55 protein-coding genes (2 of these 55 running past the window's edge) are annotated in these 57671 nt (G+C 38.7%); 32 read left to right on the top strand and 23 right to left on the bottom strand.

Translation table 11 applies throughout. The annotated features are described in order from the left end of the window. A protein-coding gene (locus L1267_RS01925) for a hypothetical protein (protein WP_063703764.1) crosses the window boundary here: on the top strand, positions 1 to 1114 show its 3' portion. The gene continues 101 nt to the left of window position 1, outside the view; only the last 1114 of its 1215 coding nucleotides appear in the window; its start codon lies beyond the left edge, outside the window; its stop codon occupies positions 1112 to 1114. 58 nt (positions 1115 to 1172) lie between these two features. Here L1267_RS01925 and L1267_RS01920 read toward each other — a convergent pair whose 3' ends face one another. Next, a complete protein-coding gene (locus L1267_RS01920) occupies positions 1173 to 2048 on the bottom strand; it encodes a DNA replication terminus site-binding protein (protein WP_138556532.1) in 876 nt (291 codons plus the stop codon). A gap of 436 nt (positions 2049 to 2484) precedes the next feature. On the opposite strand from L1267_RS01920, the gene L1267_RS01915 reads away from it, so the two are divergent. Then, positions 2485 to 3834 carry a class II 3-deoxy-7-phosphoheptulonate synthase gene (locus L1267_RS01915; protein ID WP_135926629.1) on the top strand — a complete coding sequence of 450 codons (1350 nt, stop codon included), beginning with the start codon at positions 2485 to 2487 and terminating at the stop codon, positions 3832 to 3834. Positions 3835 to 3898: 64 nt separating this feature from the next. Here L1267_RS01915 and ppsR read toward each other — a convergent pair whose 3' ends face one another. Then, the gene (gene ppsR, locus L1267_RS01910) at positions 3899 to 4708 is read right to left on the bottom strand and encodes a posphoenolpyruvate synthetase regulatory kinase/phosphorylase PpsR (RefSeq protein ID WP_135926628.1); all 810 of its coding nucleotides are present in this window, start codon (positions 4706 to 4708) and stop codon (positions 3899 to 3901) included. A gap of 152 nt (positions 4709 to 4860) precedes the next feature. On the opposite strand from ppsR, the gene ppsA reads away from it, so the two are divergent. After that, positions 4861 to 7236 (top strand): phosphoenolpyruvate synthase, encoded by a 2376-nt coding sequence (gene ppsA, locus L1267_RS01905; RefSeq protein WP_235381976.1) that lies wholly within the window; start codon positions 4861 to 4863, stop codon positions 7234 to 7236. Between the two features lie 94 nt (positions 7237 to 7330). On the opposite strand, the gene L1267_RS01900 is transcribed toward ppsA, so the two are convergent. Beyond that, entirely contained in the window at positions 7331 to 7540 is a 210-nt protein-coding gene (locus L1267_RS01900) for a PGPGW domain-containing protein (protein ID WP_135926626.1), read from the bottom strand. A 146-nt stretch (positions 7541 to 7686) separates the two neighbouring features. On the opposite strand from L1267_RS01900, the gene ydiJ reads away from it, so the two are divergent. Further along, entirely contained in the window at positions 7687 to 10731 is a 3045-nt protein-coding gene (ydiJ, locus tag L1267_RS01895) for a D-2-hydroxyglutarate dehydrogenase YdiJ (RefSeq protein WP_235381975.1), read from the top strand. Between the two features lie 53 nt (positions 10732 to 10784). Here the strand turns inward: ydiJ and L1267_RS01890 are convergent, their stop codons facing one another. Then, positions 10785 to 11972 (bottom strand): cation:proton antiporter, encoded by a 1188-nt coding sequence (locus tag L1267_RS01890; protein WP_235381974.1) that lies wholly within the window; start codon positions 11970 to 11972, stop codon positions 10785 to 10787. Further along, positions 11972 to 13183, bottom strand: a complete 1212-nt coding sequence (locus L1267_RS01885; protein ID WP_235381973.1) for a tyrosine-type recombinase/integrase — start codon at positions 13181 to 13183, stop codon at positions 11972 to 11974. Before L1267_RS01885 ends, L1267_RS01890 begins: the two co-directional genes overlap by 1 nt. 140 nt (positions 13184 to 13323) lie before the next feature. On the opposite strand from L1267_RS01885, the gene L1267_RS01880 reads away from it, so the two are divergent. Then, on the top strand, positions 13324 to 13887 hold the full coding sequence (locus L1267_RS01880) for a YSC84-related protein (protein WP_135926622.1): 564 nt from the start codon (positions 13324 to 13326) through the stop codon (positions 13885 to 13887). Positions 13888 to 13988: 101 nt separating this feature from the next. Here L1267_RS01880 and L1267_RS01875 read toward each other — a convergent pair whose 3' ends face one another. Continuing rightward, positions 13989 to 14327 (bottom strand): DUF3693 domain-containing protein, encoded by a 339-nt coding sequence (locus L1267_RS01875; protein WP_235381972.1) that lies wholly within the window; start codon positions 14325 to 14327, stop codon positions 13989 to 13991. Between the two features lie 133 nt (positions 14328 to 14460). Between L1267_RS01875 and L1267_RS01870 the strand changes: the two genes are divergently transcribed. From L1267_RS01870 to L1267_RS01810, 13 genes are all read left to right on the top strand, one after another. Then, positions 14461 to 14649: a hypothetical protein gene (locus L1267_RS01870; protein WP_235381971.1), complete on the top strand. Its 189-nt coding sequence runs from the start codon at positions 14461 to 14463 to the stop codon at positions 14647 to 14649. Between the two features lie 4 nt (positions 14650 to 14653). Further along, positions 14654 to 14902, top strand: coding sequence for a hypothetical protein (locus tag L1267_RS01865; protein WP_235381970.1), 249 nt, complete (start codon positions 14654 to 14656; stop codon positions 14900 to 14902). Next, positions 14902 to 16893 (top strand): replication endonuclease, encoded by a 1992-nt coding sequence (locus tag L1267_RS01860; RefSeq protein ID WP_235381969.1) that lies wholly within the window; start codon positions 14902 to 14904, stop codon positions 16891 to 16893. The genes L1267_RS01865 and L1267_RS01860 overlap by 1 nt, the downstream gene beginning before the upstream one ends. 43 nt (positions 16894 to 16936) lie before the next feature. After that, complete coding sequence (locus L1267_RS01855; RefSeq protein ID WP_235381968.1) at positions 16937 to 17254, top strand: hypothetical protein; 318 nt, start codon at positions 16937 to 16939, stop codon at positions 17252 to 17254. Between the two features lie 268 nt (positions 17255 to 17522). Next, positions 17523 to 17759 carry a hypothetical protein gene (locus tag L1267_RS01850; protein WP_235381967.1) on the top strand — a complete coding sequence of 79 codons (237 nt, stop codon included), beginning with the start codon at positions 17523 to 17525 and terminating at the stop codon, positions 17757 to 17759. A 55-nt stretch (positions 17760 to 17814) separates the two neighbouring features. Next, entirely contained in the window at positions 17815 to 19236 is a 1422-nt protein-coding gene (locus tag L1267_RS01845) for a hypothetical protein (protein ID WP_235381966.1), read from the top strand. A gap of 11 nt (positions 19237 to 19247) precedes the next feature. Next, complete coding sequence (locus L1267_RS01840) at positions 19248 to 19589, top strand: DUF5455 family protein (protein ID WP_135926615.1); 342 nt, start codon at positions 19248 to 19250, stop codon at positions 19587 to 19589. Between the two features lie 2 nt (positions 19590 to 19591). Next, the gene (locus L1267_RS01835; protein WP_235381964.1) at positions 19592 to 20803 is read left to right on the top strand and encodes a zonular occludens toxin domain-containing protein; all 1212 of its coding nucleotides are present in this window, start codon (positions 19592 to 19594) and stop codon (positions 20801 to 20803) included. 343 nt (positions 20804 to 21146) lie between these two features. After that, a complete protein-coding gene (locus tag L1267_RS01830) occupies positions 21147 to 21557 on the top strand; it encodes a hypothetical protein (protein WP_235381963.1) in 411 nt (136 codons plus the stop codon). A gap of 103 nt (positions 21558 to 21660) precedes the next feature. Further along, positions 21661 to 22194, top strand: coding sequence for a hypothetical protein (locus L1267_RS01825; RefSeq protein ID WP_235381962.1), 534 nt, complete (start codon positions 21661 to 21663; stop codon positions 22192 to 22194). A gap of 37 nt (positions 22195 to 22231) precedes the next feature. Further along, on the top strand, positions 22232 to 22657 hold the full coding sequence (locus L1267_RS01820) for a hypothetical protein (RefSeq protein ID WP_235381961.1): 426 nt from the start codon (positions 22232 to 22234) through the stop codon (positions 22655 to 22657). A gap of 733 nt (positions 22658 to 23390) precedes the next feature. Beyond that, positions 23391 to 23705 (top strand): hypothetical protein, encoded by a 315-nt coding sequence (locus L1267_RS01815; RefSeq protein ID WP_235381960.1) that lies wholly within the window; start codon positions 23391 to 23393, stop codon positions 23703 to 23705. A 397-nt stretch (positions 23706 to 24102) separates the two neighbouring features. Next, positions 24103 to 25662, top strand: coding sequence for a methyl-accepting chemotaxis protein (locus L1267_RS01810; protein WP_235381959.1), 1560 nt, complete (start codon positions 24103 to 24105; stop codon positions 25660 to 25662). On the opposite strand, the gene L1267_RS01805 is transcribed toward L1267_RS01810, so the two are convergent. From L1267_RS01805 to L1267_RS01785, 5 genes are all read right to left on the bottom strand, one after another. Next, a complete protein-coding gene (locus L1267_RS01805) occupies positions 25655 to 26704 on the bottom strand; it encodes a patatin-like phospholipase family protein (RefSeq protein ID WP_235381958.1) in 1050 nt (349 codons plus the stop codon). The genes L1267_RS01810 and L1267_RS01805 overlap by 8 nt on opposite strands. Before the next feature lie 30 nt (positions 26705 to 26734). Then, entirely contained in the window at positions 26735 to 28144 is a 1410-nt protein-coding gene (locus tag L1267_RS01800; RefSeq protein WP_235381957.1) for an alanine/glycine:cation symporter family protein, read from the bottom strand. Positions 28145 to 28264: 120 nt separating this feature from the next. Continuing rightward, positions 28265 to 29221: a patatin-like phospholipase family protein gene (locus tag L1267_RS01795; protein ID WP_235381956.1), complete on the bottom strand. Its 957-nt coding sequence runs from the start codon at positions 29219 to 29221 to the stop codon at positions 28265 to 28267. A 173-nt stretch (positions 29222 to 29394) separates the two neighbouring features. Then, a complete protein-coding gene (locus L1267_RS01790) occupies positions 29395 to 30390 on the bottom strand; it encodes an LLM class flavin-dependent oxidoreductase (protein WP_235381955.1) in 996 nt (331 codons plus the stop codon). 67 nt (positions 30391 to 30457) lie between these two features. Next, on the bottom strand, positions 30458 to 31231 hold the full coding sequence (locus L1267_RS01785; protein WP_235381954.1) for a siderophore-interacting protein: 774 nt from the start codon (positions 31229 to 31231) through the stop codon (positions 30458 to 30460). Between the two features lie 112 nt (positions 31232 to 31343). On the opposite strand from L1267_RS01785, the gene L1267_RS01780 reads away from it, so the two are divergent. The 3 genes from L1267_RS01780 to L1267_RS01770 all read left to right on the top strand — a co-directional run bounded on the left by L1267_RS01780 (position 31344) and on the right by L1267_RS01770 (position 33499). Further along, the gene (locus L1267_RS01780; RefSeq protein WP_235381953.1) at positions 31344 to 31778 is read left to right on the top strand and encodes a MarR family winged helix-turn-helix transcriptional regulator; all 435 of its coding nucleotides are present in this window, start codon (positions 31344 to 31346) and stop codon (positions 31776 to 31778) included. Between the two features lie 63 nt (positions 31779 to 31841). Next, entirely contained in the window at positions 31842 to 32255 is a 414-nt protein-coding gene (locus L1267_RS01775) for a LexA family protein (RefSeq protein ID WP_054552219.1), read from the top strand. Further along, positions 32243 to 33499, top strand: coding sequence for a Y-family DNA polymerase (locus tag L1267_RS01770; RefSeq protein ID WP_235381951.1), 1257 nt, complete (start codon positions 32243 to 32245; stop codon positions 33497 to 33499). The genes L1267_RS01775 and L1267_RS01770 overlap by 13 nt, the downstream gene beginning before the upstream one ends. Here the strand turns inward: L1267_RS01770 and L1267_RS01765 are convergent. The 3 genes from L1267_RS01765 to ybaK form a co-directional block, all read right to left on the bottom strand. Further along, positions 33496 to 35337 carry an Lnb N-terminal periplasmic domain-containing protein gene (locus L1267_RS01765; protein ID WP_235381949.1) on the bottom strand — a complete coding sequence of 614 codons (1842 nt, stop codon included), beginning with the start codon at positions 35335 to 35337 and terminating at the stop codon, positions 33496 to 33498. The genes L1267_RS01770 and L1267_RS01765 overlap by 4 nt on opposite strands. Before the next feature lie 33 nt (positions 35338 to 35370). After that, on the bottom strand, positions 35371 to 35853 hold the full coding sequence (locus L1267_RS01760) for a DUF3015 domain-containing protein (protein WP_135926601.1): 483 nt from the start codon (positions 35851 to 35853) through the stop codon (positions 35371 to 35373). Between the two features lie 119 nt (positions 35854 to 35972). Further along, complete coding sequence (gene ybaK, locus L1267_RS01755; RefSeq protein WP_235381947.1) at positions 35973 to 36434, bottom strand: Cys-tRNA(Pro) deacylase; 462 nt, start codon at positions 36432 to 36434, stop codon at positions 35973 to 35975. Positions 36435 to 36588: 154 nt separating this feature from the next. On the opposite strand from ybaK, the gene L1267_RS01750 reads away from it, so the two are divergent. From L1267_RS01750 to L1267_RS01740, 3 genes are all read left to right on the top strand, one after another. Then, on the top strand, positions 36589 to 36825 hold the full coding sequence (locus tag L1267_RS01750) for a hypothetical protein (protein ID WP_235381945.1): 237 nt from the start codon (positions 36589 to 36591) through the stop codon (positions 36823 to 36825). A gap of 76 nt (positions 36826 to 36901) precedes the next feature. Then, positions 36902 to 37246, top strand: a complete 345-nt coding sequence (locus L1267_RS01745; protein WP_135926599.1) for a DUF3302 domain-containing protein — start codon at positions 36902 to 36904, stop codon at positions 37244 to 37246. Positions 37247 to 37249: 3 nt separating this feature from the next. Then, on the top strand, positions 37250 to 38380 hold the full coding sequence (locus L1267_RS01740; RefSeq protein WP_235381944.1) for an HlyD family secretion protein: 1131 nt from the start codon (positions 37250 to 37252) through the stop codon (positions 38378 to 38380). Positions 38381 to 38455: 75 nt separating this feature from the next. On the opposite strand, the gene dnaJ is transcribed toward L1267_RS01740, so the two are convergent. Together dnaJ and dnaK are read right to left on the bottom strand one after the other, a co-directional pair. Then, on the bottom strand, positions 38456 to 39592 hold the full coding sequence (gene dnaJ / locus L1267_RS01735; protein ID WP_135926597.1) for a molecular chaperone DnaJ: 1137 nt from the start codon (positions 39590 to 39592) through the stop codon (positions 38456 to 38458). Positions 39593 to 39775: 183 nt separating this feature from the next. Beyond that, positions 39776 to 41695: a molecular chaperone DnaK gene (dnaK, locus tag L1267_RS01730; RefSeq protein WP_235381943.1), complete on the bottom strand. Its 1920-nt coding sequence runs from the start codon at positions 41693 to 41695 to the stop codon at positions 39776 to 39778. A 239-nt stretch (positions 41696 to 41934) separates the two neighbouring features. Between dnaK and L1267_RS01725 the strand changes: the two genes are divergently transcribed. Then, positions 41935 to 42735, top strand: a complete 801-nt coding sequence (locus tag L1267_RS01725; protein ID WP_135926595.1) for a thioesterase family protein — start codon at positions 41935 to 41937, stop codon at positions 42733 to 42735. On the opposite strand, the gene L1267_RS01720 is transcribed toward L1267_RS01725, so the two are convergent. Further along, on the bottom strand, positions 42724 to 43497 hold the full coding sequence (locus L1267_RS01720) for a substrate-binding periplasmic protein (RefSeq protein ID WP_235381942.1): 774 nt from the start codon (positions 43495 to 43497) through the stop codon (positions 42724 to 42726). The two genes, L1267_RS01725 and L1267_RS01720, sit on opposite strands and share 12 nt — an antisense overlap. A 138-nt stretch (positions 43498 to 43635) precedes the next feature. On the opposite strand from L1267_RS01720, the gene L1267_RS01715 reads away from it, so the two are divergent. From L1267_RS01715 to L1267_RS01705, 3 genes are read left to right on the top strand one after another with little or no spacing between them, the layout of a single operon-like run. Continuing rightward, entirely contained in the window at positions 43636 to 44874 is a 1239-nt protein-coding gene (locus tag L1267_RS01715) for a paraquat-inducible protein A (RefSeq protein WP_135926594.1), read from the top strand. Then, entirely contained in the window at positions 44871 to 46526 is a 1656-nt protein-coding gene (gene pqiB, locus L1267_RS01710; protein ID WP_135926593.1) for an intermembrane transport protein PqiB, read from the top strand. The genes L1267_RS01715 and pqiB overlap by 4 nt, the downstream gene beginning before the upstream one ends. Next, the gene (locus L1267_RS01705; protein WP_135926592.1) at positions 46526 to 47137 is read left to right on the top strand and encodes a PqiC family protein; all 612 of its coding nucleotides are present in this window, start codon (positions 46526 to 46528) and stop codon (positions 47135 to 47137) included. Before pqiB ends, L1267_RS01705 begins: the two co-directional genes overlap by 1 nt. On the opposite strand, the gene L1267_RS01700 is transcribed toward L1267_RS01705, so the two are convergent. Both L1267_RS01700 and L1267_RS01695 read right to left on the bottom strand, forming a co-directional pair. Further along, entirely contained in the window at positions 47120 to 47611 is a 492-nt protein-coding gene (locus tag L1267_RS01700) for a GNAT family N-acetyltransferase (RefSeq protein ID WP_235381941.1), read from the bottom strand. The genes L1267_RS01705 and L1267_RS01700 overlap by 18 nt on opposite strands. Before the next feature lie 3 nt (positions 47612 to 47614). Further along, the gene (locus L1267_RS01695) at positions 47615 to 48019 is read right to left on the bottom strand and encodes an NUDIX hydrolase (RefSeq protein WP_235381940.1); all 405 of its coding nucleotides are present in this window, start codon (positions 48017 to 48019) and stop codon (positions 47615 to 47617) included. Between the two features lie 287 nt (positions 48020 to 48306). On the opposite strand from L1267_RS01695, the gene L1267_RS01690 reads away from it, so the two are divergent. Further along, entirely contained in the window at positions 48307 to 49689 is a 1383-nt protein-coding gene (locus L1267_RS01690) for a Na+/H+ antiporter NhaC family protein (protein ID WP_235381939.1), read from the top strand. 49 nt (positions 49690 to 49738) lie between these two features. On the opposite strand, the gene L1267_RS01685 is transcribed toward L1267_RS01690, so the two are convergent. Beyond that, complete coding sequence (locus L1267_RS01685) at positions 49739 to 52624, bottom strand: insulinase family protein (RefSeq protein ID WP_235381938.1); 2886 nt, start codon at positions 52622 to 52624, stop codon at positions 49739 to 49741. A 166-nt stretch (positions 52625 to 52790) separates the two neighbouring features. On the opposite strand from L1267_RS01685, the gene L1267_RS01680 reads away from it, so the two are divergent. After that, positions 52791 to 53204, top strand: coding sequence for an MAPEG family protein (locus L1267_RS01680; protein WP_135926587.1), 414 nt, complete (start codon positions 52791 to 52793; stop codon positions 53202 to 53204). 50 nt (positions 53205 to 53254) lie between these two features. Here L1267_RS01680 and L1267_RS01675 read toward each other — a convergent pair whose 3' ends face one another. Then, a complete protein-coding gene (locus tag L1267_RS01675; RefSeq protein WP_135926586.1) occupies positions 53255 to 53992 on the bottom strand; it encodes a peptidylprolyl isomerase in 738 nt (245 codons plus the stop codon). Positions 53993 to 54238: 246 nt separating this feature from the next. On the opposite strand from L1267_RS01675, the gene L1267_RS01670 reads away from it, so the two are divergent. After that, positions 54239 to 54436 carry a hypothetical protein gene (locus tag L1267_RS01670; protein ID WP_235381937.1) on the top strand — a complete coding sequence of 66 codons (198 nt, stop codon included), beginning with the start codon at positions 54239 to 54241 and terminating at the stop codon, positions 54434 to 54436. Positions 54437 to 54510: 74 nt separating this feature from the next. After that, positions 54511 to 56115, top strand: coding sequence for a bifunctional UDP-sugar hydrolase/5'-nucleotidase UshA (gene ushA, locus L1267_RS01665; RefSeq protein WP_235381936.1), 1605 nt, complete (start codon positions 54511 to 54513; stop codon positions 56113 to 56115). 47 nt (positions 56116 to 56162) lie between these two features. Here ushA and L1267_RS01660 read toward each other — a convergent pair whose 3' ends face one another. Together L1267_RS01660 and L1267_RS01655 are read right to left on the bottom strand one after the other, a co-directional pair. Next, positions 56163 to 57110: a hypothetical protein gene (locus tag L1267_RS01660; protein ID WP_235381935.1), complete on the bottom strand. Its 948-nt coding sequence runs from the start codon at positions 57108 to 57110 to the stop codon at positions 56163 to 56165. Beyond that, positions 57097 to 57671: the 3' portion of a hypothetical protein gene (locus tag L1267_RS01655; protein ID WP_138556555.1), read on the bottom strand. It continues 331 nt past the right edge of the window; only the last 575 of its 906 coding nucleotides appear in the window; its start codon lies off the right edge, out of view; the stop codon is at positions 57097 to 57099. Before L1267_RS01655 ends, L1267_RS01660 begins: the two co-directional genes overlap by 14 nt.

Here is a 57671-nt window from a genome sequence, read left to right as displayed (position 1 = left end):
ATTTACAGACAACAAAGATGTGCGCGTTTCAATTGAAAATGCTGCTCATGGTTTGAGAGCTTACTCAAATACATTTAATCATTATGATTTATGGGGACGTTTTGTCCGTTCTGGTCATAAAAAGCTTCCGGTTGAAGAAGCACCAAAGAAAACAATCGTTACACGCAGAATCTCTGAAAAAGTAGACGGCATTCTTTATGATGGCGAAATAAAAATTACACCTGCGGTAGTAAGCACTCGTAAAGATGGTGAAGATGTTGAATATCTTGTTTGGCCATCTGACCGAGAAGAAAAAGTCGAGCGAGCTCTGATCCGTTTAGCTTCTAAAGGTAAAATTGTAAAAATTAATTTTAAATCGGGTATTCAATACGCGGTTGTTTTTTCAATGAATGAATTGGCGCAAGAGCTGAAAGCTGTTGGCCAGTCGATGCCATATCCTCAAATTAAAGAATCTTTAGAAGCATTACAAGGTTCTAAACTTTCATTTAGATATTCAGCAACCGACACCCGCAATTCTGATATTGATGATTCATTTTACGAATCGAATATGAACTTTTTATCGTCACTGCACTTTAGTGGCAAGAAAGGTCAAGGTGGTAACGTAAAATGTGTTGCATGTTTAAATGCGTTCGTACATAACATGATCGATAATCTTGAATATAAAGGTTATTACTTTAATAGTGCACAAGAATTAAAGCGTGGTTTATCACGTTGGATGATGCTGCGTTTGTATCATTTATGGCGTTATGCTGCACCGGGTAAAACCTACCATTTTCGACTTTTATCAATTATGGAAAAGTACGGATCAATCTACTCGACAGATGAAATAACAGAAAACAAATTGAAAGCATTGCGTCGTGATATGACGACAACAATGAAAGATTTGATCGAGAAAGGTGCAATTTCAGAATATAACATTACCAACGTTAAAGATGATAAAACAGGTAATATTATTGATTACACTTACGAGATGCATCCGTCTGACCAATTTTGTGATGAGATTCTTACACTAAATAAGCATAATAAACGAATCGAAATACAAGGTGGCAAACGCATTGTTGAGAATGCAGTTTTAATTGATGAAGATAAAATTGAAGAAATAGTTGAAGACTAATTTCTTTAATACTACTAACTACAAACAAAAGGCCACATAAGTGGCCTTTTTAACATAATCAATCTGTTACTTGTTCTAAGTAAAGTCTATCTACTAAGAAATCATATTCTCTTTTACGAGGATGGCTTTGTGGTTTTTGATAATCAGATAACGTACCAAGTTTTACATCTGGTTCAGGGTTTATCAATATAAATGGTAAAGCAGCGCTAACATGATATCTGTTCTGAGCAGTGTATCTCACATTAACTTGTGGGCTTACCCTTGTTGGTCTACGAATTCGTAATTTCTCTTTATCACCTAAACTTGCAACACGACTTTGTTCTTGTGCAACAAGTGCTTGCCAAGAATGTTGATCGATCATTCTTGGATTTGAATAACTTGCAGACTTTTCTAACATAGCGAGTGCCATTTTTTTCGTTAGTGTTTTAGTTGCATGTTTGTGCATCCAAGTAAAACGAACAGAGTAGGGTGACTCTGTTTCATAGTGAATTTTACGATAGGCAGCTAAAGTAATTAAGTTTGGCACAGCATTATGAACAGCTTCAAAGCGTGCATCGTTATTATCGATAGCCAACACACAATTTTTAAAATCAGCTTTGGCTTTGTTTATTTGATTGATTCTGGCGGTAATATTTTGTTTATCAACATCTTTAAGCACTAATAAGCCAGGATGCCTTTTAAGTACTCGACTACTTAAGCCCGTCTTTTTATAAAAATCACCAAACGAATTAATGATTTGTTTTTGTGCATCAGCACCTTCAACTTTTATGACAGGTATTGCCGAAGGGACTTTTTTCTCATCGTTTATATCAATATCAGGTAATTGATAATATGACGCTTTATGAAAATCAAGCTGTTTTAATTCATCACAAAATAGGTGGGTTAACTCATTAACTAAATCAAACTGACTGCGAATTTCAAGTTTAGTACTCATAGGAACACATCTTACATATAGATTCCCTAAGTTTAACCTTATCACTTGACCTTTTAAATATTTATTTCACTCAGACGTTGACCTTACATTCTCCTTTAGTAAAGTATGATGTGTTCCTTATTTGTAGTGCTTAGCATGTATTTTTATTATTTCAACTTAGTGATAAAAAAGTGTTTTTAACTAGCGTAAAGCTGAGGTTACACTAGTGCTATCTAATAGTAAGATGTGTTCTTATATATTCTGTAATAGAAGTTCGCTATACACAGCAGGTAACTTACTGTTCTATAGTGTTTAAATCGTTATTTTTTAATTATTCATAGCTAAAGTATTTATCAAATAACTAAATAATTACAAATAGCTGAATATTGTCCTTGAACTTAGTACCTGCAATAAGTTAGTTTTCGTTAACGGTCTATGTTAGGAATGAGGAAAGAACATGCAATCGTGGAACCCAGACAGCTGGAGAAAACTGCCGATACTTCAGCAGCCAGAGTACCCAGATCAAGAAGCCCTAAAATCAGTTGAGGGGCAATTAAAAAGTGCACCACCTTTAGTTTTTGCTGAAGAGACGCGTAGCTTATATAAACAACTAGAAGCTGTATGTGAGGGCAGAGCCTTCTTATTACAAGGTGGTGATTGTGCGGAGTCATTCAGTGACTTTAACGCAGCGAATATCCGCGACACTTTTAAAACACTTTTACAAATGGCCGTCGTTTTAACTTATGGTGGTAAATGCCCTGTTGTTAAAATTGCACGTATGGCTGGTCAGTATGCTAAGCCACGCTCATCAGATTACGAAACGATTGACGGTGTTTCATTGCCTTCATACCGTGGTGATATCATCAATAACTTTGAATTTACAGAGCAAGCGCGTATTCCAGATCCACAGCGCTTAATGACGGCGTACCATCACAGTGCAGCAACGTTAAATTTATTACGTGCATTTGCCCAAGGTGGATTAGCTGATTTACATCAAGTAAACCGTTGGAACATGGGTTTTGTTGCTGCAAATCCACTTAAAGAGAAATACCAACAGTTAGCAGACAGAATTCAAGATGCCCTTGAATTTATGGAAGTGTGCGGTATCGACTCAACAGTTGCACCAAGCTTAAAAGAAACAGACTTATTTACATCACACGAAGCATTATTATTAGGCTACGAAGAAGCATTAACACGTCGTGACCATCTATCAGGTGACTGGTACGATTGTTCTGCACACTTTGTTTGGATTGGTGAGCGTACACGTCAGTTAGATCACGCACATATCGAGTTCTTTAAAGGTATTAAAAACCCAATCGGTGTGAAAGTTGGCCCTGGTATGGACCCAGACGAGCTAATTAAACTTATAGATGCCGTTAACCCAGATAACATTCCTGGGCGCTTAACATTAATTACCAGAATGGGTGCTGATGTACTTCCAGAGAAACTGCCGGCACTGGTACGCAAAGTACAACAAGAAGGCCGTAAAGTAATTTGGAGCTCTGATCCAATGCATGGTAATACAGAAAAAGCGAGCTCAGGCTACAAAACAAGAAGCTTTAATAATATCCTTCGTGAAATTAGCCAGTTCTTCGCAGTTCATAAAGCTGAGGGTTCATACCCAGGCGGTGTTCACCTTGAAATGACTGGCCAACACGTAACTGAATGTACCGGTGGTGCGTATGGTTTATCTGATGAAGACTTAGCACAACGTTATCGCACACAGTGCGACCCGCGTTTAAATGCTGACCAAGTATTAGAACTTGGTTTCTTAGTCGCAGATTTATTAAAAGACGCACGTAAGTAACTTATAAGTTATACAAAAAAGGCTGCTATTTGCAGCCTTTTTTAATGTCCGATACTAAAGAAAGTTAGTACTTACGTCTTTCAAGACCTGTATCAGATATAATCTTTGCAGATATTTCTTCAACCGAATGATGTGTTGAATTTAAATATTGAATCTTTTGTTTTTTATAAAGCATTTCTACTTCACGAACTTCAATTCGACACTGTTTTAAAGACGCATATTTAGAGTTCGCCATACGACGTTGGCGAATATCAGCAAGGCGAACAGGATCAATTGTTAAACCAAATAGCTTATGTTTGTAGGCCTTTAAACATTCAGGAAGGGTGCCACGCTCTAAATCATCTTCTGTAAGTGGATAGTTGGCTGCTTTTATGCCGTACTGCAAAGCTAGATATAAACTAGTCGGTGTTTTACCACTTCGGCTAACGCCGACAAGAATAATGTCTGCCTCAGAATAATTTTTTATATTAGCGCCATCATCATTGGTCAACGCATAGTTCACCGCATCAATTCTAAAGTCATAGCTTTTCTCATGCATTGAATGTGTTCTATGTACTTTTGGTACAGGGGCAACATTGAGTTCTTGAGCGATTTTATCACTGTATTGCGATAAAAAGTCATAACATACCGCACATGACGATTTTATAATTTCACTTAATTCATGGTTCACAAAAGTGAAAAATACCAAAGGTTGCTCACCATCTCGTTGAGCTGTTGAGTTAATTAAGTTCCTAACTTCGTTTGCTTTTTTTTCTGTTTCAACAAAAGGAATTGTTTTGTGATTAAACTCCACAGGAAACATAGATAAGGTCGCATGACCAAAGACTTCGGAGGTGATAGCTGTTCCATCAGAGATATAAAATGCAGTTCTCATATTTAACCTTTTTATTACCTTTATCTGCAAAATAGGGGCTTCACGGTTTACGTGAGGTCTGTTGCCAGTGTAGAATGACTACGACCTTTTTAGAAGGTTTTCTTTCTTAACTCTCACAGTTAGTACTACAATTTGTTTATGGAGAAAGATCCGTGCAAGAATACGTTCTCTGGTATCAAGAGCTTGGTATGCAAGATGTTCCACGTGTTGGCGGTAAAAACGCTTCACTGGGTGAAATGATCTCAAACCTAGCTAACGCTGGTGTTCAAGTGCCAGGTGGTTTCGCTACAACCGCTGATGCATTCAATGAGTTTCTAGAGCAATCTGGTTTAAACTCAAAAATCCACGATATTTTAGACACATTGGATGTGGATGATGTAAATACACTCGCTAAAGTCGGTGCCGAAATCCGCCAATGGATTATCGACACACCATTCCAACCTAACCTAGACCAAGCCATTCGCGACGCATACAGCCAATTACATGGCGACGCATCTCAAGATGTATCATTTGCAGTTCGCTCATCTGCAACAGCAGAAGACATGCCAGACGCTTCATTTGCAGGACAACAAGAAACGTTTTTAAACGTACGTGGTATTGATTCAGTTATGACTGCAATCAAACACGTGTTTGCCTCACTATTTAATGACCGCGCTATTTCTTACCGTGTTCACCAAGGTTATGATCACCGTGGTGTTGCATTATCAGCTGGTATCCAACGCATGGTTCGTTCAGATAAAGCAGCTTCAGGTGTTATGTTCAGTATTGATACTGAATCTGGCTTTGAAGATGTAGTATTTGTAACGTCAAGCTATGGTCTTGGGGAAATGGTTGTACAGGGTGCTGTAAACCCAGATGAATTCTATGTTCACAAACCAACACTTGCTAACGGTAAACCTGCTGTAGTTCGCCGTAACATTGGTTCTAAAGCAATCCAAATGATTTACTCTGCAGATGAATCACACGGTAAGCAAGTTGAAATTGTTGATGTAGATTCTGCACTATCAAACAAATTCTCAATCACAGATGCTGAAGTTCAAGAACTTGCAAAGCAAGCTGTGATCATTGAAAAACACTACGGTCGTCCAATGGACATCGAGTGGGCAAAAGATGGTAACGACGGTAAGCTTTATATTGTTCAAGCACGTCCAGAAACTGTTCGTTCAAATGAAGACGCAAACGTAATGGAACGTTTCCAACTAAACGGCACAGGTGCTGTTGTAGTTGAAGGCCGTGCTATTGGTCACAAAATTGGTTCAGGTACTGTTCGTGTACTTAATTCAATTGACGAAATGGACAAAGTACAACAAGGTGACATCCTAGTTACTGACATGACTGACCCAGATTGGGAGCCAATCATGAAACGTGCCGCTGCGATTGTAACAAACCGTGGTGGCCGTACTTGTCACGCTGCAATCATTGCTCGTGAACTTGGTATTCCTGCAGTTGTTGGTTGTGGTAATGCAACTGATTTAATTAAAGCAGGTCAGGATGTAACAGTATCGTGTGCCGAAGGTGACACAGGTTATATCTACGAAGGTATTTTAGATTACGAAGTACTTACTTCACGTGTTGATGAAATGCCAGAATTACCAATGAAAATTATGATGAACGTGGGTAACCCAGATCGTGCATTCGACTTCGCGCGTTTACCACATGCTGGCGTTGGTCTTGCTCGTGTAGAATTCGTAATCAACCGTATGATCGGTGTTCATCCTAAAGCACTTCTTAACTTTGATGCGCAATCTGATGAGCTTAAAGCTGAAATTTCAGAAATGATGGCAGGTTATGAATCGCCAGTTGAATTCTATATTTCTAAGCTTGTTGAAGGTATTGCAACACTAGGTTGTGCATTTGCACCTGAGCGTGTAATCGTTCGTATGTCTGACTTTAAGTCTAACGAATATGCAAACCTTGTTGGCGGCCAGCAATATGAGCCGGAAGAAGAAAACCCAATGATTGGTTTCCGTGGTGCAGCGCGTTATATCTCTGAAGATTTCCGTGACTGTTTCGCGTTAGAGTGTGAAGCAATTAAACGTGTTCGCAACGAAATGGGTATGACTAACATCGAAATCATGATCCCATTTGTACGTACACTTGAAGAAGGTAAACGCGTTATTGAATTACTTGAAGAGCACGGCCTAAAACGTGGCGAAAATGGTCTTAAAGTAATCATGATGTGTGAATTACCATCAAACGCTTTACTAGCAGATGAGTTCTTAGAGTATTTCGATGGTTTCTCTATCGGTTCAAACGACTTAACTCAGTTAACATTAGGTCTTGACCGTGATTCAGGTTTAATTGCACATCTATTTGATGAGCGTAACCCTGCAATCAAGAAACTATTATCAATGGCTATTCAAACAGCTAAAGCAAAAGGCAAATACGTAGGTATTTGTGGCCAGGGTCCTTCAGATCATGAAGACTTTGCAGCTTGGTTAGTTGAGCAGGGCATTGATTCTGTTTCTCTAAACCCAGATACAGTATTAGAAACTTGGTTATATCTTGCTAAAAAATTAGCCGACTAAGTACTTTATTTAGCTAAAATAAAGAACCTAATATAAAAAATGCCAGCAATTAGCTGGCATTTTTGTTACTTCGAAGGACAACACGCCCTTTAAATCAGCGAGCAAGTTTTTTATCAATATAAGCACATGACCTAGTGAGTGCCTTTTGACACAAGGTTAAATAATCACGCGCTTTAGGGTAATAAAATGATAAACAAAAAAGCCCTGCAATAAAAAAAATAAGCGAAGGTCCAGGTACAACAATAAAAACTAAGCCCAGTAGTAAACTTAGTAAACCCAAACTGATTAATGCAATTTTCTTCATATCCATATCTCTTTGATGCTTTTATAAACAGTATAAAAGTAATGCTTTCAAAATCGATAAAAAGAGTGTTACAAACTGTAAAATCTTCAATTTAACTTAGCTACTAGCATGATATAATTTGCAAAATGTCTTAATTTGTCACCGTCATGATAGCAACAATAAGTCAACAACAAGTCGCATCTGAATTAGTCGCTAATTATTTAGAAACGATTAAAAAGCAAGGTTTTAACGGCGATACTGATGCAAGTTTCTCAACGCGTTTGAGCTTATCGACCGATAACAGCGTGTATCAACAAGTACCGCAGGGTGTTATCTTTCCAAAGTCAGCGAAAGATATACAACTGGCTATGCAAATTGCCTCTCGTGATCCTTTTTTATCACTGACTTTTGGCCCGCGTGGCGGTGGTACAGGTACCAATGGTCAATCACTAACTCCTGGCATTGTTGTTGATTTATCACGATACATGCGTGAAATATTAGAAATCAATGTCGAAGAAAACTGGGTTAGAGTACAAACAGGTGTAATAAAAGATCAACTAAACGACTTTTTACGACCTTATGGTTTTTTCTTTGCGCCCGATTTATCTACTAGTAACCGCGCAACAATCGGCGGAATGATAAATACAGATGCATCAGGTCAGGGCTCTTTGGTTTATGGCAAGACCAGTGATCATGTTTTAGGTCTTACAACTTATCTTGTTGATGGCACTGAAATGTCAACAACCCCCATGCCTATAGAAAAAGCTAAAGTAATTGCAGAACAAAACACCACGGTAGGTAAATTATATAAAACAGTTATCGATATTGGCCTTGATAATCGAGACGCAATTTTAGAAAAATTTCCGCGCTTAAATCGCTTTTTAACCGGTTATGATTTAGAACATATTTTTTCTGATGATTTACAGACCTTTGATATGAGCCGATTAATTACTGGTTCTGAAGGTTCGTTAGGTATAGTTACCGAAGCAAAATTAAACATTACGCCAATTGCTGAATTTAAGACATTAATCAACATTAAATACGATAGCTTTGATTCTGCTCTTCGTCATTCGCCATTCTTAGTCGCAGCAAATGCGACTTCTGTAGAAACAGTCGATAGCAAAGTACTTAATCTTGCTCGAGAAGATATTATTTGGCATTCAGTATCGGACTTAATAACCGATGTTGAAAACAAAGATATGCAAGGCCTCAACATGGTTGAGTTCAATGCGGTTTCACCAGAAGATATTAAAGATAAAGTTGAGTCCCTATGTAGGTTACTTGATAAATGTGTCGAAGAGCAAACTAATGGGGTGATCGGTTATCAGTTAACCAATGATAAAGCTGATATTTTAAAAATTTATGCAATGCGTAAGAAATCAGTTGGACTTTTAGGCAATGTAAAAGGCAGTCAAAAACCGTTAGCTTTTGCCGAAGATACCGCTGTACCACCTGAAAACTTAGCCGATTTTATTGTAGAGTTTCGCGAACTGCTTGATAGCCATAATTTGCAATATGGTATGTTTGGTCATGTTGATGCTGGCGTACTACACGTACGACCGGCACTTGATATGTGTGATCCTGAACAAGAAAAATTGCTTCGCCATATTTCAGATGAAGTCGTTAAACTGACTGCCAAATATGGCGGCTTAATGTGGGGCGAGCACGGTAAAGGATATCGTAGTGAGTATGGCCCTGAATTTTTCGGCGAGCATTTATTTACACAACTAAGAAAAATCAAAGCGGCATTTGATCCAAATAACAGAGTAAACCCAGGAAAAATATGTACGCCAATTGAAAGTAAAGACTCACTAGTTTCTGTTGACGATCAAAAACGTGCCTGGTTCGACAAAGAAATTTCTATCGATGTTAAAACAGAATTTAATAACGCTATGACCTGTAACGGTAATGGCCTGTGTTTTAATTACGATGAAAAATCACCAATGTGTCCATCTTATAAAGTAACAGGTGACCGCCGTTATTCGCCAAAAGGTCGCGCAAGTTTAATGCGCGAATGGTTACGACTGCAAGAGTCTGAAAATATTGATTTACTCAATGTTGAAAAAGAATTGATGAATGGTGAAGTAATTACTTGGTGGGAGCGCTATCAACATAGTCGCGATAAGAAAAAAGGCGTTTATGATTTCTCTCACGAAGTGAAAGAATCAATGGACGAATGCTTAGCTTGTAAAGCATGTACTACTGCATGTCCTATCAAAGTTGATGTACCTACATTCCGTTCACGCTTTTTAAATTTCTACCATAGTTATTATGCACGTCCTACAAAAGATTACCTTGTTGCGGGTATCGAACAAACAGCACCGGTTATGGCAAAGTTTGCAAAAGTTATTAATCCTATAGTAAATAGCAAACTTGTATCTGGACTAATTAAAAATTCCATCGGTTATGTTGATACGCCAAGTTTAAGCGTACCGCAACTTTCAAAACGTATTTCAAAAGATCAGCAATTCAATTTTGAATTACTAAATTCGCTCTCAAAAGAACAACAAGCCGAATATGTACTGATAGTACAAGATCCATTTACTAGTTTTTACGAAGCAGAATTAGTCGAAAGCTTTATTAAAGTAATTAAAGCGTTAGGCAAAAAACCGATGCTATTACCCTTTAAGCCAAATGGTAAAGCACAGCATGTTAAAGGTTTTCTAAATGAATTTAAAACGACAGCAAAAAATGCAGCAGAGTTTTTAAATTCACTCAGTGAAATTAATGCGCCACTTGTCGGACTCGATGCGTCTTTAGTTATGTGTTACCGAGATGAGTATGTATCAATTTTAAAAGAAGACCGTGGTGATTTTAAAGTTGAGCTTGCACATGAATGGCTTCAAACACAAAACTTCAATCAGCTTTCACTTACCACTAAGTCGAATTCTACTTTTAAATTATTAAGTCATTGTACTGAAACAACAGCAATGCCAAATGCGTCTAAAGTTTGGCAAACAATTTTTGCTGATTTAAATTTACATCTAGACACAACGAGTACGGGTTGTTGTGGTATGGCAGGAACGTATGGCCACGAAAAACAAAACCAAGAAAATTCACGCGCACTTTATGAAATGAGTTGGCAACCAATTATTTCTAATAATGAGCCTGAAACTATTTTAGCAACAGGTTTCTCATGCCGTAGCCAAGTTAAGCGGTATGAAAAATTCAAACCAAAGCATCCATTGCAATTAATTGCAGAGCTACTTTAAAAAATAGATTTTAATTTAAAGTAAAAAAATTAAAGGCGCTTAATGCGCCTTTATTATTGGTAACTTTTTGCGATGGGCTTGGTGCTCATACCATGAATGAACACGCTAAATAAAATTGTTGTTAAAGTTACTGTAGCAATTTGCTCTTTGTTCGCAATTGCAGTGTCCATCACCATTAAAGTGAATACGATAGATGCTAATCCTCGTGGACCAAACCAAGCAAACGTGAACTTGTCTTTTAAATTTAAATTAGTAAACATCAGCGAAAGTAATACCGGCACAATTCTAAAAACTGTAACACTTAATAATGCATAAAATACAATTGGCCAAGTAATATCATTCACAATTAAGTGACCACAAACAAAACCGAATAAACACCATATAAGTAATGCTACAAATTCAGCGATATGTTCAGAATCTTTAACTAATGTTGAACGAATTTTTTTAGGTGCTAAGTAATCAAATAAAAGCCCCGCTACAAATACGGCTATAAACCCACTGCCATGCAGGTTTTGTGTCAAAGAAAAAATGGCCATGACCAAGCCAATTAATAAAAATGGGCTGCTATTATTTGCAAAATAATGACGTGCTAATGCTATTTTTAATAATGGAATAAATATGGCCATCGACACGCCGGAAATAACAAGCGCCACGCCTAACTCTCGTGTAAAAACAAATAGAGTATCAAGCGTTGTTACAGCACTTTCTGGATTTTGAGCTAACAAAAGAAGAACTAAAAATATTGGAACACAAAGCCCGTCGTTTAAACCGCTTTCTGTATTTATTCCTTCTCGAACTTTTTCAGGTACAGAAGTACATTCTAAAATGCCTTTACTAAGCGCCGCATCAGTGGGCGTTAAAATAATAGCGATCAAGGCAGATTGAAAAAGTGACAACTCAGAAAAGAAAAATAATCCGCCAGCAACACCCAATATTAGTGTCATTGGTAAAGCAACAAACAGTAATAGGCTAGGGTATTGAAAGCTATGTTTCAATACAGGCAATTTTGATTTTGCAGCATCGGTAAATAAAAAAATACTTAGGGTTAATTCAACCAAAGGCAAGATGTCACTGAGTCCTGCTTCTCCTAACTTAAATTCGCTCGGCAAAAAATAAGTCATTGCGATACCAACAAAAACAAAAAACATTGGACCAGTAATTTCAGTTCGCTCTAGCTGACGAATTGTCAGAGAATAAAATAACAGGGCTAAACCAACAATCGCTAGTATTGTATATTCCATTAAACTTTCCTTTTTATTCCAGACTTTGCGCGTTCTTTTATATTTGTTTGAATATAAATTTGGTCTGTTGTGGCAATTTTGGCATGGCCTAAATCTTCAGATAAATGTTTAAGCGGCCTTGTTTGTGCATCGTGTGTTGCACCGGTATGTCGTAACCAATGTGCCGTCGCCGCTTCAAGTTGCTCAGCATCATCTTTAAAGCCATCGTCTAATAACGATTGTTTTGCTAAATCAAAACTTTGTTGAACTAAACGTCGAATTTGCCTAACAGTCATACCACCTTTACCACGAATTTTATGAACTAATGGCTCCGATTCATCAACTCGGGGCAGGGCAGATAAACCACGGTAAAGCCTATAACGTTTTAAATAAGTGATAAAATCTTCACTTAAAGTTACATCACGTAATTTATTACCTTTACCCATAATTCTTAAAAACCAAAAGCCATCATTGTCTTGCCAAAAATGCGACATAACCGGCGACCACTGTGGTCTTTCTGATAACTCAGAAATTCGTAAATACAATCCTTTTAAGCAAGCGAGTGTGAATAAATTTCTTTCTAAATCAGGTTGTTGTTCACATAAATCCCGGGTAACACCAAATACATACTCCCATTGAATATCACTGAGCGTATCTGGAATTTTAATCTGTGATTGCACAACTAGGTAAGGGCTGTTCTTTTTTACTACCGGTACAAAATTAGCAAAGGTTTTTTCCTCCAAAATCGCAAACTTATAAAATACATTAAGTGCAGTAAACATTGCAGCAAGTGTTTGTTGGCTTGCAATATTTTCTTTATTTATAAAAGGGCGCCAATTTGAATTTAATCGCCTGATACCTTGCTCATCTTTATAACGCCATTGCACCGAATCTGATAACCAAGCAGAGTCGGGATCAACCATAAAATCTACATAAGCTTCGATATCATCTCGTTTCAGATCAAATACTGATTTTTCAGCAACTAACCATGACCATAAACAAAAACGTTCAAGCTCATTTCGAAAGCGATTAAACGTTGCTTCAGATTTCCTGCCATAAACGTATAAGAATTGATAAACGAAACTTAAGTCATTTTTTGATTCAGCAACAGTCAATCCAACCTGATGTATAAATGTATCAAGTTCAGGATATTCTGTTGCGAGAGTATCATCTTCAAGATGGGCGATTTGGTAGCGAAGTTGTTTGAGTGTATCAACGAGAGCAACGAGCATAATATATAAATATCTTGTAAAATAACTAGTTATAAGATTACCATAAAGTCCGATACTGTCTAGTATTGGACTTAACATATCTGAAAATTAGTCTATTATATAGGTATCATTTTGCCATACGAGTATTCAAGGAATTAAGTATGAAAAAGTTATTAATCATTACCTCTGTTATTTTAACAACGCTTTTAACGGGTTGTGCAACAACAGGTAGTGCATCACCACAAGAAAAACGTGCATTAGTTCAAAGCATGAGAACTAATACACTTAACAAATTATATGCAGAAAAACCTGATGTTAAACAACAAATTGCAAATTCTGCGGGTTATGCTGTTTTTGATAACGCAAATGTAAATGTTGTTTTAGCGAGTTTCGGTGGCGGCTATGGTGTTGTAAAAAATAACCTAACAGGCCAATCAACTTACATGAATATGGGCGAAGCTGGTTTAGGTCTTGGTTTAGGAGTAAAAGACTTTAATGTAGTAATGGTCTTTCATAACCAGTCTGCATTAAATCGCTTCATTGAACATGGCTGGACCTTTGGTGGTAACGCTGATGCAGCCGCAAAATATGAAGATAAAGGTGGAGCATTAGTTGCGGAAGCTATTGCTGATCAAGTTACTGTCTATTCATTAACCGAAAATGGCCTTGCTTTGCAAGCTGTACTAAAAGGCACAAAATTTTGGGTAGATTCTGAACTGAATTAACTAAGTAAAGACCCTTCTAAAAGTGGGCTAGTTAGTAACCTAACGTCCACTTTTTATTATTTTATCTAATTTAACATAACGTAATTTATGGGCTATCGCTATTACGCAAATGCGTCCTCATTTGGAGCATTTGCAAGTCCTGCAACAAGTGTTAGCGCTACACATGCCGCACTAATCTTTTTTACAATATCCGACCAGATCTTACCTTCTTCCTTCGATTTTGATTTTTCGATGGCAAGTTTGAGTAATGCTTCTTTTTGATCCATACCAACAATATTAGCAAGATTAATACATTGGTTAGCTGTTAAATGACGTTTGCCCTGTTTAATCTGTGTCAGGTTTCCAGAGTTAAATTCAGCAAAGTCTGAAACAACTTGTTTGTCCTGAGTATAACCTTTAAAAATTTTATATTTTTCAATTAGTTCGTAACTAAAGTTCATAGCGTTCTCCTCACTTTTTTAATTATAACTTTAAATGTTGATAAATAAAAAGTTGACAATTGTCAAAGATGACAATTACACTTCGACAAATTGTCAATTTTGACAAACGATAATTTTAACAAGGAATACGGATATGAGTTTCACTAAATTAAATGAGCTAAACCAAAGTTTATCTCAATATTTACTCGATACATTCTCAATCGATATTCCTGACCCAATTACTCTAACTATTTTTTTCGGTCTTTATTTGTCTTTAATTATTGCTGCATTTCTGGCTATCAATGCAGCATTTAAAGATTCTTATATGGATAGTGAGGATTAGATTAATGAGTTCAAACACATACACATTAAACCTATCTCAAACTGAAGTTTCAGTTTTGATATCTGTTTTAGCTATAGCTGAAACTAGATACACCTCAGATATTAAGTTGTTTGAAAGTAACATCGATTTATCACCTATTCCTCAACCTCAATATGTTGAAGCTTTAAATTCTTACAAATGCCGTTTAAGTATTTGTGAATCCCTAACGCAAAAGCTCATTAACTTACCTTTAATTACTGCAGGTAAAAAATAATGGCCGCACTATCATCTACCCAATACGCTCAAGTATTCCCGTTAAATGCTGCAATGAATTTAACGGCTAATTTGCACCCTGCAAACACAGCAAAAGACGTATTCGAGAACTTATCTAAGCCAATGAAAGATCGTTTTTTCGACTATCAAACTTGGCGAAATCGTATCTTTGAACGTCATTCTAACCTTGCTCACATGCTTAGTACGGGCTACTTTTTAGCTGAAAAATTCGGCAATTTAGCCGATGCAAACGCCCGTTTAAAGCGTGCTGATGAAGCGTTAAAGCTTGGAAATGTGAAGTTCGGACACATTAATTTATCCGTTTCTGATGATGAACTTTGCGATATTGCAGAGCAAAAAGCTCGCTATTGCGAGCTTAAAATCGCTAAAAATGGTCATAACTTGCATGTATTTGCACAATTAAAAGAATTGGCAAATTCATTTAATATCGATGCACCGGTTCTCGTTTCACCTTACTGTTCAACCTTGTCAGCAACATCATTAGTTGGGGCACTTAACCGTTTTGCAGACCCTATTTGGTGGCGTAGAAAATTACGCAAAATTCAAGCTGTAACCATTGAACAATTAGCGCGTGATTTAAGACTCGTTCATAAAAAAGCGAGCGCTTATGTATCACAACCAACCATTCAAAACCGTCGTGATAGAAAACGAAAATCAGAACAAATCATGTCTGATTTATTTGTTGTTCCTAATGAATCAAATCCATTTGAAGAATTTGAAACACTACAATCTATCATTGAACGTTCGCATACTTCGGGTAAACAACAAGCAGCCGAACTCATGGTTCGTATTCGTGGTTTTGAAGAACTGGCCGACATGCATGGTCATCGTGGTGAGTTTTATACTTTATCAGCGCCTAGCCGTTTTCATTCAGTACACCATACAGGCATACCGAATAAAAAATATAACGGCTCAACACCTCAAGAAGCACAAGAATATTTTAACGATATTTGGAAACGTGCCCGCGCCCTATTCGCTAAGCAAGATTTAAGACCATACGGTTTCAGAGTTGTAGAGCCACATCATGACGGTTGCCCACACTGGCACATGCTTTTATTCATGGAAAAAGGTGATGCAACTCAAGTACGTAACATACTTAGAAAGCTTTGCACCCAAGATACACCCGACGAATTCAAATCAAAAACAACCCGCTTTAAAGCAATAGCCATAAACAAAAACAAAGGCTCTGCGGCTGGTTACATTGCTAAATACATTACCAAAGCTGTTACTGGTGATTGCATTGATAAAGTCACTTGCTCTCAAGCTGGTGAAATCAACGTACTCCCCGCTGATGCTGCCGAACGTGCATCAACATGGGCAAGCACTTTTAACATTAGACGCTTTCAACAAATCGGTGGTCCATCTGTGAGTTTATGGCGTGAACTTAGACGACTAGGCCAAGGCGAACAAGGCAAATGCGAGGTTGCTAACGCAATGAAAACCACACTAGATACAGTTTCAAAATATGCCTTAGAAAAGGTTCGTCAAGCTGCTGATTCCTCTGACTGGAAAGCATTTTGTTTAGCAATGGGCGGCGTACAAGTTAAACGTAAAGACCAAACACTAAGACTACATTACCAGATACCTGACATTGTTGACCAAATCACAGGTGAGATTAGCCGAAGCGAAACCCAATCGCCCTACTTTGCCACCAAATACGGCGACCAACCAGCCAACCGTATTTTAGGCGTGGCATGGGATGCCGTTGTTGTTATCACTCGTCGCGGTACGTCACAGATTTTGACTGAAACCGACATTAAGGCTCAGCGCAAAATTATGATAGGCGTATCAGAGCAGATTCAAGGCTGGCATGACGATGGTCGCTTATTCGAGCCAACCAAAGAAGAAATGCAATTCTTAGAAGCATGTGTTTTAGAGGACTATCAAAACATGTGCTTGTTCATGGATTACGAAGCACTGGCAGGCAACATTATGAGCGATGAAATCGCGAACTTGGACTTGTGTCATTAACTGTAACTTTTAATTTTAAGACCACTGATTAAGGAAATTTATTATGAATATTGAAGGCGCAATCACGGATTTAACACCAATCAACCGCACTGACGATAAAGGTGCGCCACTCCCAACAACCGCAGAGTTTAAGCTTCATACAAAGAACCCTGCACAAATTCTGGCTGTAAAAGTCTCTGCTGACCAATACACAGACGGCACTTATAAGCTCTTAGAGCAAATGCAATCAGACCCGAACGGCTGGGGCTTAAAACCTGTTTTACTCAATATCGAGTATTACGAAGGTGCAAACGTTGCTCGCCAGATGGATTGGAAAGGTTTCCGCTTACACAGTCTACCAACTGAAAGTAAGCCTAAGTAATTTTCGGTATGCCGCAGATTTACCCATTAATAAAGGATCTCATTATGGATTATCAGACACTCATTGTTACAGCCATTATGCTTGGTTCATTTTATGCGGGGTTCATCAGTGGAAACCGTTAATAGTATTGACCCATTACTCGCCAAGATAATTGGGTCAGCAATTCTTTGTTGGTTAACAGGTTACTGTACTGGCAAAGTTTTTCATTTCGTGGCGGAAATATTTAAAAAAGCGTCACGTTCACATTAAATATAAAAGGAATACTCCTATGAAAAAACTACAAGCTGCTGTGATAGCAACTTTCGTAACTGCTGTAGCTACTTTAAGCTCTAGCGCTCATGCTGCATTAGATGAAGCAACCGTAACAGCAATTCAAACTGAGGTACTTGGTGATGTGAGTACTGCAGTTCAGGCTGGTTTTGCAGTGCTTGCTGTTGTTCTTGCATCATCTATCGGTTTCTCTCTGCTTGGTCGCTTTATCTCTAAAGGCGCTAACGGGGGCTAACCTCTCCTAAATTGGTGGGGCTTGTCTCCACCTTTCCCAATTTATAGGCGCGACTATGCGAATACTAATATTTATATTGGCGCTTACAAGCGCTTTTTTTGTCTATTCAGAGCAGCCAGATTTAACAGATTTAAAAAACCCTAAATTAGAGGCTATTTATAAATTTAGATGTGGAATAACTTCTGATGCCCCTGTTGTTTCTTCAGAATCTGATGATATTGCTGCATGCCAATCAATTTGGACACCAAAAATTCAATCAACAATCGATACTCACTTATCATCAGGTTTTTATGCTAATGCGGGCGCTATTATTTGGACGTCCTCCAACTATTATGAGTATTCATACACACTTTGTCGTTATGGTGACTGTGGCACATTCGGAAAAGGTGAGACTAAAAAGGCATCTGGCTCTTTTGTTGGTTCAAAAATTAGTGAAGAGTTGTTTTATAGCTGTCCACCTGACAATGCACCCTTATATAGAATTGCCGTACCTAAAAATCCCACACCTCAAGAAGACCCAACTTTTATGTGCGCCAAACCTTTGGATGATGAAGAACCCGAACCAGAGCCAGACCCTGATTGCCCTGCACCAACCGAAAATGACCCGTTTGTATTTGGTACAGGCCAACAACGAACAGTCTGTTTTAATAATCCGGATGGTTCACAATGTTCTATCGAGTCCGATTCAAACGGCGGCTATCGTATGCCTGCGTCTTATGGTTCCCAAGAACCTGTTGCTTGTACTCAAGTAGACCCGACTGACCCAACAGACCCTGACGACCCAACAGACCCTGACGACCCAACAGACCCTGATGACCCAACAGACCCTGATGACCCAACAGACCCTGATGACCCAACAGACCCTGATGAGCCAGACCCGACAGACAATACAGACCAAACAGAAATTATTGATGCGTTAAATCAATCTAACGATAACTTAGATGCAATTAACAATAATTTGGTTGATGGCCTAGACGAATCTAACGGCTTGCTATCGGATTTACTATCCGCAGTTGAAGAGCTTATATCCGGTCAAGGTGATAGTAATAATCACCTACAAGATATATCAGATAATACTTCTGAAATTTTAGATGTTCTTCAAGATGACGGTGGCGAACAACCTGACTGTATTGGTGATTTGTGTGAACAAGATATCGAATCTGAACTATCCGATTTAGACCAAGAACTTCAAGATTGGATGGAAGAAGATGTAAAAATAGCCCCAGAAGTAACCACCTTAACGGGCAAATTTAAATCATTTGTGAGCCAAAATTTTGCAGGATTTACAGGCAGCTGCCAACCTTTCACACTTGATGTTTCTGTAGCTGGTGACCCTAAAACGATTACTGTTTCACAACACTGTGAGCCATACGAAACTTATTTTAAACCACTTGTTGAGTGGCTTATTTGGACGTTCACAGCCATCGCGCTATTGAACATTTCGTCTCAATCTTTCCGTGCATTTTCTAGCATTTAAATAGGTGATTTATGCCCGCAATTTTAGCAGCAATTCCCGCCATACTCGCAGGCTTAGCCGCGGGTATTTCTTCAATTATAACCACACTCTTAGCCAAATATGGCCGTAAAGTCGTTATCGGTACAATTTTTATAACTGTCTATACCGCTGCCCTTGTTGCATTTGTATCGACATTAAACAATGAGTTTTCGGGTTTACTTCGCTCCTTACCTAACAACTCATTTTCATTAGCAGGTTTATCCCTTGTTCCTAACAATGCCATTACCTGCGCAACTGTTGTTGTATCAGCTAAAGCTGCACAAATGGTGTTTTATTTTACGATTGGTGTTTTACGTTCTCGACTTAAGGCTTAATTATGGCATCTGGTAAATTTATAGAGGGCGTAAAACGCTCTGGCAAAACAAAATACGCTGTCGACTTAATTAACGATTACCTTAAACGTGGTCGAAAAGTCGCAACAAATCTTGATTTATTTCTCGATAAAATGCCCGTTCAAAATCCTCATGTTATCAGATTACCCGACCACCCACGCAGTGAAGATTTGCATGCACTGGGTGTTGGTTACGAAGAACTTGAGCAAAGCGATTCAAACTATGATGAATCGAAAAATGGTTTAGTTGTTATCGATGAATTATTAACACACTTGAACTCACGTTCTTTCAAAGATAAAGACCGTTTAGCTATCGTATCTTGGTTTGTTCAAATGGGTAAATACGGTTGGGATTTAGTGCTCATAGGTCAAGACTTTGAAGGTGTTGATAAACAATTACGAGATACGACGATTGACCAACTAGTGTCTGTTAAATCTGGTGTTAACTACTTTGGTTTTGGCTTTATCAATGCGGTTGTTCAACGTGTATTTTCAGCGCTCCATATACCTAAATTTTCTGTTGCCCGTTTCTATGATGGTAAATCAAAAACACGTAAAGCTCACGGTTATCAATTCTATATTAAAGATTGGACACATGCCTGGTATAACACCGCACAGAAATTTTTACCTGATGTAATGACAGCTAAAGACGGTCGTTTAGTTGATATGCGCGCCATGTATTCAATGGTGCCAACTGAACAACTTAAGAAATGGTATTTAGTCAAAGACCGCGTAAACGAAGTTATTGAACAAAAAAAAGCCGCAAAAGACAAAGACCCTATACTTAAAACATGGCATAAACTCGCCCTTTTTGCGCTTGTTGGTTATCTCACTTATTTATTTTATCCCTCTGGTGCAAATTCAACTGAATCAACATCAACAGCAAAGGCCAGTAGCGATACACCAAAGCAGCAAGCAAATTCACCTCAACAATTACCCGATATTCTTGATGGTGTGTATATCACCTGCTCAGTCATATCAACCAAGCAAAACTCAACATATTGCTTTGAAAAAAATGGCACACCATTTTACCCAAGCTCAATAGATGCGGTTGTAAATGTTGTATCAGCCTGTACTGCAAAAGTTAAGTATATGGACTCTGAATATACTCTTCATTGCTTGCCTTATCGGGTCGAGTCCTATTCAGCGGCTAAGCAAGAAAATTCACAAAACCAAGACTTACTAGCCGCCAATTAGCCCAAAGTCACGCCAGCGCTTGCCGCGGCTGACTTTGGGCTTGGCGGCATGGCGTAGCCATGTCAAACATTCCAGAAAATCAGCAGTTCATCGAGAATCTGTTTCCAATTTATAGACGGTTTATTATGGTCGGATATCAATTCAATAGTGATGCTAAACGCACTGTAAGTATCAGTTTGTATTCAAAAAAAGTTGATTGCCTTCTGATAAACCAAGCTGAGTTAACGACATTACAGCAGCCAAGGCAAATACCCTCCCCTCAAAAACTAATAGGGGGGGAGCGAAACCACTTACACCGATACCGAGTGTGCATTGTGATTTTAACAAAAAGGAGTAAATCACAATGAGCAACTTTAAATTGCAGTTCGTTACGCTATTCGGTTATGACTACGCTAAAGGCGCTAAAGAACTCGGAGTAAGTGAACGCCAAGTAAGGAGATATTTAAAAGCTAACAAGGCGAGCAAACCAGTCGAAAAACTCATTTGGATAATGTATCGCGGGTACTTACCTGATTCTGGCCCGTGGGCAGAATGTAGCATTTCATATCACAACAATATTATGACAACACCGTGGGGTAAAGTAAAACCATCGGATGTACAATTCGTACACCGCTACAAATGGTCAGCAAAGGAACATGAAAGCATGTACAAAAAGCTTAAATCTGAAACAAAAGTACAAGACAAATATTTATTTGATTTACAAAGTCAATTATTAGATATTATAGGTGAAATTGCCAATAAGACTGGAAGTTGATTTGGCCTTTACTCAATAGCTATAACTTAAAATAAATAACTTTAAGGATATCCTCAAAAGGGCAACGCCCTTTTTTCATTTCAACATGATAGAAATTCAAAAGATGCAGCAAGCAAACCAGCTTTTTGGTAACTTTACTTCAGGTGACATTATAGCTTTAAGTAGTTTGATTATTGCCGTACTTGCACTAGTAACAACTTTTTGGCAAGCCTATTTATCTAGAAAACATAACATTTTATCTGTTAAGCCCCATATAGCAATCAACACTGTCACTATCGTCGGTGATACACCTCGAATTTTAATTTTAAATAATGGCTCTGGTACAGCTTTTATTAACTCTATTGACATAGAATTCAACCAAAAATACTTTTCATTTAAATCTAGGAATTCTATTAGGGAATTGATAGATGCCATGGGGGTCGATAGGAATGATTTATGTCAATATTTATATATCGCAGATAATCTTTCATTGACTCCTAATTCAAGCATTCAGCTTCTTTCTTTCCCCGTATCAAAATATGATGTTGACTTCATTAAGAATCAATCAGTTATCGATACTATTAGAATGTTTAAAATTAAAATTGAATATACTTGTATCTATAATAAGAATTACACCTCATCTTCTGACCTTGCTTAAGGTTTATTATTAATTTTAGAAAGCTAAAGGATTAGTTATGAATATCAATTATATAAAACTGTATTTTTGTCTTACTCTTACTGGCATCTCTATCTTCGCAGCTATGGAAAGTTACTATCTCTATCGAGCACACCTACTAGCCAAAGAAGCACAAGCAATTGCCAATCAAGCCGAACGTGATGCTAAAGCAGAAGCAGTTCGTGCAAAATTACAGTTAGAAGAATCTCAGCGCCAACTCAGAAAACGCCAAGCTGAACAGGCCGCAAAACAACAAGCAATTAACAATGCTCAAAGAACAAATAATGAAATTTGTGATTTCTGGCGAAATGAATATCAACAGTTACAATCTGATCGTAATAAATCAATGATGGATGGTGCTTGTGCCAGAGCAGCTAAACGACCTAGCACTGGAACAACGGATATTCACTTACGTGGTGATTGGCTAGATAAAAAATCTAACTGATGCCAAACTGTCAATATTGACAGTATTAATAACTAACTAATAAAAAAGGGCTTTCCGCCCTTTTCTTTATTTTTACGTACCGCAATTTATGGGATGTTATTGGCATTTTAATTTTTAAGTATAATTATTCCATCAACCAAGCAATCAACATCATCTACATTTTTAATGTGTTAATCATTTCATCTGTGTTCATAGATGAAATAGCTATGTCTTTATCAACCCTTTAAAAACTAAATTTTAAGCAATCTATTATCTCGCATAAGTTCAGATAAGAATGCCTTTGCTGTGCAATCAAGTTTCTTTGCTGTTTATTACACTGTATTGAGTTTTTTTAAAGTAATACAGCTTTAAAAATGCTACAAAAATAGCGCTAAATGTCAGCGAAGCTTTCAAAATTTCACCAATCCTCTTAAAAGATTGGTTATATAAATCATGATAGTAATGTATAAACAAAGATCAAATCCAAAATAAATACTATAAGAAATTTCATATTTTATAAATTTCCAACCTTTTATCTTTCTGATTTATCACCCTGTTTTTAAAGTTTTATTGATTTTAATACTTGCTATAAATAAAAGTATATATTTCCGAATTCTAAGATATTTCAGATTTTCTAATTTTCAGCGAATACCCATTAAAAACTCAGTCGTTTGCTTTTAATATGTATTACAACCTTAATCTCGATTTTATAAATATTACTATCCATTTTTTAGTATCTTCAACAGGAGCTCATATGAGAAAAATTTTCTTACTAATTGTAATTGCTTTTGGAGCTTGGGCATTCTATGCAAATAATTACGGGGAAACTTCTGCTGTCGACACAATACAGCAGCAAATCATTGAGCCAATTCAAAATAAATATACGCATAAAAGACAAACTGATATTTCACAAGAACCTATCTATACATGTGATGGTAGGAAATACTGCAGTCAAATGAACTCTCTAGAAGAAGCTGTTTTTTTTATGCGTAACTGCCCTGATACAAATTTAAATAAAAATTTTGATGGCATTCCATGTCAGGATGAACCAAGGTTACATAACCGCTAGTATTTAAATATAATTAATCTTGCTACACCAACGGCTCTTGTTGGTGTAGTTAAATAACCATCTCTGAGCATTTAAATTCTAGTCATTTAATCTACCAAAAATTCCAAAATTCAACTTTAAATAAAGCCAAAATTTACTTAAACACGTTTGACACCTTTAATTTTAATAAACCATTTTTAAATTTGTAATTTTTTAATGTTGTGTGATTTATATTAATCTAAATAATTCAACAAATGAGAAATTTCCTACTTCTTTCGAATCAATTTACCGCTACATTATGTAATTAAATTCAACAACTTGCTTTAAATTGAGTTTTTAGTAATTAATTAAAATCTCAAATCTTAGTGTAGTTTCTTGTACAAATACCTCCTCTATTTCTGATTTGGATAATTTAAACGTGAAAATTGATAAAACAAACAATAAAGAAGTTAAATTTTCAGATTCTGACATTTTGCTTTCAACTACCGATTTAGATAGTTACATAACATATGCAAACCAAGAGTTTTGTAATATTTCAGGTTTTACATTAGCTGAAATGGTTAATCAGCCCCATAACCTAGTACGCCACTGTGACATGCCTAAACTTGCATTTGCTGATTTATGGCAACACCTACATAACGGTAGATCTTGGATGGGCCCTGTTAAGAATCGTTGTAAAGATGGTAATTATTATTGGGTTAATGCATTTGTTACCCCCATCAAAGACGCGAGCGGCCAAACTGTAGAATACCAATCTGTACGTACAAAACTTAATGATGACGTTTTAGCTAGAGCAACTGAAGAATACGAAAAAATTAATAAGGTTTCTAACTCAAAAGCACTGAAACAGCCTTTTGATTCAACTTTATATTTATCATGGTCTTTATTTTTAACTTTAATTCTTTCTTTTGTGCTTTTATTTACAAGTGGATTTTCTGCAGTATCTTTATTATTACTTGCCAGTTTAGTTTCAATAAATCTAGGTTTGTTTTTTTGGCGAATGAAATATAAAGCGCTCATACAAAAAGCAAAAAGTATTTACGATAACCCTCTCATGGCTTATTTATATTCTGGTAGTAATGATGAAATTGGTTTTTTACACTTAGCTCTTGAAATGCAACAAGCAAAGTTAAAAGCTGTTGTTGGTCGAGTTAACGATGTGACCATGGGTGTAAATAACAATGCCCAGCAATGTGCTGATTCTGGGTTAGCTGTAACAGAACTTTTGACCAAACAAACTGATGAAGTTGCGCAAATTGTTGTTGCTACAGAGCAAATGACTGCTTCAATAAACGAACTTTCATCGAGTACTACAGCGTCTACTCAAGCTGCTGAAGCATCTAAAAAATCAACAGAACAAGGAGTAACTTCTGTTCACCAAACTATTGATTCAATTAGTGAATTAGACAAAAAATTACACATTGCAAGTGAACAGGTGGTCGACCTTATTGAGGGAAATAAACATATTGTTGCAATTTTGAATGAGATTAATGCAATTGCTGATCAAACAAATTTATTAGCCCTTAATGCTGCAATTGAAGCAGCAAGAGCAGGTGAACATGGACGCGGATTTGCTGTTGTCGCAGGTGAAGTACGTGCCCTTGCCTATCGGACTCAACAATCAACAGAAGAAATTAAAACTGTCCTCAATCATTTAACTGAGGCTTCGCAACAAGTACAGCATGCAATGTCTGATGGCCTTGCTTTGTCAGCTAAAAGTGTTGAACTTGCTCATCAAAGTGGTGATAGCTTAGCGCATATCAAAGCACAATCAGTGAAACTGAGTGAACTTAACAGCATTATTGCACACGCAATGACTGAGCAACTAACAGCAAGTCAACTGATTGCAACAAACATAACCTCAGCACAAGAATTTACTCTTGAATGCACTGAGCTTGGCCATACTTCGCAACAACTCTGTGCAGCATTATTGAACAAGGTTAATGAACAAACAGCGCTTATTAATCAGTTTAAGTAATAATTTGAATTTTTGGCTCTATAGGGTGCTCACAAAGCTTATCGAAGGCCTCGCCAAGGCGCTCTGTTTCACTGAGCACTTGTCGCCAGTATTTAATACGTGTGTCAGCATCGAGTTCGGTGAAGTCAGTTCTATCGGGGATCTTGCCATAAGGTAATGATGCAACAAACTCAGCAGATGGGGTGATCATAACCACTTTGTCATAGTTTTTTGGTGTAATTCCGCGCTTTAAGCTTTTATCAAACCACCCTGCTTTTGGTTTGTTATTAAAGTGCGGATACAAGATAAGCCCATCATTATGAATATTTAAATCAAAGTGATAATCGATGATACCACCATCACGATACATCCCTGGTGGTGTTCCTGTTATATTTTTAATACCTTGCATCACTAACGGAATAGAGCCTGAAGCAAGTAAAGCATCTGCTAAATTATCTTCGCTTAGCTCAATAGTATGGGTATTGAAGGTATTGTTATCTGAAAATGATAACTGGCTATCTGAAGGTTGAAACACATAACGCTCATACTGTTTGTTTAAAAAGCGTCTGTTTAACCTATTTGCTAAGTAACTTTTAGATAAACCCATTAACTGCATCAGTTTGTTTTCTGAGGCTACAAACCCATTCGATTTTGCAACAATAAAGTGGGCTTTAAAAACGGGGTTATCTATGATTTCTTTAATGCCATTTTCAGCAAAAACAGTGCTTAATAACTCTCGTGCTTTTGTCGTTATTTCTTCAGGCTTTGCTTTATTTGATGAATAACGTGTTTCAGAGTATGACTTTGCTAATCGCGATATTGCTGCAACGGGGTCATTTTGAGCAAAACACGCAGCTCTAAATGCGCCAGCGCTTGACCCTAATAAGTTTAATGTTGTGTTTCGCTCTTTAAAAAACTCACCAAACAAATATTTATCAAGACCAAATAATGTAAACCATTTTGGACCACCACTCGCCCCTAAAAATGTGCTAAATAGGTCTGGTGTCATTCCTTGTTCTTCAATCGCTTTTGCTGCGCTTGGGCCTGCGTAAATATCTATCATGTGCAACTGCTTTTTGGTTATTGTTTTCGGTTATTTTCGCCAAATGCCCAGTTCCGTTTGTCCTTGTACTTTTACTTTTTCAGAATCAAAACTAGGCTCTTGTCCTGCTTCTCGTTGACTATGGTAGTCTTTAGTAACAGATAAGATAGTTGGCGTTAAGCGTATGATAGCGATAACGTTCACCACTGTCATTAGGCCAAGTGCTATATCAGCGAGATCCCATACTTGTTTAATGGTCGCCGAGGCGCCCCAAATCATCATTGATAAATATAAACTGGTATAAATACCTCGACCAAGTTTATTATCTAGCTTAAATAAATGCAGGTTACTCTCTGCATAGGCATAGTTTGCAACCACTGAAGTAAACGCAAATAAACAAATCGCAGCCGCTACAAAGTAAATGCCACCAGCGGCCATGTGTGCTGTCATCGCAGATTGAGTTAAACGTATTCCTTCCATTTCGCCGCTTATATCAATATCAGCTAATAGAATAATGACGGCTGTACAACTACACAGCACAGTAGTGTCGAAAAACACCCCTAGCATTTGAATGTAGCCTTGAGTGACCGGGTGATTGGGTACTGGTGATGCACAGCCTGATGCGTGTGGCACACTACCGGCACCCGCTTCATTCGAATAAAGCCCGCGCTGAATACCATTTTTAATTGCTGCGCCCATAGCTCCTGCGCCTGCTTCTTGTAAACCAAAAGCCGACAGTAAAATATCTTCAATCATGGCAGGGACTTTGCCGATATTTAGTAAAGTAATTATGATGGCGGCTAGAACAAATAAAATCCCCATCACTGGCACGATACGTTCAGCAAAACGGGCTATAGCTTTAAAGCCACCTAAAATAATTGAGCCTGCCAGTATTGTGATCACAATACCTGAATACAATGTTGGAATTTCGAATGCGTAATTGAGGGCATCAGTTATGGTATTTGTTTGCATGGCACTAAAGGTAAAGCCATAACCAAGAAACAGGCAAAAAGCAAAACACACCGCCAGTGCTCTGCTGCCTAGCCCTTGCTGGATATAATAAGCAGGCCCGCCCCTAAACTCACCGTTGGCATCCCTGACTTTATACACTTGCCCGAGTACGCTTTCTGCAAAGCCAGTGGCCATGCCCAAAATGGCAATGACCCACATCCAAAATATTGCGCCACTGCCACCTAACGAAATTGCTACGGCAACGCCTGCAAGGTTTCCTGTGCCTACTCGTGCAGAAAGGCCAGTACATAAAGCTTGAAATGAACTGATTGAGTTTTTATCGGTGCTGCTACTCGACTTTAACAAGCTAAACATATGGCGAAACTTAACCAATTGAATTGCTTTTAAGCGTACCGAAAACCAAATTCCAGCAAACAGTAGAATATAAATAAGAATTTGGCCTTCTCCCCAGAGAAGGCCATTTATTGTCGATACCGCAGTGTTAAACATGGCAAGCCTTTATTGTTCTTTTAGATAAAAAATCACAAAAAGTGAATAGCTAACCACTTTAACTTTATTTACGAATATCTCAAGTAGGCAATGGGATTAATTAACTGTGCATGCTACCGACTAATTTAGCAGTTGCTGCTGTAAAAAGGCACGACCTGCCGCTAAGCCTAATTTGTGATCAAAGCGCAGATCTGAATCTGTACTACCCAGCAACTTACTGCGTAGTTTATCACCTGCAAAAATTTGCGTGATCCGCGCATCACTTGGTGGGTTAGCGATAAAGTCGAGTTCGTCTTGATAAGCTTGTTCATGCTGAACTAAGTAATCGATTGTTTTAGGGCAATAGCCAGAAACGCGAACAAATGATTTAAATTTATTCACCCACTCCGACTGAATTTGAAAATCTTGGTCAACGGTACGAATTACTACAATGTCCCGTGCACCACGATTATAAGCTTCTTTAACTGGCAAAGGTGCTGCTAAGCCGCCATCTAAATACATATCATGAACTAAATCAGTATTCGAACTTTGAATAATAGCATCATTAGCCGCTTTGGTTGTCACCCAAGGCGTTAAGTTCACACCATCTTTATACAAAAACGGTAAAGCGCTTGATGCCTTTAACAGTGCTAACCATTGCGTATCTTCTCCATTTGGGCTCAAATAATACGGTTTACGATCTGCTGCATTTGTGGTTGTGATCAACAGTTCGCGATTACCTAAACTTTGAGTCGCGGTTTTAAAATCAAGGGCACGGTTTACTTCTTTGGTTTTTTCAAAATACCAATCAAGATCAACGATGCTTTTTCCGATAAGACCTCGGCCAAGTTGAAAGAAACGCTTATGGCGCGAAAGACCTCTAATTAAACGCTTTGCGTAGCCCTTTTGACGCGCTAAATAACTCGTTAAATTTTGTGAACCAGCTGATGTACCAATGAATAAATCGAATGGATCGTAATTATTTTCTAACCATGCATCGAGTACACCTGCGGTAAAAATCCCACGTTGCCCACCACCCTCAGCGATTAATGCTGTTTTTGTTTGTGGCTCTACTGCGGCAATTTTTTGAGATTTCACGGTGCACCTTCCTAGGGTTATGATTAATAAATGTATTGTATTAAGTTAAATCCAATCCTTAAAACGGAATAATTAAATCAATTCAATCTAAAAAACCGTTTATTAAATAAGTAACAAGTTTTTTTAAAGGCGCGTAATCGACTAATCACGCGCTCAAGTAGTGCAATAGCTGTTTATTTCATAATACCTGCTAGTATTTCCAGCGCATGCTGCCTGTCACTCAATTCATACAGGTCATTAGTAAAAATAAACTCATCAACCTGTAGCGTTTGTTTAATCATACTCAACTTATGCTTAACGCTCGCTTGACCGCCAACAACTGAAAGCCCTAAAAAGCTCTCTACTTGCATTTTTTCTTGTGCTGTCCATAACCCTTCCATAGTTTGAACTGGCTCTTTTAGCCAAAGTGGCTTGCCACGCATAAGTGCCAAAATACGTTGTTTTGCTGTGGTTGCTAAAAACTGTGCTTGTTCGTCTGTGTCTGCTGCAACAACAGGTAAGCCAAGCATCACATATGGCTTATCTAACACGTCAGATGGTTGAAATTCTTTGCGATACAATGCAATGGCCTCTTCAACAAAGCGCGGTGCAAAATGCCCTGCAAATGCATATGGCAAGCCTTTTTTAGCTGCAAGCTGTGCACTATAAAGGCTTGAGCCTAGTAACCAGATTGGTACATTAGTGTTTTCACCTGGGATTGCGCGTACTGGAGAGTCACCTTTATATGGGCCAAGTAAACCTTGCAGCTCTGTCACTTCATTTGCAAAGTGTTCTGCCCTTTGCTCGTCTCTGCGCAGTGCGCGGCTGGTAATTGGATCACTACCAGGAGCACGGCCTAGCCCTAAATCAATCCTTCCCGGATATAAGCTTTCAAGGGTGCCAAATTGCTCAGCGACCACCAGCGGTGGATGGTTAGGTAGCATCACCCCACCCGCACCTACGCGGATATTCTGAGTTTTACCTGCTATATGGCCGATCAGTACTGAGGTGGCTGCACACACAATACCACGCATATTATGGTGCTCTGCCATCCAAAACCGATTAAAGCCAAGCTTATCAGCTGTTTGCGCATAGGTAACACTGTTAGCGAGTGTTTGCGAAACTGTTTCGTGCTCTTTCATTGGGCTTAATTCAAGCAATGAAAAAGGTGTATTTGTAAGGTCTGACATCCACTCTCCAAAATTTAACTCTTTATAGTTAGTTAATGAGAGCGAATAGCTATTTTTCAAATGCTAATTAGGCACGGCTTTGTTGCTGTTTTTCCACCTTTAGGCCATCGGCATCAATTCCATGCTTCCAATAGGCAGATGCAACAATGTGCTCACGGTTAATTTCAAAACTGCTTGTTACTAAACGGCGAATTACTTTTACCAAGCTTGCTTCTAGTGCCATAAACACCATTGGTTGCGTGTTATAACCTGCACATAAGCGTGTTACTTGGTCGAGTAAATCTGTTTCTGGTTCATCTGTAACTAGCCATTCAACACTATGTTGAGTGTGTGCTTTAATTTGTTCAAGCTCAATGATGTCGGCTTTATCAGCAACATGAATAATGACATCGACAGTGGCATCTTGCGGCAGCGCTTGTAAATAGCCATTGATTGCATTTACAGAGGTTAAATCTGCCAGCATTAAATAATGTGTTTGCGTGAAGTCTGTGAGTTTTTTAGGGCCCGGGCCTGCAATACCCACCTCGTCGCCAACTCTCGCATTTTGTGCCCAGTTAGTTGCCACACCTTGATGTTGGTTAACCACAAAGTCGAGGGTAATTGCACCGTTAGTAGGGTTAATTTCGCGAATCGTGTAAGAGCGCATTAATGCTGGGTGTTCAGCGTGTAAATCAAGTTCAACCTTAGATTCACCGGCATGAGGAAGTAGTACCTTTACGTACGCACCTTTTGCGTCTTGTGGAAAATCGGCAAACTCGTCTGAGCCAACGACAATCCTTTGTAGATGTGGGGAAATACGTGTAGTACTTATTACGTTTGCACGACGAACTTTTCTAGCCATGTTGGTCTCCTAGCTGGTTAAATTGCACAACGCCCAAATAGTTGATATAGTCAACTATACGCTTTTGATTGACTTTGTCAACTAATGCCAACTAGCTTAATTTAGGTGAACCATGCCACAAACCTCTCTTTCTTCTGCTTTATTTACACTGGCACAAAGTTATCGCGTCACTGTACGCAAAGCCATTAACGCCAACGAGCTGGGTCTTAATGCACTACATGTCCGCTGCTTACATATTATTGCCGAAACACAGCACTGTACCGCGAATGATATTGTTGCCAAAACGGGTCGAGATAAAGCACAAATAGCACGCTTATTAAAAGAGCTTATAAAACTTGAACTGGTTTCTAAATGTGCTGACGAAAATGATAAGCGCTGTTTAATTTTATCGTTTACTGAACAAGGTAACGCTCTGTTCTCGCGCTTAGAAGTCGCTGAGCAAGAGGTTGATGCCAAACTTTGCCAAGGCTTAACTGATCAGCAAGTACGTGATTTTATCGCTATTGCCACAACCATGATCGAAAATATCAATCACAACACGCCGTGATCTTATTGGCAAGATAACCATAAACCACTATACTGTACAAACATACAGTATAGTGGTTTTGTTATGCGCGTTATTCCTATTTATATCGAAGCTGGCGTGTGTGGTTTTGAATCACCAGCAGCACAATACAAAGAGCTTGGCCTATCATTAGATCAGCTGTTGATTAAACACCCTGATGCAACCTTTATTGGTATTGCCTCTGGCGAATCAATGCAAGGTGTGGGGATTTTTGATGGTGACTTATTACTGGTTGATCGCGCCGAAGACGTTAAAAATGGCGATGTCATCGTGGCGAATCTAAATGGTTTATTTGTTTGTAAACTACTAGATAAACACAATGCACAGTTATTATCAGCCTCGCCTAAATACCCTGCAGTGCAACTACGTCAATCTGATGAATTTCAATTAGAAGGCGTGGTCACCCGCTCAATTCGCTTACATCGCAGTAGTAAAGAGCTATTAGCATGTACGCCTTAGTCGATGCGGTGGCCTTTTATGCCAGTGCCGAAAAAGTATTTGATCCAGCTATTCGCAGTAAACCTGTAGTGGTACTCACCAACAATGATGGCTGTATTTGTGCTGTGTGTCCTATTGCACGAAAGCTAGCTATTCCAAAGTTTCAGCCCTATTTTCAGGTAAAACAGTTACTCGAAGATAACCAAGTGGTGATCCGCTCATCTAACTATGAGCTGTATGCGGATTTAAGCGAACGGATGATGAACGTGATTGGCCGCTTTTGCGATAATCAGCACATATACTCTATTGATGAGTCGTTTTTAAACTTTACAGGTTTCAACAAGCTTGTTAATGATTGGCATAGTTATGGTCATCATATTCGCCGTACCGTATGGCGCGAAACAAAACTGCCTGTTGGAGTAGGTTTTGGCCCAACGGCAACCCTTGCCAAAGCCGCCAATCATGCAGCAAAAAAACTATCGGGCTTTGATGGCGTAGCAGTGATTGATTCAGAAGCGTCACGAATAGCCATTTTAAAAGCCATGGACATACAAGATGTTTGGGGGGTTGGTCGACGCTTAGCTAAAAAGCTCAAAGCGATGAATATCAATACTGCTTTTGATTTAGCCGAACAAGAGCCTCGAAAAATGAAACGCCTGTTCAGTATTGTACTCGAGCGTACAGTAAACGAGTTACGTGGTAAAAGCTGTTTAGCATGGGATGACGTGCGCCAAGATAAAAAAGAGATATTTTCGACCCGTAGTTTTGGGGAACGTATCACCGATGCCACAGCGCTAAAAACCGCACTTATTAATCACGCCGTTATTGTTGCCCGTAAGTTACGCACACAAGGGTCACTCACACAACGTTTATTAATGTTTGTCGCCAGCTCACCTCATCAAGATGGCTATTATAAAAAGTCCTATATTTATGAGTTTAGTGTTGCCACAGCCGACAGCCGTGTATTTGCTAACGCTATCAGCGAAGTCTTTAAACACTTATATAAACCCGGCGTACCCTTTTACAAATGTGGTATCGGTGCGCTAGAGTTATCGAGCCAAATGTTTCAGCAACCTGATTTATTTCAAGCACCTATCGATAACCCAAGCCTAATGAAATGTTTAGACAAAATAAATGCTCGTTACGGTGTTGGTACGCTTGCCCTTGCAAGCGAAACCACAACCACTCGTTGGCATATGAAGCGAGAGTATTTATCACCGCACTACACTACTCGCTGGCATAACCTACCAAAAATACACTGCTAAAAGTAATGGAAAAGCTGCAATTTAAATTGCTGTTCAGAACGTTGCCAATCTTGATAAATAGCTGAGCTTCTAAGCCCCCAATTCTGAGCCAACGCTATTTGCCAATGAGCAGAAAACGTTAGCTGATAGTCAACACTTGGTTCATTCATCAGCCAAAAAGCCTGACCACTCAAAGCAAGCTTTTGTGAATCGGTAACTTGCCAAATAACACCTGCTTCGCTTCCTAGCCCAAACGACACAGAATCTATCAAATCACCTGATTGAACAACTGATGAGCCAAGCAAATAACTTTGCAAGTGTGATGCATCACCAAAAGACTTGCCATAGCCGCCTTGTAAAAACAGACGACCTTCTCGCTTCGTCTGTGTTGGTTGACGGTCAAACCCAGCACGAACATTCCATGACCAAGAATTAAATAAGCCATTGTCAGGTGCTAATGACATTGCATCAATTAAAAGCAAACGCTCGAGATGAAGATTCTCGTTACTACCTTGGTTTACCTCTAAGTCAAAAAAACTAATTTGCGCACCAGGAATAAAACCACCGGGATTATCAAGTAAATCATGATAAGCAACACGATATGTTAAACCAAACCGACTAGCGGTATGCTCATAATCATTAAATATTACACCAACACGACTAGAGCCATGACCATTATCAGGACTCACTCGAGGCTTTGGCGCAGGCTTGAAAGGCGAAACCACATGGAATTGACTGCGTTGATGCAACAGCTTTGTTAATCGAGGAGCAATTGCATCACGTGCTAATCCTTGATCATAATATTGGTAATTTAACCACTCATACGCCATCTCAAGGACAGGCACAGCCTGCTCAGGTGCGAGCGATAATTCATCTAGCGCTACTCCATCACGCAGTAAACGAGCAAGGTAAACCTGCTGCTCTGTGAGTTGGCTTTCATAATTGATCAATTTAGTGCCTGAAGCAGCACGGTATCGAGGCGTCTGTAATAATCCATGTTGCTTAAGAGCTGCAACCGTATCTGATGGGATCGCATGCGAAGAAAATGGAGCAGTTAAAGACAAATCATCTCGTGCAAGTTGCAGTAATGCTAACAGCTGATACGAGCAGTTTTCATCAACAAAAAAATAATCAAACGTGGCCCACTGCATTTCCCATAAATGTAATAACACACGCTGAATTTCTTGATCAGATAATGAGAGTTTATATTCCCATATATCACGAGATTCTAAGTCATTATATTCACGGACTTTGCGATAATACGGCATTAAAGTGAACTTACCTGGATATTGACCAATAATACCTTTTAAAGCATATAAAGCGGCATTATCAGTAACATCAGGCTCTGCAGCAAAGTTAACAGCAAAAGCGATGAGCTCTCTACTGCGGGTTTGGTCCTTCGCATCAATACGTAATAGAGTATGACCAAACATCGAGGACGGATCATTCATAAACGCGGTCGGGAAGACTAGAGTCATACCTTTTGGGTTGATAAGCTGTTGCCATGTTTCAATTTCAGGGCAAGAAAGTGCAGGCCAATTTGTAAAGAAATGTTCTTTTAGCCAGTTATAGCGAGCAGGAAAACGGCACTTTGCTTGGTTATCATCATCGCTTTTAAACGCCGCTATAGTCGCTAAAAGCTCTGCATGAGGGTCTGTTTTTCCCACCTCAGAAAAGAAAAATTCTGAGCTATCCACTTCACTTTCATACATAGAAAGAAAAGGCTGATTATAATGACCCAGCTTAAGCCAATAAGGATGATGAGCTATTTCGAGTGTCGGTGTTGTTGAATATGCTAAACAGCTGAATAACAAACAAGAAGAAAGTAAAATACCACGCATAATAGAATAAAAGCCCATTAAGGGCTTTATATTTAAAAAGTACACGCTAGATTAAGATAGTGTGTAAGTAGCAAGTTGCGCATCGCTAGCAACAAGCGTATTAAGGTTCTCTAAAACTAATTGAGATGTCACATTTTCTGATGTGAATACGTTAGTAAACTGTGTCTGTACTAACTTATTAAATGCTGCTTTATCTTGCGCTTGAACGCCCCATACTTCAGCAAGCGTATCAAGAGTTTCACCTTCGCCACGTGACATATCACGTGCAAGTTGTTCCATATTGCCATCAATGAATGTCGCAACTTTAGTTGAAGCTGTCACTGTACCATTACCGTTACAGCCTAAAGTACCAAATGTAATACCAAATGTTTGGTTACCTGAAATACCATTTGTCGTTGCACCAAGAACTTTAACAACTTTACCTTGTTGACCAGCAAATAACATTGAACCTAAACCACAACCGATGTCTTGATCAGCCATTGCATTTGAAAGTGGAAGTAGAGAAAGTGCAGAAATAGCAATAATTTTTTTCATATCCTGAATCCTTTAAGATAAATCGTTATTCGAATTAATAACGCATTATTAGCTTAGCTAGATTCAGATTAAGGACAAACTCTTTTTTAAAAAAAAGTAAAATTAGTTACATTAAATGTTCAAAAATCAACCAATCTAGCATTTAATAGACTACACAAGTCATGGGGCTTAAGCGCAATTTCAAGGCCTCGCTTACCGGCTGAGACATAGATAGTATCGAAATTTATTGCAGATTGATGAATAAAAGTAGGTAAACGCTTCTTTTGGCCAAGCGGACTGACTCCCCCCAAAATATAACCAGTTGTGTTTTCTACTTTGTGCTGAGGGGCCATAGTTACTTTCTTTACTTTTGCTGCCTTAGCAAGCATCTTCATATTTACCTGTTGACTCACAGGGACTACTGCAACCAAAAGCTGTTGTTCGGCATCTTCAAGGACTAAAGTTTTAAACACTTGCTCAGCGGGCAAGTTAAGCTTTTCAACCGCTTCAAGGCCAAATTGGGTATGTGCAGGATCGTGATGATAACTCAGCACATCATAAAAAATACCTTTGTTTTTTAATAAATTGATTGCAGGTGTCATTAAAAGTTCCTTTAACAAAAAAGCGCCTGAACTTTATCAAAGCTTTGGGCACTTGGGATAGTAAGAAAATAAAGGCTTTGCATAGTAAATATCCCGAAAAACCACACTGATAAGCTACACTAAAAGTATGAGCAATAGATAAAGCGTGGCAACTATGTCAAAACACATTAGTCTCTATTTGGCGAAACAATGTTTTATCATCATCACACTCTTGTATTCAATTAATTTTGTTTGTAATGAATACGTAGCATGGACCGCGTTTATAGATTGCCAAAGTAAATGCGAAACACTAGGAATAGAAAAAGGTCAGATCCAAGAAACAACCTTTAAGGACGATGTCATATTATGCCGATGCCTAGCTGAAAATGATTACTACGTAGTACTAAACTGAATCTGAAAATACCCACTAGGAATTAAAAAAATATAACGTATTATGAATTCAGTATTAGTTAAGGAAAGGAAACTACATGTTTTTAGACTACTTTGCACTAGCCATGCTAGTGTTTGTGACCGTCGTAATATTTTATGGTGTGATAGCCATTCACGATATTCCCTACGAAATTGCCAAAAAACGTAATCACCCCCACCAAGATGCCATCCATTATGCAGGCTGGGTTAGCCTATTTACCCTACACGTACTATGGCCATTTTTATGGGTTTGGGCCACCTTGTGGCGTGATGACCGCGGCTGGGGTTTTAACCAAATTCAAAAGGAACAAGAAGACTTAGCTGAGAAAGTGGCTAGCCTGACAGCCACAGTGGCAGCACTACAAGCACAAATTAATGCTCAATCGAATAATAAAGAGAAATAGAATATGGATTTGTTATTAATACTTACATATACCGCATTGTGCATTGGCATCTTCAAACTCTTTAAAATCCCCCTTAACAAATGGACAGTACCAACCGCTGTTCTTGGTGGTGTAGTACTGATCGGCGCATTAATTCTATTAATGAACTATAACCACCCACATTCAAATATGGCGAGTAGTGCGTATGTTACAACGCCGATTGTGCCAAATGTGCGTGGTACAGTAGAAGAAGTTGCGGTAAAGCCGAATCAACCAGTTAAAAAGGGCGACTTATTGTTTCGCCTAGACGACACCTTATATCGAGCAAAACTAAATCAAGCTATTGCAGCTTTACAAGATGCAAAACAATCGGTACTTGGTTTAGAAGCTGCCTATAAATCAGCACAAGCCAGTGCGCTGATGGCTAAAGCTGAATATGACCGTAGTAAGAAAGAATACGAACGCTATGAAAAAGGCGCAAAAAGCGGCGCCTATTCAAAAGGTCAAGTTGATAATAAATTAGGGGTGTATTTAGCGGCAAAAGCAAGTTACGAAGCAGTACAAGCCGAAGAGTTACGTCAGAAACTAGCATTTGAGTCAGAAATTAACGGCGAACAAACAAAAATAGCCGCTGCTCGCGCTAATTTAGAGCAAGCCCAATTTAACTTAGACAGCACTAGCGTGCATGCACCCACCGACGGCTATGTCACACAACTGACATTACGTCCGGGGATGATTGCCGTGCCTATGCCACTGCGACCAGTGATGACCTTTGTGCATAAAGAAGACACTGTTTATGTTGCGGCATTTCGACAAAATTCATTATTAAGACTCGAACCTGGTTATAAAGCTGACTTTATCTTTAAAGCAATTCCAGGCAAAACCTTCGCTGGCGAAGTAATCGATGTGTTACCCGCAATTGGTGAGGGACAAGTACAAGCACAAGGAACACTGATGGGCACTGAATTTTTTGCCCGTCAAGGCCGCGCAATTGTTACTTTAAAAATCACTGACGACATGAGTGAATATCATCTGCCACAAGGAACAAGCACTGAAGTAGCTGTTTATTCAGAACATTTTGAACATGTTTCTGTGATGCGTAAGGTGTTGATCAGAATGAAAAGCTGGCAAAACTACTTATTCTTAGATCACTAAACTCAAAATCGAAGCGTAAAAAAAGGCGCTGATTAGCGCCTTTTTACTATCTAACTCAAGTTACTTAACTAGGAGTTACTTAGTTAGATCATCGAAGAATTTCTTCACACCGTCAAAGAAACCTTTTTCTTTTGGACGGTTTTTAGACCCATCTTTACCCATGCTTTGCTCAAGCTCTTCAAGCAATTCACGTTGACGGTCATTTAAGTTCACCGGTGTTTCAATAACCACTTTACAGATTAAGTCGCCTTGTGCGCCGCTACGAACAGACTTAACGCCTTTACCACGCATACGGAACATTTTGCCTGTTTGGCTTTCTGAAGGGATCTTCAGTTTTGCGCGACCATCCAAAGTTGGTACTTCAATTTCGCCACCCAGTGCAGCTGTTGTAAAGCCAATAGGTACTTCACAGTACAGATTGTTACCATCACGTTGGAAGATTGGGTGCTCACGTACTGACACTTGTACATATAAGTCACCTGCCGGTGCGCCATGCATCCCCGCTTCACCTTCACCTGATAAGCGAATACGGTCACCTGTATCAACACCTGCTGGGATCTTAACTGATAAGGTCTTCGTTTTTTCTACGCGACCTTGACCATGACAGCTGTCACATGGGTCAGAAATAATTTGACCTGTGCCCTGACACGTAGGACATGTTTGCTGAACCGCGAAGAAACCTTGGCGCATTTGTACTTGGCCAGCACCGTGACAAGTAGTACAGGTTTTTGGTTTAGAACCCGCTTTTGCACCGCTACCGTCACATGGTTTACAGCTAACCCAAGTTGGCACTTTAATTTCAACATCTTTACCACGAACCGCCTCTTCCAGGCTTAAGTCCATGTTGTAACGTAAGTCAGACCCACGTTGTTGGCGCGATTGTCGACGACCACCGCCACCAAAGATATCTCCAAACACATCACCAAAAATATCGCCAAAATCACCATGACCGCCGCCGAAGCCACCGCCATGACCACCACCACCTTGTTCAAAGGCTGCATGGCCGTATTGATCATACATCTGACGTTTTTGTGGATCAGTTAGTACTTCATAGGCATCTTTTACTTCCTTGAATTTAGTTTCAAGGTCTTTATCACCTGCGGTACGGTCTGGATGATATTTCATCGCTAAGCGCTTATACGCTTTTTTTATGTCTCGTTCGCTGGCATCTTTGCTCACGCCGAGAACTTCATAATAATCGCTTTTTGACATATCTATCACACTACTCTTTTTACTGCAGTTACACTGCGTAAGGTAAGTCGAACGACTTTACCGATCATATACATGCAAAAGGCGCGTCAAGCGAAATCGCTGGCGCGCCTCAATCATTTCATCCTAACTTAATTGGCTAAACAAAGCAGCCATTATCGCGTTAGGCAGAAGCGAAACGAGCAATTACTTGTCGTCTTTCACTTCTTCGAACTCTGCATCAACAACATCGTCGTCTTGTTTTGCAGAAGATTGCTGTGCACCTGCATCAGCACTACCTTGTTGTTGTGCTTTCGCTTGCGCAATTTCCATTAGCTTTTGTGATTTTTCAGCAAGAGCTTGTGTTTTCGCTTCAATCTCTTCTTTCTTTTCACTCTTAATCGCCGCTTCTAGCTCAGTAAGGGCAGCTTCGATTGCTTCTTTATCTTCTGCTGGTAATGCATCACCCGCTTCTTCGATTTGCTTACGTGTACCGTGAACCATTGCATCAGCTTGGTTACGTGTAGCTACTAGCTCTTCGAATTTTTTATCTTCTTCAGCGTGTGCTTCAGCATCACGAACCATTTTTTCTACTTCTTCATCACTTAGACCTGAAGAAGCTTGAATCGTGATCTTCTGCTCTTTACCTGTATCTTTATCTTTAGCAGATACGTGTAAGATACCGTCCGCGTCTACGTCGAATGTTACTTCGATTTGTGGTGTACCACGTTGCGCTGGGCGGATACCTTCTAGGTTAAATTGACCTAGAGATTTGTTATCGCTTGCACGCTTACGCTCACCTTGTAGTACGTGAATCGTTACCGCTGATTGGTTGTCTTCAGCTGTTGAGAATACTTGCGATTTCTTAGTAGGAATCGTCGTGTTTTTCTCAATTAGTGCTGTCATTACTTGACCCATAGTCTCGATACCTAGTGATAACGGAGATACGTCAAGTAGTAGTACGTCTTTAACGTCACCAGCTAGTACACCACCTTGAATCGCTGCACCTACTGCAACGGCTTCATCTGGGTTAACATCTTTACGTGGCTCTTTACCAAAGAACTCAGCAACTGTTTTTTGTACTAGAGGCATACGAGTTTGACCACCAACAAGGATGATGTCATTTACGTCGCTTACTGATAAATCAGCATCAGCTAGTGCACGCTTAAGTGGCTCGATTGACTTAGTTACTAAGTCTTCAACAAGTGACTCAAGTTTTGCACGAGTAACTTTAACGTTCATGTGCTTAGGACCAGTTGCGTCAGCAGTCACGTACGGTAAGTTAACTTCTGTTTGCTGTGCAGAAGACAGTTCAATCTTCGCTTTTTCAGCAGCTTCTTTAACACGTTGCATTGCAAGTGGGTCGTTCTTAAGGTCGATACCTTGATCTTTCTTGAACTCTTCAACTAAGTAGTTGATAACACGGTTATCGAAGTCTTCACCACCTAAGTGAGTGTCACCGTTAGTTGCAAGAACTTCAAACGTGTGCTCGCCTTCTACTTCGTCAATTTCGATGATAGAGATATCGAAAGTACCACCACCTAAGTCGTAAACAGCAACAACGTTTTCACCTTTGTTTTTGTCCATACCGTATGCAAGTGCAGCGGCTGTTGGCTCATTGATGATACGTTTAACTTCAAGACCAGCAATACGACCAGCATCTTTAGTAGCTTGACGTTGTGAGTCATTGAAATAAGCAGGTACTGTGATTACTGCTTCTGTTACTGGCTCACCTAAGAAGTCTTCTGCTGTTTTCTTCATTTTCTTCAGCACTTCTGCTGAAATTTGTGGTGCAGCACGTTTTTCGCCACGCGCTTCAACCCATGCATCACCGTTATCAGCTTTTACAATTTTAAAAGGCATGATACCGATATCGCGTTGTACTTCTTCGTCTTCAAAACGACGACCAATTAGACGCTTGATGGCAAATAATGTGTTAGTTGGGTTAGTTACTGCTTGGCGTTTTGCAGGTTGACCAACTAATGTTTCACCGTCTTGCGTGTATGCAATGATCGATGGTGTTGTGCGATCGCCTTCCGCGTTTTCGATAACGCGTGCTTTATCACCGTCTAGTACTGCTACACAAGAGTTAGTAGTACCTAAATCGATTCCAATAATTCTACCCATGAATCTTCTCCAACTTCAAAATTCGTTAAAACGTTCGATGACTAGTAAATAGGGGTGCAGGAAACTGAATTCAACTGTAAAAATGAAAAAAATTTACTTTTTTTTGAAATATTTTCCAAATGGGTATTTTTTCCTCAAAAAGAGAGGTTTTTTAACACTTCTAGTAATACAAACAAACTGGTCTGATGACTTTAGCTGTGCTATAACCTTGTCCATAGCAATAAATGTTAAGGAAAATTATGCATTTTGATCAATTACTCGCCATGGCAACAGAACTTGGTAAAGACAAAACAAAAGTAATGCAGTTTCCAGAAAACTGGTGCCAAGGTCGCACTGCGTTTGGTGGTTTATCAGCAGCTTTATTATATCAAGCAATTCGTCAACATATCGACAACTCTCGTCGTTTACTATCTTTAAGCACTAACTTTGTTGGTCCGTTAATCGCTGACTGCGACTTTTCAATTGATGTTGAAGTTTTACGCGAAGGTAAAAACAGTGCGCAAGTACTTGCTAAAGTAATTCAAAATGGCGATGTTTGTGTTATCACACAAGCCTGTTTTGGCGCTAATAGAGAATCAGCAGTACGCGTAGATGTGTCAAAAAGCATGCAGCTTAAACCAGTAGACGAACGTTTTACTCTGCCTTATAAAGAAGGTTTAATGCCGGCATTTTTCCAGCACGTCGCACTATGCTTACAAGACGGAAATATGCCATTTTCTGGCGCTGACACATCACATTTAGGCGGCTGGATGAAATTTAAACATAAACCAGAACACATGAGCGAAGCGCATATCATTGCCCTTACGGATGCATGGCCGCCTACCCTATTACAAATGTATAAACAGCCAGCCCCAGCCAGTAGCATGTCGTGGTATATCGAGTTTGTTGAAGAGCCAAACATCGCTGATGATGCTTGGATTGGCTATGAAGCTGTTACACATCATAGTAAAGATGGTTACGGTCTTGAAGATGGCTGTATTTGGAGTGATGATGGCAAGCTCATCGCACTAAGCCGCCAAACTGTTGCTTTATTTGCGTAATTCATGGCTGCTTATTTGCGCATATTCAGTGCCATCAAGGCGAATTATCGCTTGATATTCGCCAGATTCTACAATTTGGCCTAGGCCTGTGTTAAAGGTATCCTTTAAAACTTCACTATTGAAAAATGCAGGTCGAGGTGCTTCATTAAATATTGGATGCACAACGAAAGGTTTTATTTCGGCTGTCTGCTTATATTGTTCAAGATAATATAAAAAAACACGTCTTTCGAGAATGATAACGTCAACCCATCCCTTCATTAAATGGTCAACTTGTGCCTCTTGGTTTACTACCTCATCATAAGAACGAAGTATACGTGTCACTGATTTGAAAGGTGCTTCAATAAAATTGGTCGCATTTTGAAAACCCAGCACACTTTTACCAGCTAAATCATAAATGCTGTCTATTTTTAAATTTTGTTCAGCCAAACTTATCGCTACATTTTGATAGCGTAATAGTGGTTCACTTTGGTATATATTTGTACTCGCTCCAGAAGCGAAATTTAAAGCTATATCAACTTTTCCTTGCAGCAACTGCTGCTCTACACGCTTGTTTGGCATGTATTGCACAACAATGTTACTGATCCCTTGAGATTTAAACGCTGCTTTTAATATTTCTAATTGAATACCACTATCGTTATCTTTAATAACATAAGGAGGGAGATAAGAACTGGCTGCAACAACAATAGGGTCTTCTCCAGCTTGCTCTGATAAACATAGGCCCTTACAACTTACAAACAACAAAAGGATAAAAAAATGTTTCACTACACACCTTAATAGACAGTTGCATAGTTAATCTATGCGCCTTGCGTAAATTCTAGCCTATTTTAGGAAAGGGTGCATTTGAATTTATCGAGTTATTGATGCAAACTAAACTAAGTTCTTGTTTATGAGACCCTAAGTTTGCAAACAGCCTGTCCTAGCTGCGACCTTGTCGTTGAGATCCCACATTTAAGTGCGAAACAAGTAGCGGTTTGTCCTCATTGCAAAACCAAACTGTCTTCTTCGCAAGCAAATCAAGATAGTGCTGTCGTAGCGCTGAGCTTAAGTGCGATCTTAATGCTGTTAAGTAGCATGTTTTACCCGTTTTTATCTTTTTCAAGCAGTGGCATCACCCAAACTATAACCTTACCTGATGCGGCACGTATTCTGTTTAACTACGACAATGACTTTTTAGGATTATTCATAGATATCAGCATCATAGGCTTACCTATGTTACTGCTTGTGCTGATAATCCCATTACATTTAGGGTTACTTAAGATACTCCCTTATCAATGGGGGAAAAGGCTCTTAAAAACAACATTTGCACTGCAGCCTTGGATTATGTCAGAAATATTTTTAATTGGTGTCATGGTCAGTATGGTAAAAATAATGTCGATGGCTGACATTGAATTTGGTGTGAGCTTTTGGGCTTATGGCGCATTTGTTATTAGTTATATTGCCACCACTGCTAAGCTCAATAAACAAAATCTATGGTATCAACTCAAAGAGCCTGTTTTTATAGAGCAAATCAAGCCGAATACTCGTGCAATCGACCAAGGCCTTAGGGCTTGTCATGTATGTGGTCAACTATGCGACAGTGAAATCTGTTCTCGGTGTGAATCAAAAACATACACTCGTAACCCTTTTAGTGTACAAAAAGCGGCAGCATGGCTGATCACTTCCGTTGCCTGCTATATACCTGCAAATATTTACCCAATCATGTACACCACTAGCCTAGGTGATGAAACCCCCTCAACCATAATTGGTGGGGTGATGATCTTGTGGAATAGTGGTTCTTACCCTATCGCAATGATCATCTTTTTAGCGAGTGTTGTCGTACCACTTGCAAAAGCTCTCATTTTGAGTTTTTTATGCTTTATGGTGATGCAGCCGGCAAACAGACAAACCAAAAGCTACACACGAATTTATCAATTAACTGAATTTATTGGAAAATGGTCAATGATCGATGTATTTGTTGTGGCAATTTTAGTAGCCTTAGTACAGTTAGGAAATTTGATGTCAGTAACGCCTGGAATAGGTACTATATTCTTTACAACAATGGTGATTTGCCAGATGCTGGCAGCCCATGCATTTGATCCACGTTTATTGTGGGATTCCCCTAATAACTTAAATAAAGTAAAACAAGAGACCTTGGCATGAGCGAAAAAGCAAATATAAAAACAGCGCCAAACATATCGGCAATCTGGATTATTCCTGTAATCGCTTTATTCATCGGCGCATGGATGCTGTATCAATACCAAGCAAATAAAGGTACAACAATCTTTATCAAAATGCCCCATGCTGAAGGTATTATCGCAGGCAAAACAGAAATAAAGGTACGCAGTGTAAAAATCGGTCAAATTGACCATGTAAGACTCTCAGATGAACAAGATAGTGTAATTGCACGAGCACAAATAGATAAACACTATGAAGACCTTTTAACGGATGATGCGAAAATTTGGGTTGTTAAACCACGCATTGATGATACCGGTATTAGTGGGATGAGTACCCTATTGTCGGGTGTTTATCTGGAGTTTGCTCCAGGCGAAAGTAAAGAAACATCCGAGCGATTTGAACTACAAGATGAACCTGCGCTAATTGCCAATGATGTAAAAGGAGGTCGCTTTATCCTCCATGGCTATAACGCTGAAGTGCTCGATGTGAGTACAGGTATCTATTTTAAGGATTACAAAATAGGGCAAATAGAAACGGCTACTTTTGATTGGAAAAATCAAGCCATGAAATATGGTATTTTCATTAATGAGCCTTATCAAAACCTGATCACGCTTAATTCTATCTTTTGGGTTAACTCAGGTATACAAATTGATTTGTCTGCCGATGGTATTAATGTCAATACGGGCTCTTTGAGTAAGTTACTTAAAGGGGGGATTTCTGTTGGTATTCCTGAGCAACAGAAACCGGGGGAAATTGCCACAAATGGCCATAGCTTCTCACTAAGTAATAGCTACAAAGCTGCTCTTGAAGAGCGATTTTATGACTTTGATTATTATCTAATTGACTTTGAACAATCAATTCGTGGATTACGTCCTGGTGCGCCAGTTGAATATCGAGGGATGCGCATCGGTACTGTTGTTGAAGCACCTGCAAATGTCATTATAAATGGCAAACCAGCCCACTTTAGAGTCGATAACACTGCAGTGCCAGCGCTGATTAAAATTGAGTATGGAAGACTCTACCATGACAATGTTGCAGCCAGAGAGTTCTGGCAGTCAAGTTTAGATGGCTGGATTAAAAGTGGTTTAAGAGCCTCATTAAAGCCAGGAAACTTATTAACAGGTGCAGTGTATGTGGACTTGGACATTTATGATAATGCTGAACCTGCAGAATTAACAACTATTGCTGACTATACAGTATTCCCAAGTGTTTCAAGTGGAATTACCGTCATTGCTGATCAAGTCTCTGATGTATTAAATAAAGTCAATAATCTCAAAATCGAAGACAGTTTGGCACAAATGCAAACGACCTTTGCAGAATACCAAGCACTTGCACATGACATGCGTGAATTGCTTAATAAACAAGATACTCAAGACTTACCTGGTGATATTAATCGCAACTTTGCTGAGATGACCAAGAGCATGCAACAGTTCGATAAGACAATGAAGCAATTTGAAAAAACTATGGCAAGTTACGAACAAGGATCAACATTCCATGAGCAATTACAAACAACCTTGTCTGAATTTAAACGTTTAAGTGAAGAGCTACAACCACTTACACGTGGTTTAAACCAGCAACCGAATATGTTGATCTTTGATAAAGAGCTACCTGCAGATCCAACGCCGAGGAAACAATAATGAACTTTAAACTCTGTGCTTCAATTGCATCAGTGCTGTTACTTTCGGCCTGTAGCCAAACTTCATTCTCAACCATTGAGTATTATCAATTTTCGCAGCCGATAGTGGCAATGCAACGCTTAGCGGAGAATACCCAAGCTCAGCTCAGAATTAACACAGTAAAGTTACGTGGTGCGCTAAATAATCGTGGTATCGCCATGGTGCTTGATAACAACAGAGTGAATGCTGCTAACTATCATTTATGGAGTGAATCTCCTGATTTGATGTTAACTGCCAGTGCTCATCAACAACTTTACACTGAGCTTGATAATTGGATGGTTATAAAAGGCTTACCTGTGATCACCGATTTAGACCAGCAAAGCTTTTATGAATTAGAGTATGAGCTACATCACTTTAACGGTGATGAGCAAGGTAATGCGAATATTGCAGGGCTTTGGCGCTTGTACTATACAACTCCTGAATCTGGCAGAAAGTTGAAGGCGGTCAATTACTTCAATGAGCTTACACCTTTACAAGCAAGTGATTACGAGGGACTTGTAGCCACCCTTGAGTCAACTTGGCTAAAGGTTAACAAACAAGTTGCAAACGAAGTGTCAAAGCTTGCTATTTAGTAAGAGTTTAAGTGGCTGATTGTCATCGTTAATGATGACATCGCCTATAAACTCAAAGCCTAGTTTTTGTAGTACCTTTTGCGAGCCAATATTTGTTTGCGAGGTTATTGCTGCAAGCACCCCAAGATCTAATACGTGTTTTTTGGCCATCAGCAACCTAGCTGCCGATGTAATAATGCCCTTGCCTTCATAGTTGGCTAACAACGCGAACCCTAAATCAGGAATAGCTAATGCATCACGCTGAAACAGCCCCACCATACCAACCGGTGTACCATCAGCTAAACAGACAATATAACTACCAAAGCCATATTGCTGGTGGCTATTTATAAAGGTTTGTTGAATATAATGCTCTGCTTGTGCTGGTGTATTTATATTTTTATTTCCGATATGCTCTAAAAATGTTGCTTGGTTTAAAAGCTCAACAATAAATGCCGCATCATCAGGCTGGCCAGCACGTAAATATATATCTGTCATATATTAAAATACCTTACTTACCACATCATTGGTAAAATTAAGACAATCTAAAACACGCTCTTTTTGCACTGCTGAGAGCTCGTCAATGGCGAAATAAGCATACTCAGTATGCTCATTACTCAACACAATCTGGGCATCATTAGGCAGATGTGCCCGAAAAATAAACGCATGAGAATTAAATGCAGTGTGATAATAAACACCACTTAAATAAGCGATATCTACCTCACAATTAAGCTCTTCTTGGCATTCGCGAAGTAACGCTTGGTGAATTGTTTCGCCTTTATCTAAAGCCCCGCCAGGTAACCCCCAACTTTTTTGACCATAATTAGCTTTAAGTAATAGCACTTGACCTTGGTTGTTAGTTATAACCGCGTGACTACTGAGTCTGTATGTATCTGAAAATGCCATAAACCCTTGCTTAATTAAATTAAAAAAGTAACACCGTTGAAGAGTGTAAAATAATTACCATCGCAATAAAAATTCTTATTGACTAAATTTATATTCAAGATTATTTTTCTTTCGATGTTTTGGGCAAAACAAAAGCAGTATACCCTCTATACTGTCTGGCGCCAGCCAACGCAGGCACTTTCCCTACTGGGTCCATAAAAGTGTGTTCGCGTAAAGCAGTTACTTGAGTCGATAGACTTCGGATTTCTGTAAGCAATCTCGCATTGCTTAACTGTGTGAAAAATATAATGCAAGAACCTTCTGCGTTAAGTTTACTTCCGCCAGTATTGGTGGTTGTTTTGGCCGTGTTTTTACGCCGCCCTATTTTATCTTTACTTGTTGGAGCTTTGTTTGGTTTAGCCATGCTTGGGCCAACAGCTATACTGTCAAACTTTGCTGATATATCGTTAAAAGTGATGCAGGATGAAACCATTGCCTGGCTAATTTTAGTCTGTGGCGGGTTTGGTGCCTTGATTGCCTTATTGGTAAGAACCGGTGGAGCAAGTGCATTTGCTGAATTAGCGTTGAAGTTTGCCAAAGGTCAACGCTCATCTTTGCTAATGACCTTTGTGTTAGGTGTGATTATTTTTATCGATGATTACCTCAATGCATTAACGGTTGGTGAAACCATGAAGCGTATCACCGATAAGTTTAAAATTAGCCGCGAAATGCTAGCTTATGTTGTTGACTCAACTGCCGCACCTATCTGTGTGCTTGTACCACTCTCTACATGGGCGGTATTTTTTGGTGGCCTATTAGTCGATAATAATGTTGCAGCAGAAGGCCAAGGTATTGCCGTATACATCGAAGCAATCCCTTATATGTTGTACGCATGGTTTGCCGTACTTGTTGTATTGCTTGTCAGCTTAAATGTGATCCCTGCTTTTGGGCCGATGAAAAAGGCACAACTACGTGCAATGAATAATCAAATCGAGATCTCAAATAGCCAATACACCGATGTACAAACAGCGGATGAATACGCTGTTAAAGCCGCAGAAGAGAACTTTGAAACAGCAGCATCCAATGGCAAACTCTATAACTTTTTAGTGCCGATTATTTTACTTGTTGCGTTTACTGTTTATTTCGACATTGACGTATATAAAGGATTGCTTGCAACCTTTGCTGTGGTGTTACCGTTTTATATGTTGCAAAAACTAATGACATTGTCAGAACTAGTGGAGCGTATGTTAGATGGTTTTAAAAGTATGATCCCAGCAATTGGAACTGTCGTTGCGGCCTTTATATTTAAAGATGTGTGTGACCAATTAATGCTTCCGCAATATGTCATTAATACTTTAAGCCCTTATATGACAGCACAATACCTACCTGCCGTGGTGTTTTTAGCAATGGCAGTACTTGCTTTTGCAACGGGTTCTAGCTGGGGGATTTTCGCAGTAACTATTCCAATTGTGATGCCACTGGCTTATGCAATTGATGCCAACATTCCTCTAGTAATTGGTGCTTTGTTGTCGGCGTCATCGTTTGGTAGTCAAGCATGCTTTTATTCTGACTCCACAGTACTTGCTGCACAAGGCTCAGGGTGCGACTTAGTCAGCCATGCGGTTACTCAATTACCTTACACCTTACTGGCGGCAACCGCTGCATTTATAGGGTTTTTGCTCATCGCCTAAATTAAAAAGCCCAAGCAATTGCTTGGGCTTTTGTTTATCAACTGATAAGTTACTTTTGGAATTTAATTCCTTTGTAATAAGTTTCTAAGTTTTCAACTTTTGTTTGATTTTTAAGATCTGCAAATGGCTTATCAGCGAACTTGCTACCACGCATTTGAATGTTCAAGCGTGGTGCTTCACTGTTCAGCATGGTTTTCTTGTAATAATCTTTCAAATCAGCCAAGGTTACTTTTTCAACTTCAGCAATAAGCTTTTCTTTAGAGTCAAAGTTAAAGTTTTCACGATACCAATCTGTGATAAGTGGTGACATTTCGTCACTTAGATTCTTAGGTTGCTCTTTTAAAGATACCAGCGTTGCATTTTTAAGTTGTGAAAATGTTTCTTCTGTCATGTTATCAAGCTCTACTGCGTATTGCTTTTTAAACTGATCAAAGCGTTCTTGCATTTCTTTAGGGCCTTTAACTGGTGTTTGGATATAAAGACCTAGTGCAGAGTAATCTTCAATCGGACGGGCTAACGCACCAACAGCATAAGCAAGCTGCTCTTCGGTACGAAGCTTATCAAAAGCAATCGTTCTGAAGTGGCTTTGTAACACTTGCGCTTGAGCCTTTTGCTTATAACCCGGTGTTGGATGAACAACCATATCGATAATCGCTACATCAGCTACATCAATATCCTTTTGCAATACAATACGTTCACCTATTTGTGGCAACCATGCTTTGCTGCGAGCAAACTCAGTAGATTTATGAGCCTTAGGTAATATAGCTGTTAGCTTATTAGCAATAGATTCAACATCATTTTGGTTGTAGTTACCAAACGTGAATACACGTAAATCATTTGCTGCAAGAGTTGATTGCTTAATAGCAGTAAAATCAGCAAGAGTTAGCGTATCTGCCGCCGCAATTAAGGTTTCGGTATCAAATTTACCACTTCGTGTTAGCTTAGAATATTCACCAAATGCTTGATAGAAAGGAAATTGCTTTTGTTGATTTAGTAAATCACGCTTATAACGGTCAATCGCTTGTGCAAAACCATCTTCTGATACATTTAAAGTCAGATTTTCAAGCGCCTGAGCCAATAATACGTCCTGCTTATCAGTAAAACCGCTCAGTGATAATATAAGACCATTGCTTGGCTGTAACCCCAAACTCATACCTGCTACAGCCGCTTCAGTGCTTAATTTACTTTGCTCTAAGTTATACAGATCAGCCCAAATTGAGTAAAGCACCTGTGCTTTTACATCAACTAATGCATCAGGTGTGTTAATGTAAACTTCAACAAGCCCTTTAGGTTGCTCAGCAAATTGCTGACTTGCTTGGCGCCAAACTTTGACACCTTGCTTATCAAAGACCAGTTTAGGATGTGCTTGCTGTTTAAATTCCGCGGTCTTAATAGCAAAACTTTCTGGCAGTAAGCGGTTTACAGTAGGTAAAGCTAAAGCATATTCGCTTGGTTTATTCCAGCTTGCAACTTCTTCGTCGCTGATATCTTCAATACGATATTTACCATCGTAAAAATGTAGCTGCGAGTCTGTCTCTTCTTGCTTTGAAATATACCAAATACGTAGCGTCTCTTCGTTTAACTGTGAAAGCACGTTTTGGACAGCGTCAGCATCAAACTTTGCATAATAGTAAGGTGCATTAATTGCGTTGTTCACTGGGAACTTTTGCATACTATCAGTAAGGTTACTTACGTAGCCAAACTCATCACCTTTTTCAAGAAATTGAAACTCATTGTTTAACGAAGTACGAATTTCATTAAAATACTTGCTATCAACACCCTGCTCTTTAATTAACGCAATATACTGCATTACCATAGCAACAATTTCTTCACGGTTTTGCATGCCGGCGTCAGTTAGTTCAATACTTACTGTTAAGCTGCCGTAGTTACCATATTGTGTAGGTGAATCAGAAGCAGATAAACGTGATACCCAGCCTTTATCGCGTAATATTTGTGCCGGGCTGCCTTGCATTTCATTACTTAACAAGTAAGACACAAAGCGATTAGGTTTAACTGCAAACTGTGAACTGTTATCGGTGATTGTAAATTCAAGTTGTAATTGTTTTACGTCTTCATTTGGTGAATAGTAAACACGTTTACCACCAGCTTTATCAAAATCAAGTTTATCTGTTACTGTTGGTTTTTCGATATGTTTATTTTCGATATCTGCAAAATACTGTTTAGCTTTTGCTTCCATTTCAGCTAGCGGACGGTTAGAAATCATCGCCACTTTCATGATATTAGATGAATAGTATTTATTATAAAAAGCAACCGTTTCTTTATGTAAATCACTGCCTTCTTTATCACCTAGCGTTTCTAGGTTACCAATTAAGAAACGGTTTGCAGGATGGTCTCCCATCATTTTGCGTGCTAATTTAAATTGTCCAAAAAAGTCCATTTCACGACGCATTGACCATTCAGCATTAACCGCATTTTTTTCTTTATCAGTGTATTCAGGGTAAAGCTTAGGTGCTTTAAAAAATTCAGAAAAACGGTCTAATGCTTCATCATAGGCATCGTTATTTACTTTAAACATATAATTAGTGATATCTAACCAAGTGTAAGCGTTGTGCGCACCACCGTTTTTGGTCATAAAATCACTATAACCTTTGGTATCAGGATAGCGGTCTGTACCTAGGAAAAGCATATGTTCTAGATAATGTGCCATACCTTGTTGCGACATTGGGTCGTGTAGTAAACCGACACCAACACTAAGTGCAGCTGCTGACTTTTCTACACTCGGATCTGAGATTAAAATAACATCAATCTCATTATCTAGTTTTAGTGTTTTATATTCTCGGGCATCATTTGGACTGACAACCAAAGAATCAGGTATAAGGCTGCTATTAGCTGTAGATGAAGTCATAGTAGATGTTGAAGAACACCCAGCTAACACAGCAAATGCGATTGCACTAAGGCCCATTATTTTTTTCATTATTATGTATCCATTAGATATTGAATCAATTTTTATTTATGATGAGTTTTCATCAGCCGCAATTCAATGCTTTTTAACAGACTAACACTAAAAGTTTGTAACACATTGTGAAAAAGCAATGCAAAAGGCTAAAAATCATAATAATTACAATATAAAAGGATGAGTTATGGAAAAGTGGCTAATCGTAGCGATGTTTACTCAGGTATTACTTACATTCATAGTAATGTACATTATGGGCAAGCGCCGCTTTAGCGCAGCTAAGAAAAAAACCATAGAAATGAAAGACTTTCTTACAATGGATTTAGAAAAAGCAGGTGCGCACGTGCGTGTTGCAGATCGTAACTTTATAAATCAGTTCGAAATGCCTGTACTGTTTTTTATTGCGTGTTTAACTGCACTACAACTAAATGCTGTAGGTACTGTTTTTGTTGGCTTTGCTTGGGCTTATGTCGTTTTGCGCATAATCCATAGCTTTATACATTTAACCTCTAATACGTTAAAGGCTAGATATTATAGCTTTGTTATCAGTAGCTTTATTATGCTGATTATGTGGGTACTGATATTAATAACAATCTTTTAATACTCAGTAATACTAAGAAATAAGGCGCTTTTAAGCGCCTTATCAAGGAATTATTTACGACGACAAAAGCCAAACAAAGCTAGTAAAGACAGCATCCACGCCATACTACCACCTGAGCCACTGTCTAAATCACCTGAAGGCTTATCTTGTTTGATCAGCGTGTTTTCTTTTGGTTTTAATAATTGAGAAGAGTTCGGATCATCGTCAAGAATTACCACACTATTAATAGTTACTAAATTCTCACCATTAAAGCCTGAGGTATCTGTTGGACATTGATCGTTATTTAAACCAACAACAGGAATATCACCACAGTGTGTGAGTTCAGTGATTTTATCTAACACCATTTGGCTTTCAGCTGTAATTTGGCCGAACACAGTAAAACCACCATTTTGAAGATCTAAATTAGCGCTATTGTCTTTTAAATTGAAAAACCATTGGCTAGTTGCACTATTTGCATTACCACCTTGCTTAGCCATCGCAATGGTGCCTTTCACATTAGATAGTTTAGGCTCATTTTTTATCGCGTCATTTGTTTCAATAGCTTTAAAATCAGAATCAAATTTAAATCCTCCGCCTTGTAAAACAAAATTCTCAACAGAGCGATGAATGACACTACTATTATAAGTGCCCTCTTCTACATAGTTTAAAAAGTTTTCTACAGTTATTGGGGTGTGTTGATCAAATAGATTAACTGTAATCGTGCCTTGGTTAGTTTGCATTTCAATGATAGTTGAATTGGCGCTGTAGCTTGCTGCACAAAGCACAGAGGCAATTAAATATTTTTTCATTTTTTATCTTTCCTGATATTTTTATTCTAAAACTACAGCAAGACTAAACAAAAACGCTAGGCGCTTAAATAGCAAACAAAATAGTTACACAAAACGCGCCAAACCAATTACAAGTTAGTTACATTTATTTACACCGCGTATTCATTATGGTTATAAAAAATATAAATCTTAAATCAAAATCGTCTTATCAAATACACTGAGTTTGTTAGTATTTGCATGACAACAAAGAACACACAGGAATAAACCATGGCGAATGAAGATAACGCAATATGCGATTTTGGCTTACACCAAGGTGAGCCGTATAGTAAATTACCAGCGAGCTTCTTAAATTGGATGGTTGGTAATAACCATCAAAAATCACATTATGCAGAACAAGAGTTAATTCGTAGGCAACTCGCTGCGACTGGACAATTGAATACCGAAAATAGCAATAAAAATCTATAAAAGACATTTAATTTAAATATAAGTCGTTTAAACTAAGCGCTTAATTAACTACTGCTTTTAACAGGCAAACAATTATGCGCTTTTTTTTATCTTCTTTTTTACTGCTTACCTTAGCGGCTTGCAGCTCTTCTACACACACTGATTCAGTACAATACCTCACATTACTCCATACAAACGACAACCATGGTCGCTTTTGGCACAATGAGCAAGGTGAGTATGGTATGGCAGCTCGTAAGACCTTAATTGATCAATTAAGAGCTGATGCTAAAGCAAAAGGTCATGCAGTATTATTACTCTCAGGTGGCGACATCAATACAGGTATTCCCGAGTCTGACTTACAGCATGCAGAGCCTGATTTTAAAGGTATGTCTATCATTGGTTATGATGCCATGGCTATAGGTAATCATGAATTTGATAACCCACTGGCAGTACTTGATCAACAACAAAAATGGTCTAACTTCCCATTTTTATCTGCCAATATTATAGATAAGGCAACTGGCGAGACACGTTATCAAGGATATAAGATCTTTGAGAAGAATGGCCTAAAAATAGCTGTAATCGGTTTAACAACCACAGATACAGCTAAAATAGGTAACCCTCAATATATTGGCAACCTTGAGTTTAAAGACCCAACAGCAGTTACAGCAAAGCTAGCTCCTGAAATCGATAAACAATACAACCCTGATATCACTATTGCTGTTACACACATGGGCCATTATGTTGATGCAAACTTTGGCATTAATGCACCGGGTGATGTAACAATGGCTCGTAACCTACCAAAGGGTACACTTGACATAATTGTTGGTGGACATTCACAAGAACCGGTCTGTATGAAAGAAGCCAACGTTGCAGATGAGAGTTTTATACCAGGCAAAGAGTGTAAGCCAGATCAACAAAATGGTACTTGGATCATGCAAGCACATGAGTGGGGTAAATATGTTGGTAAAGCTGAATTCAAATTAGAAAATGGTCAACTAACACTACTTAATTACGCGCTTATTCCGGTAAATCTTTATATCAATGATGAAAACGGCAATAAAAAGTTGGCAGCTGATTACATCGAACCAAACAAAAACTTACAAGATGTACTTGCTGTTTATCAAGCAAAAGGGGCAGCGCAAATTGCTGGAAAGATTGGTGCAGTTGATGAAAAGCTAGAGGGTGACCGTAACAAAGTTCGTTACGAGCAAGTAAACCTAGCACGGGTAATAATTGCTGCACAAATGCAATCTGTTGGTGCTGATTTTGGTATAATAAGTGGCGGTGGTATTCGTGATAGCATTCAAGCTGGCGATGTGAGCTATAAAGACATTTTAAAAGTTCACCCTTTTAAAAACCGTATCACCTATATTGATATGACCGGGAAGGCATTATTTGATTACCTATCTGTTGTGACTTCTTTCCCACCTGATTCAGGTGCTTATTTACAATATTATAAATTAAGCTTTAAGCGTGAAAACGACACATTATCTGATGTTAAAATTGCTGGTAAACCACTTGATATGACGAAAACATATCGTATGAGTATTAACAGCTACAACGCCTCAGGTGGTGATGGCTACCCTACTCTTACAAACAAAGAAGGCTTTGTCAGTACAGATGATACTGACGCACAGGCATTAAAACGTTTCTTTGAGCAAAATAGTCCTGTTAAAGCGGCCGATTTCGCGCCTAAATAAACAAATTAAAAGTAAAAAGGGAAGTCAATGACTTCCCTTTTTTAGTTTTACTTACCTATCACTTCAATATTTTCTAACGTTATGTTCTTTAATCCATAATGATGTAAACGTGAACGCGAACCTTCACCATGCGCTTTCGGTGGATAATAAACATCTTTAACTTCTGGTTGATCTTGCCAAACATCATCAAGCGCAGCGCGGATTTCACTCAAGGTTTTTTCTAAACTATTGGTAAAATTTGGTCTTTTACGGACTGTATGACCTAATTCAACTAACCGGTAAAAATACTTATTAGCAAGTGTAAGTAACTCTTCAGGAACATCCTTATTCTGATTGAGCACTACATCAGGATTTTCAGTACAAAACTCAACCAAAGCCAAATAAAAACATAACGGCTTATTGGCTAATGCAACAGGTTTATCAGGGCTACAATTTGCTGCCAATGTTTTATTTTGAAGATCGACAATCAAAATAGGTTTTGTTTTACTATTCGGTTCAGGTTCAGGAAGTTGTTTTGCAACTTGTAATTTTGTGCGTTCACTTAAGAAGAATAAATAACTAATCGCAAGTGAAAACAAACATACCAAAATAAATACTGCAATATCATTTTTACTTAAAATATTGTTATTAATAACAAAACTAATAGTAAAAACTTTTTGTGGTGTTTGAAGTTGCTTTTCAATCAGATCTGCTCTTGCTGGAAACTCTGTAATTCCTTCGATGGAATAAACAAAAATCGGGGTTTCTTTAAGCTGCGAATTAAGCTTAGCAAGGTAGTCAATAACAGCCTCTTTACTACCAGAATGCTTTAAAAAGTCATCAGGAAGGTTTAAATGAGTTAAATCTAAGGCGATTCGCTTCTCTATATTTGCCAAGCTTAATTGATTATTCTCTGTTGACTTAACCGCTTTTGCAAGAATATAGCTACCAAATAAGACCAGACAAATAACAAAGAATAAACAACCATAAATTAGCTTTACTCTAATTGGTAGCATTGTTTACCTCAGCATTTATTCGCATCGAGTGTTGCGTTTTACAGTTAAAGAATGATTGAACGTGATTGAAATAATGAGAATTTTGGTCATGCGCTAAATCAATTAAACGTTTTTGAACAGCACAGAGAAGATCTGTGTTTTCGTCTTGCATTTTAAGGTACCAACGGCTGCCACTAATGTTGTCACTGATGGGAGTAATATAATTGATTGAAAAACGTTGCTGGTCTATGTCTTGCCAATAAGAAGAAATTAGATCAACTTTACCGCTTGCTAGTAATTCTCTCAGCTCTGAATGAGAGCCAGCATAGGTAATGTCTAAATTCTCTAAATTTATATCTAACTTTTTAAACAACTGTTTTGGCAAAATATGACCAGAACGGCTTGTAGGGTAATCTAAAAGGCCAATTCGTTTGTCAAGAAAATAACTTTTATCTAGCCGCGGCTTTTCTTTGCTTGAAATAAAGTAGGCGGTGTAATCAGGAAAACCAACAACGGCTTTATAGTTGTAAGTTGATTCTGCCATAAAAGCGTTAATTAAGTTTTCTTTTGCGAGGATCAAAT

Origin of the sequence: Pseudoalteromonas sp. OFAV1 (assembly GCF_021532595.1) — a bacterium.
GTDB lineage: Bacteria > Pseudomonadota > Gammaproteobacteria > Enterobacterales > Alteromonadaceae > Pseudoalteromonas > Pseudoalteromonas lipolytica_C.
The sequence above is the reverse complement of the archived record's forward strand: the minus strand, read 5'-3'. Positions and strand labels throughout refer to the sequence as shown.

Coding starts and splice junctions, on each gene's coding strand:
- L1267_RS01685 (WP_235381938.1), bottom strand. CDS start 52,624: ATGAAAAAAATAATGGGCCTTAGTGCAATCGCATTTGCTGTGTTAGCT.
- ppsR (WP_135926628.1), bottom strand. CDS start 4,708: ATGAGAACTGCATTTTATATCTCTGATGGAACAGCTATCACCTCCGAA.
- dnaJ (WP_135926597.1), bottom strand. CDS start 39,592: ATGTCAAAAAGCGATTATTATGAAGTTCTCGGCGTGAGCAAAGATGCC.
- L1267_RS01815 (WP_235381960.1), top strand. CDS start 23,391: ATGAGAAAAATTTTCTTACTAATTGTAATTGCTTTTGGAGCTTGGGCA.
- L1267_RS01805 (WP_235381958.1), bottom strand. CDS start 26,704: ATGATAGATATTTACGCAGGCCCAAGCGCAGCAAAAGCGATTGAAGAA.
- L1267_RS01890 (WP_235381974.1), bottom strand. CDS start 11,972: ATGGAATATACAATACTAGCGATTGTTGGTTTAGCCCTGTTATTTTAT.
- L1267_RS01740 (WP_235381944.1), top strand. CDS start 37,250: ATGGATTTGTTATTAATACTTACATATACCGCATTGTGCATTGGCATC.
- L1267_RS01800 (WP_235381957.1), bottom strand. CDS start 28,144: ATGTTTAACACTGCGGTATCGACAATAAATGGCCTTCTCTGGGGAGAA.
- L1267_RS01850 (WP_235381967.1), top strand. CDS start 17,523: ATGAAAAAACTACAAGCTGCTGTGATAGCAACTTTCGTAACTGCTGTA.
- L1267_RS01875 (WP_235381972.1), bottom strand. CDS start 14,327: ATGAACTTTAGTTACGAACTAATTGAAAAATATAAAATTTTTAAAGGT.
- ushA (WP_235381936.1), top strand. CDS start 54,511: ATGCGCTTTTTTTTATCTTCTTTTTTACTGCTTACCTTAGCGGCTTGC.
- pqiB (WP_135926593.1), top strand. CDS start 44,871: ATGAGCGAAAAAGCAAATATAAAAACAGCGCCAAACATATCGGCAATC.
- ybaK (WP_235381947.1), bottom strand. CDS start 36,434: ATGACACCTGCAATCAATTTATTAAAAAACAAAGGTATTTTTTATGAT.
- L1267_RS01860 (WP_235381969.1), top strand. CDS start 14,902: ATGGCCGCACTATCATCTACCCAATACGCTCAAGTATTCCCGTTAAAT.
- L1267_RS01690 (WP_235381939.1), top strand. CDS start 48,307: ATGCAAGAACCTTCTGCGTTAAGTTTACTTCCGCCAGTATTGGTGGTT.
- L1267_RS01695 (WP_235381940.1), bottom strand. CDS start 48,019: ATGGCATTTTCAGATACATACAGACTCAGTAGTCACGCGGTTATAACT.
- L1267_RS01920 (WP_138556532.1), bottom strand. CDS start 2,048: ATGAGTACTAAACTTGAAATTCGCAGTCAGTTTGATTTAGTTAATGAG.
- L1267_RS01700 (WP_235381941.1), bottom strand. CDS start 47,611: ATGACAGATATATATTTACGTGCTGGCCAGCCTGATGATGCGGCATTT.
- L1267_RS01865 (WP_235381970.1), top strand. CDS start 14,654: ATGAGTTCAAACACATACACATTAAACCTATCTCAAACTGAAGTTTCA.
- L1267_RS01770 (WP_235381951.1), top strand. CDS start 32,243: ATGTACGCCTTAGTCGATGCGGTGGCCTTTTATGCCAGTGCCGAAAAA.
- L1267_RS01785 (WP_235381954.1), bottom strand. CDS start 31,231: ATGGCTAGAAAAGTTCGTCGTGCAAACGTAATAAGTACTACACGTATT.
- L1267_RS01660 (WP_235381935.1), bottom strand. CDS start 57,110: ATGCTACCAATTAGAGTAAAGCTAATTTATGGTTGTTTATTCTTTGTT.
- dnaK (WP_235381943.1), bottom strand. CDS start 41,695: ATGGGTAGAATTATTGGAATCGATTTAGGTACTACTAACTCTTGTGTA.
- L1267_RS01760 (WP_135926601.1), bottom strand. CDS start 35,853: ATGAAAAAAATTATTGCTATTTCTGCACTTTCTCTACTTCCACTTTCA.
- L1267_RS01680 (WP_135926587.1), top strand. CDS start 52,791: ATGGAAAAGTGGCTAATCGTAGCGATGTTTACTCAGGTATTACTTACA.
- L1267_RS01745 (WP_135926599.1), top strand. CDS start 36,902: ATGTTTTTAGACTACTTTGCACTAGCCATGCTAGTGTTTGTGACCGTC.
- L1267_RS01670 (WP_235381937.1), top strand. CDS start 54,239: ATGGCGAATGAAGATAACGCAATATGCGATTTTGGCTTACACCAAGGT.
- L1267_RS01675 (WP_135926586.1), bottom strand. CDS start 53,992: ATGAAAAAATATTTAATTGCCTCTGTGCTTTGTGCAGCAAGCTACAGC.
- L1267_RS01780 (WP_235381953.1), top strand. CDS start 31,344: ATGCCACAAACCTCTCTTTCTTCTGCTTTATTTACACTGGCACAAAGT.
- L1267_RS01830 (WP_235381963.1), top strand. CDS start 21,147: ATGAGCAACTTTAAATTGCAGTTCGTTACGCTATTCGGTTATGACTAC.
- L1267_RS01775 (WP_054552219.1), top strand. CDS start 31,842: ATGCGCGTTATTCCTATTTATATCGAAGCTGGCGTGTGTGGTTTTGAA.
- L1267_RS01915 (WP_135926629.1), top strand. CDS start 2,485: ATGCAATCGTGGAACCCAGACAGCTGGAGAAAACTGCCGATACTTCAG.
- L1267_RS01855 (WP_235381968.1), top strand. CDS start 16,937: ATGAATATTGAAGGCGCAATCACGGATTTAACACCAATCAACCGCACT.
- L1267_RS01880 (WP_135926622.1), top strand. CDS start 13,324: ATGAAAAAGTTATTAATCATTACCTCTGTTATTTTAACAACGCTTTTA.
- ydiJ (WP_235381975.1), top strand. CDS start 7,687: ATGATAGCAACAATAAGTCAACAACAAGTCGCATCTGAATTAGTCGCT.
- L1267_RS01870 (WP_235381971.1), top strand. CDS start 14,461: ATGAGTTTCACTAAATTAAATGAGCTAAACCAAAGTTTATCTCAATAT.
- L1267_RS01705 (WP_135926592.1), top strand. CDS start 46,526: ATGAACTTTAAACTCTGTGCTTCAATTGCATCAGTGCTGTTACTTTCG.
- L1267_RS01835 (WP_235381964.1), top strand. CDS start 19,592: ATGGCATCTGGTAAATTTATAGAGGGCGTAAAACGCTCTGGCAAAACA.
- L1267_RS01765 (WP_235381949.1), bottom strand. CDS start 35,337: ATGGGCTTTTATTCTATTATGCGTGGTATTTTACTTTCTTCTTGTTTG.
- L1267_RS01900 (WP_135926626.1), bottom strand. CDS start 7,540: ATGAAGAAAATTGCATTAATCAGTTTGGGTTTACTAAGTTTACTACTG.
- L1267_RS01750 (WP_235381945.1), top strand. CDS start 36,589: ATGTCAAAACACATTAGTCTCTATTTGGCGAAACAATGTTTTATCATC.
- L1267_RS01845 (WP_235381966.1), top strand. CDS start 17,815: ATGCGAATACTAATATTTATATTGGCGCTTACAAGCGCTTTTTTTGTC.
- L1267_RS01790 (WP_235381955.1), bottom strand. CDS start 30,390: ATGTCAGACCTTACAAATACACCTTTTTCATTGCTTGAATTAAGCCCA.
- L1267_RS01725 (WP_135926595.1), top strand. CDS start 41,935: ATGCATTTTGATCAATTACTCGCCATGGCAACAGAACTTGGTAAAGAC.
- L1267_RS01825 (WP_235381962.1), top strand. CDS start 21,661: ATGCAGCAAGCAAACCAGCTTTTTGGTAACTTTACTTCAGGTGACATT.
- L1267_RS01885 (WP_235381973.1), bottom strand. CDS start 13,183: ATGCTCGTTGCTCTCGTTGATACACTCAAACAACTTCGCTACCAAATC.
- L1267_RS01840 (WP_135926615.1), top strand. CDS start 19,248: ATGCCCGCAATTTTAGCAGCAATTCCCGCCATACTCGCAGGCTTAGCC.
- L1267_RS01820 (WP_235381961.1), top strand. CDS start 22,232: ATGAATATCAATTATATAAAACTGTATTTTTGTCTTACTCTTACTGGC.